46 protein-coding genes (1 of these 46 running past the window's edge) are annotated in these 57,671 nt (G+C 72.8%); 30 read left to right on the top strand and 16 right to left on the bottom strand.

From position 1 onward, the window contains the following. From ACF1BN_RS16615 to ACF1BN_RS16595, 5 genes are all read left to right on the top strand, one after another. Positions 1-1,174, top strand: the 3' portion of a protein-coding gene (locus ACF1BN_RS16615; RefSeq protein WP_392332347.1) for a M50 family metallopeptidase. The gene continues 134 nt to the left of window position 1, outside the view; 1,174 of the gene's 1,308 nt are visible here — the last part of the coding sequence; its start codon lies off the left edge, out of view; the stop codon is at positions 1,172-1,174. A gap of 104 nt (positions 1,175-1,278) precedes the next feature. Next, positions 1,279-2,436 (top strand): flavodoxin-dependent (E)-4-hydroxy-3-methylbut-2-enyl-diphosphate synthase, encoded by a 1,158-nt coding sequence (gene ispG / locus ACF1BN_RS16610; protein ID WP_392332346.1) that lies wholly within the window; start codon positions 1,279-1,281, stop codon positions 2,434-2,436. Positions 2,437-2,684: 248 nt separating this feature from the next. Next, positions 2,685-3,530, top strand: a complete 846-nt coding sequence (locus ACF1BN_RS16605) for a GNAT family N-acetyltransferase (protein ID WP_392332345.1) — start codon at positions 2,685-2,687, stop codon at positions 3,528-3,530. A 28-nt stretch (positions 3,531-3,558) separates the two neighbouring features. After that, positions 3,559-4,104, top strand: a complete 546-nt coding sequence (locus ACF1BN_RS16600; RefSeq protein ID WP_392332344.1) for a GNAT family N-acetyltransferase — start codon at positions 3,559-3,561, stop codon at positions 4,102-4,104. A 108-nt stretch (positions 4,105-4,212) separates the two neighbouring features. After that, positions 4,213-5,913 carry a proline--tRNA ligase gene (locus tag ACF1BN_RS16595; RefSeq protein ID WP_392332343.1) on the top strand — a complete coding sequence of 567 codons (1,701 nt, stop codon included), beginning with the start codon at positions 4,213-4,215 and terminating at the stop codon, positions 5,911-5,913. 52 nt (positions 5,914-5,965) lie between these two features. Here ACF1BN_RS16595 and ACF1BN_RS16590 read toward each other — a convergent pair whose 3' ends face one another. From ACF1BN_RS16590 to ACF1BN_RS16575, 4 genes are read right to left on the bottom strand one after another with little or no spacing between them, the layout of a single operon-like run. Beyond that, on the bottom strand, positions 5,966-6,832 hold the full coding sequence (locus tag ACF1BN_RS16590) for a slipin family protein (RefSeq protein WP_392332342.1): 867 nt from the start codon (positions 6,830-6,832) through the stop codon (positions 5,966-5,968). Positions 6,833-6,889: 57 nt separating this feature from the next. Next, the gene (locus ACF1BN_RS16585; RefSeq protein ID WP_392332341.1) at positions 6,890-7,789 is read right to left on the bottom strand and encodes an aminoglycoside phosphotransferase family protein; all 900 of its coding nucleotides are present in this window, start codon (positions 7,787-7,789) and stop codon (positions 6,890-6,892) included. A gap of 55 nt (positions 7,790-7,844) precedes the next feature. Then, on the bottom strand, positions 7,845-8,261 hold the full coding sequence (locus ACF1BN_RS16580) for a DUF4439 domain-containing protein (RefSeq protein ID WP_392332340.1): 417 nt from the start codon (positions 8,259-8,261) through the stop codon (positions 7,845-7,847). Beyond that, positions 8,258-8,824 (bottom strand): hypothetical protein, encoded by a 567-nt coding sequence (locus ACF1BN_RS16575; RefSeq protein WP_392332339.1) that lies wholly within the window; start codon positions 8,822-8,824, stop codon positions 8,258-8,260. Before ACF1BN_RS16575 ends, ACF1BN_RS16580 begins: the two co-directional genes overlap by 4 nt. Positions 8,825-9,015: 191 nt before the next feature. On the opposite strand from ACF1BN_RS16575, the gene rimP reads away from it, so the two are divergent. The 9 genes from rimP to ACF1BN_RS16530 all read left to right on the top strand — a co-directional run bounded on the left by rimP (position 9,016) and on the right by ACF1BN_RS16530 (position 20,735). Next, a complete protein-coding gene (rimP, locus tag ACF1BN_RS16570) occupies positions 9,016-9,513 on the top strand; it encodes a ribosome maturation factor RimP (protein WP_392332338.1) in 498 nt (165 codons plus the stop codon). Positions 9,514-9,515: 2 nt separating this feature from the next. Then, positions 9,516-10,511: a transcription termination factor NusA gene (nusA, locus tag ACF1BN_RS16565; protein WP_392332337.1), complete on the top strand. Its 996-nt coding sequence runs from the start codon at positions 9,516-9,518 to the stop codon at positions 10,509-10,511. Positions 10,512-10,606: 95 nt separating this feature from the next. Beyond that, positions 10,607-10,897: a YlxR family protein gene (locus ACF1BN_RS16560; RefSeq protein WP_392332336.1), complete on the top strand. Its 291-nt coding sequence runs from the start codon at positions 10,607-10,609 to the stop codon at positions 10,895-10,897. A 150-nt stretch (positions 10,898-11,047) separates the two neighbouring features. After that, complete coding sequence (gene infB / locus ACF1BN_RS16555; RefSeq protein ID WP_392332335.1) at positions 11,048-14,113, top strand: translation initiation factor IF-2; 3,066 nt, start codon at positions 11,048-11,050, stop codon at positions 14,111-14,113. 138 nt (positions 14,114-14,251) lie between these two features. After that, the gene (locus ACF1BN_RS16550; protein ID WP_031008504.1) at positions 14,252-14,545 is read left to right on the top strand and encodes a DUF503 domain-containing protein; all 294 of its coding nucleotides are present in this window, start codon (positions 14,252-14,254) and stop codon (positions 14,543-14,545) included. A gap of 29 nt (positions 14,546-14,574) precedes the next feature. After that, positions 14,575-15,015 (top strand): 30S ribosome-binding factor RbfA, encoded by a 441-nt coding sequence (rbfA, locus tag ACF1BN_RS16545; protein WP_360312255.1) that lies wholly within the window; start codon positions 14,575-14,577, stop codon positions 15,013-15,015. Further along, entirely contained in the window at positions 15,012-15,911 is a 900-nt protein-coding gene (gene truB / locus ACF1BN_RS16540) for a tRNA pseudouridine(55) synthase TruB (protein WP_392332334.1), read from the top strand. Before rbfA ends, truB begins: the two co-directional genes overlap by 4 nt. A gap of 226 nt (positions 15,912-16,137) precedes the next feature. Beyond that, the gene (locus ACF1BN_RS16535) at positions 16,138-19,725 is read left to right on the top strand and encodes a trypsin-like peptidase domain-containing protein (RefSeq protein ID WP_392332333.1); all 3,588 of its coding nucleotides are present in this window, start codon (positions 16,138-16,140) and stop codon (positions 19,723-19,725) included. Between the two features lie 50 nt (positions 19,726-19,775). Next, a complete protein-coding gene (locus ACF1BN_RS16530; protein WP_392332332.1) occupies positions 19,776-20,735 on the top strand; it encodes a bifunctional riboflavin kinase/FAD synthetase in 960 nt (319 codons plus the stop codon). A gap of 17 nt (positions 20,736-20,752) precedes the next feature. Here ACF1BN_RS16530 and ACF1BN_RS16525 read toward each other — a convergent pair whose 3' ends face one another. From ACF1BN_RS16525 to eccE, 9 genes are all read right to left on the bottom strand, one after another. Then, entirely contained in the window at positions 20,753-21,724 is a 972-nt protein-coding gene (locus tag ACF1BN_RS16525) for an ABC transporter ATP-binding protein (protein WP_392332331.1), read from the bottom strand. Beyond that, complete coding sequence (locus ACF1BN_RS16520; protein WP_392332330.1) at positions 21,721-22,689, bottom strand: ABC transporter ATP-binding protein; 969 nt, start codon at positions 22,687-22,689, stop codon at positions 21,721-21,723. The genes ACF1BN_RS16525 and ACF1BN_RS16520 overlap by 4 nt, the downstream gene beginning before the upstream one ends. Continuing rightward, on the bottom strand, positions 22,686-23,570 hold the full coding sequence (locus tag ACF1BN_RS16515; RefSeq protein ID WP_376603560.1) for an ABC transporter permease: 885 nt from the start codon (positions 23,568-23,570) through the stop codon (positions 22,686-22,688). The genes ACF1BN_RS16520 and ACF1BN_RS16515 overlap by 4 nt, the downstream gene beginning before the upstream one ends. Then, a complete protein-coding gene (locus ACF1BN_RS16510; protein ID WP_392332329.1) occupies positions 23,567-24,628 on the bottom strand; it encodes an ABC transporter permease in 1,062 nt (353 codons plus the stop codon). The genes ACF1BN_RS16515 and ACF1BN_RS16510 overlap by 4 nt, the downstream gene beginning before the upstream one ends. Before the next feature lie 2 nt (positions 24,629-24,630). Next, positions 24,631-26,490 carry an ABC transporter substrate-binding protein gene (locus ACF1BN_RS16505; RefSeq protein WP_392332590.1) on the bottom strand — a complete coding sequence of 620 codons (1,860 nt, stop codon included), beginning with the start codon at positions 26,488-26,490 and terminating at the stop codon, positions 24,631-24,633. Positions 26,491-26,690: 200 nt separating this feature from the next. After that, positions 26,691-29,951: an SCO5717 family growth-regulating ATPase gene (locus tag ACF1BN_RS16500; protein WP_392332328.1), complete on the bottom strand. Its 3,261-nt coding sequence runs from the start codon at positions 29,949-29,951 to the stop codon at positions 26,691-26,693. Positions 29,952-30,604: 653 nt separating this feature from the next. Further along, complete coding sequence (locus ACF1BN_RS16495) at positions 30,605-30,838, bottom strand: DUF397 domain-containing protein (RefSeq protein ID WP_376602106.1); 234 nt, start codon at positions 30,836-30,838, stop codon at positions 30,605-30,607. 225 nt (positions 30,839-31,063) lie between these two features. Further along, positions 31,064-31,786 carry a hypothetical protein gene (locus ACF1BN_RS16490; RefSeq protein ID WP_392332327.1) on the bottom strand — a complete coding sequence of 241 codons (723 nt, stop codon included), beginning with the start codon at positions 31,784-31,786 and terminating at the stop codon, positions 31,064-31,066. Next, positions 31,783-33,132 (bottom strand): type VII secretion protein EccE, encoded by a 1,350-nt coding sequence (gene eccE / locus ACF1BN_RS16485; protein WP_392332326.1) that lies wholly within the window; start codon positions 33,130-33,132, stop codon positions 31,783-31,785. The genes ACF1BN_RS16490 and eccE overlap by 4 nt, the downstream gene beginning before the upstream one ends. A 181-nt stretch (positions 33,133-33,313) precedes the next feature. On the opposite strand from eccE, the gene eccB reads away from it, so the two are divergent. The 7 genes from eccB (at position 33,314) to ACF1BN_RS16450 (ending at position 40,721) form a co-directional block, all read left to right on the top strand. Next, positions 33,314-34,846 carry a type VII secretion protein EccB gene (gene eccB / locus ACF1BN_RS16480; protein WP_392332325.1) on the top strand — a complete coding sequence of 511 codons (1,533 nt, stop codon included), beginning with the start codon at positions 33,314-33,316 and terminating at the stop codon, positions 34,844-34,846. Beyond that, positions 34,843-36,087 (top strand): type VII secretion-associated serine protease mycosin, encoded by a 1,245-nt coding sequence (gene mycP / locus ACF1BN_RS16475; RefSeq protein ID WP_392332324.1) that lies wholly within the window; start codon positions 34,843-34,845, stop codon positions 36,085-36,087. Before eccB ends, mycP begins: the two co-directional genes overlap by 4 nt. Positions 36,088-36,306: 219 nt before the next feature. Beyond that, on the top strand, positions 36,307-36,756 hold the full coding sequence (locus tag ACF1BN_RS16470) for a hypothetical protein (protein WP_392332323.1): 450 nt from the start codon (positions 36,307-36,309) through the stop codon (positions 36,754-36,756). A 6-nt stretch (positions 36,757-36,762) separates the two neighbouring features. Next, entirely contained in the window at positions 36,763-38,574 is a 1,812-nt protein-coding gene (locus ACF1BN_RS16465; RefSeq protein WP_392332322.1) for a hypothetical protein, read from the top strand. Between the two features lie 37 nt (positions 38,575-38,611). Then, complete coding sequence (locus ACF1BN_RS16460) at positions 38,612-39,919, top strand: S8 family serine peptidase (protein WP_392332321.1); 1,308 nt, start codon at positions 38,612-38,614, stop codon at positions 39,917-39,919. 79 nt (positions 39,920-39,998) lie between these two features. Then, positions 39,999-40,361, top strand: coding sequence for a WXG100 family type VII secretion target (locus ACF1BN_RS16455; RefSeq protein ID WP_376602114.1), 363 nt, complete (start codon positions 39,999-40,001; stop codon positions 40,359-40,361). Positions 40,362-40,424: 63 nt separating this feature from the next. Next, positions 40,425-40,721: a WXG100 family type VII secretion target gene (locus tag ACF1BN_RS16450; protein ID WP_392332320.1), complete on the top strand. Its 297-nt coding sequence runs from the start codon at positions 40,425-40,427 to the stop codon at positions 40,719-40,721. Between the two features lie 342 nt (positions 40,722-41,063). Here the strand turns inward: ACF1BN_RS16450 and eccCa are convergent, their stop codons facing one another. Then, entirely contained in the window at positions 41,064-45,029 is a 3,966-nt protein-coding gene (gene eccCa / locus ACF1BN_RS16445) for a type VII secretion protein EccCa (protein WP_392332319.1), read from the bottom strand. A 557-nt stretch (positions 45,030-45,586) separates the two neighbouring features. Here eccCa and eccD point away from each other — a divergent pair. The 6 genes from eccD (at position 45,587) to ACF1BN_RS16415 (ending at position 52,684) form a co-directional block, all read left to right on the top strand. After that, positions 45,587-47,086, top strand: coding sequence for a type VII secretion integral membrane protein EccD (gene eccD, locus ACF1BN_RS16440; RefSeq protein ID WP_392332318.1), 1,500 nt, complete (start codon positions 45,587-45,589; stop codon positions 47,084-47,086). Positions 47,087-47,288: 202 nt separating this feature from the next. Beyond that, on the top strand, positions 47,289-47,579 hold the full coding sequence (gene rpsO / locus ACF1BN_RS16435; protein ID WP_043230508.1) for a 30S ribosomal protein S15: 291 nt from the start codon (positions 47,289-47,291) through the stop codon (positions 47,577-47,579). A gap of 282 nt (positions 47,580-47,861) precedes the next feature. Next, entirely contained in the window at positions 47,862-50,072 is a 2,211-nt protein-coding gene (locus tag ACF1BN_RS16430) for a polyribonucleotide nucleotidyltransferase (protein WP_392332317.1), read from the top strand. Next, entirely contained in the window at positions 50,069-51,448 is a 1,380-nt protein-coding gene (locus tag ACF1BN_RS16425) for a M16 family metallopeptidase (RefSeq protein ID WP_392332316.1), read from the top strand. The genes ACF1BN_RS16430 and ACF1BN_RS16425 overlap by 4 nt, the downstream gene beginning before the upstream one ends. Before the next feature lie 25 nt (positions 51,449-51,473). Next, positions 51,474-52,226, top strand: coding sequence for a 4-hydroxy-tetrahydrodipicolinate reductase (gene dapB, locus ACF1BN_RS16420; protein WP_392332315.1), 753 nt, complete (start codon positions 51,474-51,476; stop codon positions 52,224-52,226). Positions 52,227-52,231: 5 nt separating this feature from the next. Then, entirely contained in the window at positions 52,232-52,684 is a 453-nt protein-coding gene (locus ACF1BN_RS16415; RefSeq protein WP_392332314.1) for a hypothetical protein, read from the top strand. Here the strand turns inward: ACF1BN_RS16415 and ACF1BN_RS16410 are convergent. Both ACF1BN_RS16410 and ACF1BN_RS16405 read right to left on the bottom strand, forming a co-directional pair. After that, on the bottom strand, positions 52,674-53,222 hold the full coding sequence (locus ACF1BN_RS16410; protein ID WP_392332313.1) for a hypothetical protein: 549 nt from the start codon (positions 53,220-53,222) through the stop codon (positions 52,674-52,676). The two genes, ACF1BN_RS16415 and ACF1BN_RS16410, sit on opposite strands and share 11 nt — an antisense overlap. A 54-nt stretch (positions 53,223-53,276) precedes the next feature. Next, a complete protein-coding gene (locus tag ACF1BN_RS16405) occupies positions 53,277-53,516 on the bottom strand; it encodes a hypothetical protein (protein ID WP_392332312.1) in 240 nt (79 codons plus the stop codon). 190 nt (positions 53,517-53,706) lie between these two features. Between ACF1BN_RS16405 and thyX the strand changes: the two genes are divergently transcribed. The 3 genes from thyX to ACF1BN_RS16390 all read left to right on the top strand — a co-directional run bounded on the left by thyX (position 53,707) and on the right by ACF1BN_RS16390 (position 57,342). After that, positions 53,707-54,447, top strand: coding sequence for an FAD-dependent thymidylate synthase (thyX, locus tag ACF1BN_RS16400; protein WP_392332311.1), 741 nt, complete (start codon positions 53,707-53,709; stop codon positions 54,445-54,447). Positions 54,448-54,625: 178 nt separating this feature from the next. Then, complete coding sequence (gene dapA, locus ACF1BN_RS16395; protein WP_392332310.1) at positions 54,626-55,525, top strand: 4-hydroxy-tetrahydrodipicolinate synthase; 900 nt, start codon at positions 54,626-54,628, stop codon at positions 55,523-55,525. A gap of 131 nt (positions 55,526-55,656) precedes the next feature. After that, the gene (locus ACF1BN_RS16390; RefSeq protein ID WP_392332309.1) at positions 55,657-57,342 is read left to right on the top strand and encodes a ribonuclease J; all 1,686 of its coding nucleotides are present in this window, start codon (positions 55,657-55,659) and stop codon (positions 57,340-57,342) included. Positions 57,343-57,671: the final 329 nt, after the last annotated feature.

Genomic DNA, 57,671 nt, shown 5'->3' with positions numbered 1-57,671 from the left:
CGGCTTCGGCCCCACGATCTGGTCGAAGAAGCGCGGCGAGACCGAGTACGGCATCAAGGCCATCCCGGCCGGCGGCTACATCCGCATGATCGGCATGTTCCCGCCGGGCGCCGACGGCAAGATCGAGGCCCGCTCCACCTCGCCCTGGCGCTCCATGATCGAGGACGCCCGCGAGGCGTCGTACGAGGAGCTGAAGCCCGGCGACGAGACGCGGCTCTTCTACACGCGCAAGCCGTGGAAGCGCGTCATCGTCATGTTCGCCGGACCCTTCATGAACCTGGTCCTCGCCCTCGGGCTCTTCTACGGCTCGCTGATGACCCTCGGCATCGAGGGCCAGACCACCAAGGTCGCCGGCGTCCAGAAGTGCGTCATCGAGCAGAGCGCCGAGCGGGACACCTGCGCCGCGGGCGACCCGGTCTCCCCGGCCCACCAGGCGGGGCTGCGGGACGGCGACACGATCGTCGCCTTCAACGGCACCCCGGTCTCCGACTGGGACACCCTCTCGGACCACATCCGCAAGACCGTCGGCCCGGCCACCGTCACCGTCGAGCGGGGCGGGCAGCGCCTCGACCTGCACGCGACGCTCGTCGCCAACCAGGTCCTGAAGAAGGACGAGAACGGCCAGGTCGCCCGCCCGCTCGCCTACGAGAAGGCCGGCTACCTCGGCTTCGCCTCCAAGACGGAGGTCGCGCCGCTCAGCTTCGGCGAGACCACCGACCGCATGGGCGAGCTCATGGAGAACGGCCTCCACTCGGTCGTCGCCCTCCCCGGCAAGATCCCCGGCCTCTGGGACGCCACCTTCGGCGACGGGGAGCGCGCCGAGGACTCGCCCGTCGGGGTCGTCGGCGCCGCCCGCATCACCGGCGAGCTCATGAACCTGGACCTGCCGCCGGAACGCATCCTGGTCATGTTCATGAACCTGCTGGTGTACTTCAACGTCTCCCTGTTCCTCTTCAACATGCTCCCGCTGCTGCCGCTCGACGGCGGCCACATCGCGGGCGCCCTGTGGGAGTCCGTCCGCCGCCACACGGCCCGGCTCTTCCGGCGCCCCGACCCCGGCCCGTTCGACGTGGCCAAACTGATGCCCGCCGCCTACGTGGTCGCCGGCGTCTTCGTCTGTTTCACACTGCTCGTCCTCGCCGCCGACATCGTCAACCCGGTGAAGCTGACGTAGCTCCCAGGGGGGCCGTACACCGCCGTGTCCGGCCCCCCGCCCCCGGGGCGGTAACCTCGGAAGCCTGAGCCCGCCGACGCACGACCTTAGAGGTTGCACTACAGATGACCGCGATTTCTCTCGGTATGCCCACCGTCCCGACCCGGCTCGCCGAACGCCGCAAGAGCCGGCAGATCCAGGTCGGCAGCGTGGCCGTCGGCGGTGACGCACCCGTCTCGGTGCAGTCCATGACGACGACCCGCACCTCCGACATCGGCGCCACCCTCCAGCAGATCGCCGAGCTGACCGCCTCCGGCTGCCAGATCGTCCGGGTGGCCTGCCCGACCCAGGACGACGCCGACGCGCTCTCCGTGATCGCCCGGAAGTCGCAGATCCCGGTGATCGCCGACATCCACTTCCAGCCGAAGTACGTCTTCGCCGCGATCGACGCCGGCTGCGCCGCGGTCCGCGTCAACCCCGGCAACATCAAGCAGTTCGACGACAAGGTCAAGGAGATCGCCAAGGCGGCCGGCGACGCGCGCGTCCCGATCCGCATCGGCGTCAACGCCGGCTCCCTCGACGCCCGCCTGCTCAAGAAGTACGGCAAGGCCACCCCCGAGGCGCTCGTCGAGTCCGCCCTCTGGGAGGCGTCCCTCTTCGAGGAGCACGGCTTCCGCGACATCAAGATCTCGGTCAAGCACAACGACCCGGTCGTCATGGTCGAGGCCTACCGCCAGCTCGCCGCCCAGTGCGACTACCCGCTGCACCTCGGCGTCACCGAGGCCGGCCCCGCCTTCCAGGGCACCATCAAGTCCGCCGTCGCCTTCGGCGCGCTCCTCTCCCAGGGCATCGGCGACACCATCCGCGTCTCCCTCTCCGCCCCGCCGGCGGAGGAGATCAAGGTCGGCATCCAGATCCTGGAGTCGCTCAACCTGCGCCAGCGCCGCCTGGAGATCGTCTCCTGCCCGTCCTGCGGCCGCGCCCAGGTCGACGTCTACAAGCTCGCCGAGGAGGTCACCGCCGGCCTCGACGGCATGACCGTCCCGCTCCGCGTCGCCGTCATGGGCTGCGTCGTCAACGGCCCCGGCGAGGCCCGCGAGGCCGACCTCGGCGTCGCCTCCGGCAACGGCAAGGGCCAGATCTTCGTCAAGGGCGAGGTCATCAAGACCGTCCCCGAGTCGAAGATCGTCGAGACCCTCATCGAGGAGGCCCTCAAGATCGCCGAGCAGATGGAGAAGGACGGCATCGCCAGCGGCGAGCCGACCGTCGCCATCGCCGGCTGACCCCCCGGAACCACCGCGGAACCCCTCCGCCCCCCGGGACGGAGGGGTTCCGCGCGTCCGCCCGGCGAGCGGGCCGCAGGGGCGCGCCGGAGGAACGGCCCCGAGCGCACGGAGCCCCGTGCGGGACGAGCGGGGCGGGCCCGGCCGGGGCCGTGAGCCCGGCGGGAAGCGTCCCTGAGGCGAGCCGAGCCGGAAAAGGGCGGGGTACAGTGCCAGGACCAGCAGAACCCGCACGGTGAGGCCCCCTCGTGTTGACACAGACCACCACCCGGGTCCTCGAACCCGCCGACCTCGGCGCCGCACTCGCCGTCCTGGAGAGCGCCCCGGTCGAGAACGCCTTCGTCACCGCCCGCGTCCGGATCGCCGGCCTCGACCCCTGGCGCCTGGGCGGCGAGATGTGGGGCTGGTACACCGAGGGCCGGCTCGCCTCGCTCTGCTACGCCGGCGCCAACCTCGTCCCGGTCTGCGCCACCCCCGAGGCCGTCCGCGCCTTCGCCGACCGGGCCCGCCGGATCGGCCGCCGCTGCTCCTCGATCGTCGGCCCGGCCGGACCCACCGGCGAACTCTGGCGCCTCCTCGAACCCGCCTGGGGCCCCGCCCGCGACGTCCGCGCCCACCAGCCGCTCATGGTCGCCGAGGAACCCTCCGCGACCGTCGCCCCCGACCCCCTCGTCCGCCGCGTCCGCAAGGACGAGATGGACGCGATCATGCCCGCCTGCGTCGCCATGTTCACCGAGGAGGTCGGCGTCTCCCCGATGGCCGGCGACGGCGGACTCCTCTACCAGGCCCGGGTCGCCGAACTGGTCGCCGCGGGCCGCTCCTTCGCCCGCATCGAGGACGGCAAGGTCGTCTTCAAGGCCGAGATCGGCGCCGCCACCCGCCAGGCGTGCCAGATCCAGGGGGTCTGGGTCGCCCCCGAGCACCGGGGCAAGGGCCTCTCCGAGACCGGCATGGCCGCCGTCCTCCAGTACGCCCTCGCCGACATCGCCCCCGTCGTCAGCCTGTACGTCAACGACTACAACACCCCCGCCCGCGCCGCCTACCACCGCGTCGGCTTCCGCGAGACCGGTGCGTTCATGAGCGTCCTGTTCTGAACCGGCGGGCACTTGTAGGGTGCGCCGCATGGACGACGCCCCCGCCGTGATCGGACCCGTCAACCTCGCCGCCCGGGTGGACGAGGCCCTCGCCGTGCAGGAGGTCGCCTTCGGCCTCGACGCCGAGGAGGTCGCCGTACGCCGCCACATCGTGCTGCGCCACCTGATGAACCCCGGCGCCCGCGCCCACGGGGCCACCACCCCCGACGGACGGCTGGTCGGCTTCGTGTACGGGATGCCCAACGACCGCACCCACTGGTGGTCCACCGTGGTGGAGCCGTACCTGCGCGCCACCGGCACCGCCGACTGGCTCGACGCCTCCTTCGTCATCACCGAGCTCCACGTCCACCCCGCCTTCCAGGGCCGGGGCCTCGGCCGCGGACTGATCACCACCATCACCGACACCGCGGACGAGAAGCGCTCCATCCTCTCCGCGATCGACACCGACTCCCCGGCCCGCGGCCTCTACCACTCGCTCGGCTACACCGACCTCGCCCGCCAGGTCCACTTCCCGAGCGCCGCCCGCCCCTACGCCGTCATGGGCGCGCCGCTGCCGCTGCCGCGCCGGAACTGATTTCTCGCGGACGGGGCCGCCCGGATAATCTCGGGGCCATCAGCTCCCCCAGGCTCTCGGCTCCGCGCGGGCAGGGGGGACCCCCATCCCCGCAGGAGTACGAGAACCATGGCGAACGCACCGGTCCAGCGCATGTCCCAGTTGATGGCGAAGACGCTGCGCGACGACCCGGCCGACGCCGAGGTCCTCTCCCACAAGCTCCTCGTCCGCGCCGGCTACGTCCGCCGCACCGCCGCCGGCATCTGGAGCTGGCTGCCGCTGGGCAAGAAGGTCCTCTCCAACGTCGAGCGGATCGTCCGCGAGGAGATGGACGCCGTGGGCGCCCAGGAGGTCTCCCTCCCCGCCCTGCTGCCCCGCGAGCCCTACGAGGCCACCGGCCGCTGGAGCGAGTACGGCGCCGAGCTCTTCCGCCTCCAGGACCGCAGGGGCGGCGACTACCTCCTCGGCCCCACCCACGAGGAGATCTTCACCCTCCTCGTGAAGGACCAGTGCTCGTCCTACAAGGACCTGCCGGTCATCCTGTACCAGATCCAGACCAAGTTCCGGGACGAGGCCCGCCCCCGCGCCGGCATCCTGCGCGGCCGCGAGTTCCTCATGAAGGACTCGTACTCCTTCGACACCGAGGACGAGGGCCTGGCCCGGTCCTACGGCGTGCACCGCACGGCCTACCAGCGGATCTTCGAGCGCCTCGGCCTCGACTACCGCATCTGCGCCGCGACCGCCGGCGCCATGGGCGGCTCCAAGTCCGAGGAGTTCCTCGCCCCGGCCGAGGCCGGCGAGGACACCTTCGCCGACTGCCCGAACTGCGACTTCGCCGCCAACACCGAGGCCGTGTACCAGGCGGTCAAGGCCGTCGACGGCTCCGCCGTCCCGGCCCTGGAGGCCATCCCCACGCCCGACACCCCCACCATCGAGACCCTCGCCGCCCACCTCGGCGTCCAGGCCTCCGCCACGCTCAAGAACCTCCTGGTGAAGGTCGACGGCGAGATCGTGGCCGTCGGCGTCCCCGGCGACCGCGAGGTCGACCTGGACAAGGTCGAGGCGCACTTCGCCCCGGCCGCCGTCGAGCTCGTCACCGAGACCGACTTCGCCGGCCGCCCCGACCTCGTCCGCGGCTACGTCGGCCCCCAGGGCCTGGAGAAGGTCCGCTACATCGCCGACCCGCGCGTCGCCCCCGGCACCGCCTGGATCACCGGCGCGAACGAGGAGGGCACGCACGCGAGGAACGTCGTCGCGGGGCGTGACTTCGAGGTCGAGGAGTACGTCGACGTCGTCGTCGTCCAGGAGGGCGACCCGTGCCCCGCGTGCGGCACCGGCCTCAAGCTGGACCGCGCGATCGAGATCGGCCACATCTTCCAGCTCGGCCGCAAGTACGCGGACGCGCTGAAGCTGGACGTCCTGGGCCAGAACGGCAAGCCGGTCCGCGTGACCATGGGCTCGTACGGCATCGGCGTCTCGCGCGCCGTCGCCGCGCTCGCCGAGCAGACCGCCGACGACAAGGGCCTGTGCTGGCCGGCCGAGGTCGCCCCCGCCGACGTCCACGTCGTCGCCGCCGGCAAGGCCCTCCAGACCGAGCTGGCCCTGGAGGTCTCCGACAAGCTCTCGGCCGCCGGCCTGCGCGTCCTGGTCGACGACCGCGCGGGCGTCTCGCCGGGCGTCAAGTTCACCGACGCGGAGCTGATCGGCGTCCCCAAGATCCTCGTCGCCGGCCGCCGCGCGGCGGAGGGCGTTTTGGAGCTCAAGGACCGCCGCACCGGCGACCGCGAGGAGCTCACCGTCGAAGAGGCCCTGGCCGCCCTGACCTCCTGACCCCGGACGCCCGCTGCCGCCGTCTCCCCGAGGAGACGGCGGCAGCGGCGCGTCAGGGCGCCGGGTCCACCGACGGGCCCGTCAGGTCCTCGACCGGGGGCAGCGGGGCCGGAGCCTCCGCGGGCGCGGGAGCGGGCGGTGGGGGAACCGGCGGCGCGGGCGGCGGCGCCTCCGGGGTCGCGCGCTCCAGGAAGCGCAGCAGCTCGACCGGGATCGGCAGCACCAGCGTCGAGTTCTTCTCGGCCGCGACGGCCATCACCGTCTGCAGCAGCCGCAGCTGAAGCGCCGACGGCGCGTCCTCCACCTCCGCCAGCTTCTTCGACGCCTGGAGCTCGGCGTCCGCGTTGATCAGACGGGCCCGCCGCTCCCGGTCCGCCTCCGCCTGCCGCGCCATCGACCGCTTCATGGTCTCCGGCAGGGAGACGTCCTTGATCTCGACCCGGTCGATCTGCACGCCCCACCCGATCGCGGGGGAGTCGAGCATCAGCTCCAGCCCCTGGTTGAGCTTCTCGCGGTTGGACAGCAGGTCGTCGAGGTCGCTCTTGCCGATGATGGACCGCAGGGAGGTCTGCGCCATCTGCGAGACCGCGAACTTGTAGTCCTCGACCCGCACCAGCGCCTCCGCCGGGTCCACCACCTTGAAGTAGACGACGGCGTCGACCCGCACCGTCACGTTGTCCCGGGTGATGCCCTCCTGGGCGGGCACCGGCATCGTGACGATCTGCATGTTCACCTTGTGCAGCCGGTCGACCGCCGGGACGACCATCGTGAACCCGGGCGGCCGCACCTCGCCCCGCAGCCGGCCGAAGCGGAAGACGACGCCCCGCTCGTACTGCTTCACCACGCGCGCCGCCGCTCCGACGTACGCCGCCGCGGCCACAGCCGCTCCCGCCACGGCCAGGAGGATGTCTTCGATCATCAGGGCCCCCTGAGAAAGGGATACAAAAAGGGTATTCCCCTCAGAAGGCCCGCGAACTCACAGCCAGCTCGCGAACTCCAGCAGCCACTCGGCCTCCTGCCGCCGCCCGCCGGCCAGCGCCCGCGTGCCGGACTCGACGGTCCGGAAGAGCGTCCAGCCGCGCAGCCGCTCCCGGTCGACGTCGAGGGAGTCGGCCAGCTTGTTGACCCGCCGCCGGGCCGCCGGGGCGCCCGCGGAGGAGGCGACCAGGTCCTCGACCCGCTCCCGGACCAGCCGCGCGAGGTCGTAGGCGCGCTCGCCGACCACCGGGTCGGGCCCGACCGCGAGCCAGGGCGCGCGGTCGCCGCCGAGCACCTTGCCCTGCCGGAAGTCGCCGTGCAGCAGCAGTTCCTCGGAGGAGTCCGCGAGCAGTTCCGCGCGGACGGCGAGCGCGGCGGCGGCCAGCTCCCCGGCGGCGGCGTCGGCACGGTGACGCTCCACGGCGGACGCCTGGCGGGCGGTGCGCGCCGCCACCGTCTCGAAGGCGTGCCCGGCCTGCGGGTCCACCCACAGCTTCCGTACCGTCCCGGCCGCTTCGAGCAGCGCCTTGGCCTCCGGCAGCGAGCGGAGCGACACCTCGGGGTGCAGCCGTTCGAGGACGAGGGAGTCCTCGGGCGCCTCCGCGAGGAGCCGCACCGCACCCCAGCCGTTCCAGTGCGCGAGCGCCTCCCGCTCCCGCTCCGGGCGGGTGAACGGCGGCGCGATCTTGAGCGCGGCGGGTTCGCCGCCGGCGTCCCGGACGAGCAGGACCAGGCTGTCGCGTCCGCCGGGGGCCACCACCCGCTCGACGGTCAGACCGGCCTGCCCGGGCACCCGCTCGGCGAGGCCGGGGAGCCGCCCGAGCCAGTCGGCCGCGACGGCCTCGCCGTACCGCTCGGGGAGCGCCGTCACCAGTCGCCGGGGTGCTTCGAAACCCATGCCTGCGTCGTTCCTTCTGCTGGGGCGGGGTGATCAGGGCTGGTGGGGGCCGGACTCACACCCGCTCGGCGAGCCCAGGAAAGGTTACGTCGCTCCCGCGCCACCGCACCGCACGGACCGCCGCCTCCCGCAGCGCGGCCGCCGCCTCGCGCCGCAGCGGCCCCTCGGCGGCCCGCACCAGATCGGAGTAGACCCCGGCCACCCGGTCCTCCAGGACGGCCGCGAGCCGCACCGCGCCGGCCGGGTCGGCCACCCGGAACGGCAGCTCGTACGCGGCGGCCGCGGCGGCCGGCGTGCCGCCGAGGTCGCGGACGGTGCGGCGCAGCGCCTCCCGGCGGGCCCGGTGCGCCTCGTGGGCGGCGGCCGCCTCGGCCCGGCGGTCGTCGGCGACCCGGCCGCCGACGACCCCGTAGCCGTACACCGCCGCGTGCTCGGCGGCGAGGGCGGCCTGGGCGGCGGGGAGGGCGCTCATGCGCGGGCTCCTTCGGTGAGGAGGTAGGCGTGGGCGGCGCCGGCGGCGGCCACGGAGGCGAGCAGCCGGGCGTACTCGGGCGGCGCCGCGAGCAGCTCGGCGGTGTGCGCGTCGGAAGCGGTCCTGGCGGCGGCGGCCAGTTCCCGCAGCGCGGCCGCCGGATCGGCGGGTACGGCCCCGGCGGGCGTCGCGGTGGCCGTGGGGGCGGCCGCGCCGGTGGCGGCGGCGGACGGCGCCGAGGAGGCCGACGGGGTGGGGCCGCCCTCGCCGAGGGCCTTCGCGTGGGCCGCGGCGGACGCACGCAGGGGGGCCACGCGCGCGTGGAGCGCGGGATGGGCGGCGAGGGTGGCGTCGTAACGTTCCAGCAGGGTCCGTGAGGCGCCCGCCGCGCGGCGGCGGAGGGCCGCCTCCGCGCGGGCCGTCCGTTCGGCCTCACGGGCCGCCGCCTCCTCCGCGGCGCTCGGGCGGCGCGGGCCGCCCGGGTCCGAGGTGCAGCCCGTCAGGGCCGCGGCGGCGGCCGAGGCCCCCGCCACGAGCACGGCGCGTCTGCCCGTCGTCGTCACGCTCTCTCCCTCAGCATTCCGGACCCCTCCCGGCCGCCCGTCGAAGATCACCGCAGGCGAGCGTACCCGCGGGGGCCCCCGCCGTGGACGGCAACACCCTCCGCGACCGGATACCCTTGATCCGACACGCAGCGACAAGCAGCGACGAGCGACGCACCCACAACAGCACACGCGGCCGAGGAGTCACCCGGATGAGCACCACCCAGAGCGACAGGCTGCGCGGACTCATTGAGCCGCTCGTCCGCGCGGAGAACCTGGATCTGGAGGAGATCGAGGTGTCCCGGGCCGGCCGCCGCGGACTGCTGAGGATCGTCGTCGACTCCGACGAGGGCGTCGAGCTGGACACCTGTGCCGAGCTGAGCCGCGCGATCTCCGCCGAACTGGACGAGACCGACGCCATGGGCGACGGCGAGTACGTCCTGGAGGTCAGCTCCCCGGGTGCCGACCGTCCGCTCTCCGAGCACCGCCACTACGTCAGGGCCACCGGCCGGCTGGTGAAGCTCCAGCTCGCCGAGGGCGGGGAGCTGGTCACCCGCATCCTGGCCGTGGACGAGGACGGCCTCGACACCGAGGTCCCGGGCGTGAAGGGCCGCAAGGCCACCGCCCGCCGCGTGGAGTTCGCCGAGATCGCCAAGGCGCGTGTCGAGATCGAGTTCAACCGCAAGGACAAGAAGGAAGAGGAGGCGTAGCCGTGGACATCGACGTGAAGCTCCTGAAGGGCTTGGCACAGGAGAAGGAAATCTCCTTCGAGATGCTGGTCGAGGCGATCGAGTCGGCCCTCCTCATCGCGTACCACCGCACCCCGTCCGCCCGCCGCCACGCGCGTGTGGAGCTGGACCGGCACACCGGACACGTGACGGTGTGGGCCGAGGAGGACCCGGCCGACCTGGAGGAGGGCCAGGAGCCCAAGGAGTTCGACGACACCCCGTCGGACTTCGGCCGCATCGCGGCGAGCACCGCCCGCCAGGTCATCCAGCAGCGGCTGCGCGACGCCGAGAACGACGTGACCTTCGGCGAGTACGCCCGCCGCGAGGGCGATGTCGTCGCCGGCGTGGTGCAGCAGGGCAAGGACCCCAAGAACGTCCTCGTCAAGCTGGACGACAAGCTGGAGGCCATCCTTCCGGTGCAGGAGCAGGTGCCGGGCGAGGACTACACGCACGGCCTGCGGCTGCGCACGTACGTCGTCCGCGTCGCCAAGGGCGTCCGCGGTCCGTCCGTCACCCTTTCGCGCACCCACCCCAATCTGGTGAAGAAGCTCTTCGCCCTGGAGGTGCCGGAGATCGCCGACGGTTCGGTCGAGATCTCGGCGATCGCCCGTGAGGCCGGTCACCGCACCAAGATCGCGGTCCGTTCCACCCGTTCGGGCCTGAACGCCAAGGGCGCCTGCATCGGCCCCATGGGCAGCCGCGTCCGCAACGTGATGGCGGAGCTGCTCGGCGAGAAGATCGACATCGTCGACTGGTCGGACGACCCGGCGGAGATGGTGGCGAACGCGCTCTCCCCGGCCCGCGTCTCCAGGGTCGAGGTCGTCGACGCCGCCGCCCGGTCCGCCCGGGTGACGGTCCCCGACTACCAGCTCTCGCTGGCGATCGGCAAGGAGGGCCAGAACGCCCGCCTGGCCGCGCGCCTCACCGGCTGGCGCATCGACATCCGGCCGGACACCGAGGTCCCGGCCGAGGAGGGCTGAGCGGCTCCGTCCCACGTCGGAGATCGTTTTTGGCCAACAGCTGTTCGATTTTTGCCCCAAACGGGTGAGGTCGGTACGGGGAGGTAGACTTAATCGTGTCTGGCCGGACGCATGCCCGCGCGTGCCCTGAGCGAACCTGTGTGGGATGCCGGGAGCGAGCGGCCAAGAGCGATCTGCTGCGGATCGTGGTGATCAAGGACGAGTGCGTCCCCGATCGTCGCGGTACGCTGCCCGGCCGGGGTGCGTACGTGCACCCCGCCTTGCACTGTCTCGACCTGGCGGTCCGCCGCAGGGCGTTCCCGAGGGCCTTCAAGGTCCCGGGACCGTTCGACACGGCGGCTCTGCGGGAACACGTCGAGCAGGCCGCGCAGGCGGCACCGCAGTGAACAGGAAGTACGGCACGGAACACCGTGCGGTCAGGTACCTCGCGAGTCGGAAGTAGGTCGAGATTGCGATGAGCACTCGATGAGTACGCGATGAGTACGCCCATGAAGTAGCGACGGTCCGGCGGTAATCCGGACCTACAAAGGAGCGAAGTGGCTAAGGTCCGGGTATACGAACTCGCCAAGGAGTTCGGTGTGGAGAGCAAGGTCGTCATGGCCAAGCTCCAAGAACTCGGTGAATTCGTCCGTTCGGCGTCCTCGACGATCGAGGCGCCGGTCGTGCGCAAGTTGACTGACGCTTTGCAGGGTCCCGGCGGTTCCGCCGGCAAGACCGCTGCCAAGCCCGGCGCGCCCCGCAAGGCGGCGCCCGCCCCCAAGCCGGGTGCCCCGGCGCCGTCCCCGGCGCAGGCCGCCCGTCCCGCCGCCCCGAAGCCTGGAGCGCCCACCCCGGCGCCCAAGCCCGCGGCGGCCGAGAAGCCCTCGACGCCGGCCTCCGGCCCGCGTCCGACCCCGGGTCCGAAGCCCGCGGCCCCGGCCCCCAAGCCGGCCCCCGCCGCCCCGGCTCCGACCAACCCGGAGTTCACCGCGCCTCCGGCGGCCCCGGCCGCCAACCAGCGCCCCGGCGGTTCCGCCCCCGGCCAGCGTCCGACCGGTGCCCGTCCGGGCCAGTCGGCGCCTCGCCCGGGTCAGCAGGCCGCCCGTCCCGGCCAGCAGGCCCCGCGTCCGGGCGCCCCGCGTCCGGCCGGCCCGCGTCCGGGCAACAACCCCTTCACCTCCGGCGGCTCCACCGGCATGGCGCGTCCGCAGACGCCCCGTCCCGGTGGCGGTGCTCCGCGTCCCGGCGGCCCCGGTGCCGTTCCGGGTGCCCCGCGTCCGCAGGGCGGCCCCGGTGGCGCCCCGCGTCCGCAGGGTCAGGGCGGCGCCCGTCCCACCCCCGGTGGCATGCCTCGTCCGCAGGCGCCGCGTCCGGGCGGCGCGCCCGGCGGTAACCGTCCGAACCCGGGCATGATGCCGCAGCGTCCCGCTGCCGGCCCGCGTCCCGGTCCCGGCGGTCGTGGCCCCGGTGGCCCCGGCGGTCGTCCGGGCGGTCCCGGCGGCGGTGGCGGCGGTCGTCCCGGCTTCACCGGTCGTCCGGCCGGTCCCGGCGGCGGTGGCGGCGGCTTCGCCGGCCGTCCCGGTGGTCCCGGTGGCGGCGGCGGTCGTCCGGGTGGTCCCGGCGGCGGTGGCGGCGGCTTCGGCGGTCGTCCCGGCGGCTTCGGCGGCCGTCCCGGCGGTCCGGGTGGCCGTGGTGGCACGCAGGGCGCCTTCGGTCGCCCCGGCGGTCCCGCGCGTCGCGGTCGCAAGTCGAAGCGGCAGAGGCGCCAGGAGTACGAGGCCATGCAGGCCCCGTCCGTGGGCGGCGTGATGCTGCCTCGCGGCAACGGCGAGACCATTCGCCTGTCGCGCGGTGCGTCCCTCACCGACTTCGCGGAGAAGATCGGCGCCAACCCGGCGTCGCTCGTCGCGGTCATGATGAACCTCGGCGAGATGGTCACCGCCACGCAGTCCGTCTCCGACGACACGCTCGTCATGCTGGCCGAGGAGATGAACTACGTCGTCCAGGTCGTCAGCCCGGAGGAGGAGGACCGCGAGCTGCTCGAGTCCTTCGACATCGAGTTCGGCGAGGACGAGGGCGGCGAAGAGGCCCTGGTCTCCCGTCCGCCGGTCGTGACCGTCATGGGTCACGTCGACCACGGAAAGACCCGCCTTCTCGACGCGATCCGCAAGACCAACGTGGTCGCGGGCGAGGCCGGCGGCATCACCCAGCACATCGGTGCCTACCAGGTCGGTACCGAGGTCAACGGCGAAGAGCGTCGCATCACCTTCATCGACACCCCGGGTCACGAGGCGTTCACCGCCATGCGTGCCCGTGGTGCGAAGTCGACCGACATCGCGATCCTCGTGGTCGCGGCCAACGACGGCGTCATGCCGCAGACGATCGAGGCGCTCAACCACGCCAAGGCCGCCGGCGTCCCGATCGTCGTCGCGGTCAACAAGATCGACGTCGAGGGTGCCGACCCGGTCAAGGTCCGCGGTCAGCTGACCGAGTTCGGTCTGGTGGCCGAGGAGTACGGCGGCGACACCATGTTCGTCGACATCTCCGCCAAGCAGGGTCTGCACATCGACTCCCTGCTGGAGGCCGTGGTCCTCACCGCCGACGCCTCGCTCGACCTCCGGGCCAACCCGGACCAGGACGCGCAGGGTATTGCGATCGAGTCCCACCTCGACCGCGGTCGCGGTGCCGTCTCGACCGTCCTCGTCCAGCGCGGAACGCTGCGCATCGGCGACACCATCGTCGCGGGCGACGCGTACGGCCGAGTCCGGGCCATGCTCGACGACAAGGGCAACAACGTGGAGGAGGCGACCCCGTCGACCCCCGTCCTCGTCCTGGGCCTCACCAACGTCCCGGGTGCCGGTGACAACTTCCTCGTCGTCGACGAGGACCGCACCGCCCGCCAGATCGCCGAGAAGCGTGCCGCCCGCGAGCGGAACGCGGCCTTCGCCAAGCGCGTCCGCCGTGTCTCGCTCGAGGACCTGGACAAGGTGCTCAAGGCCGGCGAGATCCAGCAGCTGAACCTGATCATCAAGGGTGACGCGTCTGGTTCCGTCGAGGCCCTGGAGTCCTCCCTGCTCCAGCTGGACGTCGGCGAGGAGGTCGACATCCGCGTCCTGCACCGCGGCGTGGGTGCCGTCACCGAGTCCGACATCGACCTGGCGATGGGCTCCGACGCCATCGTGATCGGCTTCAACGTGCGCGCCGCCGGGCGTGCGCAGCAGATGGCCGAGCGCGAGGGCGTGGACGTCCGGTACTACTCGGTCATCTACCAGGCGATCGAGGAGATCGAGGCGGCCCTCAAGGGTCTGCTCAAGCCGGAGTACGAGGAGGTCGAGCTCGGCACCGCGGAGATCCGCGAGGTCTTCCGCTCGTCCAAGCTCGGCAACATCGCCGGTGTCCTCATCCGCTCCGGCGAGGTCAAGCGCAACACCAAGGCGCGCCTCCTCCGCGACGGCAAGGTCATCGCCGAGAACCTCAACATCGAGGGCCTGCGCCGCTTCAAGGACGACGTCACCGAGATCCGCGAGGGCTTCGAGGGTGGTATCAACCTCGGAAACTTCAACGACATCAAGATCGACGACGTCATCGCGACGTACGAGATGCGCGAGAAGCCGCGCGCGTAACACGCGGTGAAGTGCCGGGGCCGGTCGGCGGAGGTTATTCCGTCGATCGGCCCCGGCCGTTCCGTGTACGGTTTCGGTGTTCCCGTCCAGTGGTGGACGGGGCCACTGACCCCGAACCGGCGGGACATCCGGACATACATGTATGTGGGGACTCTGTCCTTCGACCTGCTCCTCGGCGACGTCCATTCGCTCAAGGAGAAACGCTCCCTCGTGAAGCCGATCGTCGCCGAGCTCCAGCGGAAGTTCTCGGTGAGCGTGGCGGAGGTGAGCGGCCAGAACCTCCACCGGCGGGCCGAGATCGGCGTCGCCATGGTCTCGGGCGACCTGGGGCACCTGAACGGTGTCCTGGACCGCTGCGAGCGCCTGGTCGCCGCGCGGCCGGAGGTGGAACTGCTCTCGGTGCGCCGAAGGCTCCACACTGATGAAGACTGAATGAGCAAGGCAAAGAAGGAGACGGACCAGTGGCCGACAACGCGCGGGCGAAGAAGCTGGCGGACCTCATCCGGGAGGTGGTCGCCGAGAAGCTGCAGCGCGGCATCAAGGACCCGCGCCTGGGTACGCACGTGACCATCACGGACACCCGCGTCACCGGTGACCTGCGGGAGGCCACGGTCTTCTACACGGTCTACGGCGACGACGAGGACCGGGCGAGCGCCGCGGCGGGCCTGGAGAGCGCCAAGGGCATCCTCCGCTCGGCCGTCGGCCGGGCGGCGGGGACCAAGTTCACCCCCACCCTGGCCTTCGTGGCCGACGCCCTCCCGGAGAACGCGCGGACCATCGAGGACCTCCTCGACAAGGCGCGGGCCTCCGACGCCCAGGTGCGGGAGGCGTCCTCGGGCGCCGCCTTCGCGGGCGAAGCCGACCCGTACAAGAAGCCGGGCGAGGACGAAGCCGCCGAATGAGCAACGCAACCCCGACGCCCGACGGCCTGGTCATCGTGGACAAGCCGTCGGGCTTCACCTCGCACGACGTCGTGGCCAAGATGCGGGGGATCGCCAGGACCCGCCGCGTCGGCCACGCCGGCACGCTCGATCCCATGGCCACGGGCGTCCTCGTCCTCGGCGTGGAGCGGGCCACCAAGCTGCTCGGTCACCTCGCGCTGACCGAGAAGGAGTACCTGGGCACCATCCGCCTGGGCCAGACCACGATCACGGACGACGCCGAGGGCGAGATCACGGCGTCGGTCGACGCTTCGAAGGTCACCCGCGAGCAGATCGACGCCGGGGTCGCGGAGCTGACCGGGGCCATCATGCAGGTCCCGTCCAAGGTCTCCGCGATCAAGATCGACGGAAAGCGGTCCTACGCGCGCGTGCGCGGCGGCGAGGAGTTCGAGATCCCGGCCCGACCGGTGACCGTCTCCTCCTTCCACGTGTACGACGTGCGCGAGGCGACGGCCGAGGACGGGACGCCCGTCGTCGACCTGGTCGTCTCGGTGGTCTGCTCCTCCGGCACGTACATCCGGGCGCTGGCCCGGGACCTCGGCGCCGGGCTCGGCGTCGGCGGCCACCTCACCGCGCTGCGGCGCACCCGGGTGGGCCCGTACAAGCTGGACAGCGCCCGCACGCTCGACCAGCTCCAGGAGGAGCTGACCGTGATGCCGGTCGCCGACGCCGCGACGGCGGCGTTCCCGCGCTGGGACGTCGACGAGAAGCGGGCCCGGCTGCTGCTCAACGGGGTCCGGCTGGAGATGCCGGAGTACCCGAAGGGCCCGGTCGCGGTCTTCGGGCCCGGCGGGCAGCTGCTCGCGCTGGTCGAGGACCAGCGGGGCAAGGCGAAGAGCCTGGCGGTCTTCGGCTGAGGAGTACGCCGGGCCGAGACGGCTCCGGCCGATGCTGCTCCGGCTGATGCGGCTTAGGCTAATCGGCTGATCGGCGGGAACAGGAGGGCGGGTGCGCGCGGCGCGCCCGCCTTTCCGCATTGGTTCACCCCATCGGGGAAGCGCCCGAAGCGAACCGGGGGAGTGCGAGGGGGCGTGTTCGCCGAACGGCACCGACCGGCGCCCACCGGGACCTAACCTCCCCACCATGGGACGCGGGGACCTGGCGGAGCCGGTGGGGCTGGTGCGCATCTGCGATCTGGCGGGCCGGCCGCGCGGCACCGGATTCCTCGCCGACCACGAGGGCACCCTCGTCACCAGCCACGAGGCCGTCGACGGACTCAGCCGCGTCGTGCTGCACGCGCCCGGCGAGCGCACCTGGCTCGCCGAGGCCGACGCCGTCACCCCCCTCCCCGAGCAGGGGCTCGCCCTGATCCGCACCGAAGGGCTCGGCGTGCGCCCGCTGCCGCTCGCCACCCGCCCGGCCGTCGAGCCCGGCACCTACGTCCGGCTCGCCGCGCACGGCTGGCGCGAGGCCCGCGTCCTCGGCCCCGCCGCCGTCACCTACACCGCCACCGACCGCTTCCACGTCCTCGCCGACGCCCTCGAACTCGCCATCGGCACCGAGGGCGCGGAGGCGCTGCGCCTCGGCGGCCCGGCCGCGGGCGGGCCCGTCCTCGACAGCGTCACCGGCACCGTCCTCGGCGTCGTCGGCACCGCCCTCCAGGGCGACCCGCGCGCCGCCGGGCACGCCGTGCCCCTCCGCCCGGACGGCCCCCTCGGCGACCTGCTCCGCCGCAACGCGGCCACCGTCCCCGCGTACGGCCCCGACCTCAACCTGGCCGCCGTCCTCGAACTCACCACCCCCACCGCGCTCCCGGACCGCGACCCGTCCCCCTGGCCCGACCCGGTCCCCCGCCCCGCCGCCCTCGCGGCCCTCACCGGCTTCGCCGCGGGCCCGGAGCCCACCGGCCCCGTCCTCGCCGTCGTCGGCGAGCCCGGCAGCGGGCGGACGACCCTGCTCGGCGCGGTCTGCCGGGAGCGGGCGCGCGGGGCCGCGCCGACCGTCCGGCTCCGGGGCGCCGACCTGCGGGAGGAGGACGGCTCGCTCGCGGACGCGATCGGGCGGGTCCTGCACCGGGCGGCGCGGATCGCCGCGGCGTCCGGGGACACCGGCGACGCCGTCACCGCCGAACGCGCCGCCGGCCTCGCCGGAGAGGCCGGACAGCCGCTCCTCGTCGTCCTCGACGGACCCGAGGAGATGCCCCCGCGCCTCGGCCCGCGGCTCGCCGGGTGGACCACGGCCACCGAGCGGTGGCTGCGCGCCCACGGCGCACGGCTCACCCTCGCCTGCCGCCCCGAGTACGCCGAGGAGACAGCCGCCCTGTGGAGCGCCGCGCCCGCCGTCCTGCCGCTCGGCGACCTCACCGAGACCGAGGCCGCGGCCGTACGCCGGGGGTACGGGCTCCGCGCGGAGGACCTCGCCGAGGCCGACGCCCGGCACCCGCTCGCCCTGCGGCTGCTCGCCGAGGTGCGGGCCGCGCTCCCCGGCGAGGTGCCCGGGCGCCCCGGACGGGCCGAGATCTTCACCGCCCACCTGGACCTGATGTGCCTGCGGATCGCGGTCCGGATCGCCGCGGGCACCCGCCCGCTGCCCGCCGGCCCCGCCGTCCGCCGGCTCGCCGCCCGCGTCACCGGCCAGGTCCACGAGGCCGCCCGGCGCTGCCTCGGCCCCGGCCACGGCCTCCTCGACCGGGCCTCCTTCGAGGAGCTCTTCCCGTGGCGCGACGGCTGGGCCTCCGCCGTCCTCACCGAAGGGCTCCTCGCCCCCGCCGGCTCCGGCTACCGCTTCGCCCACGAGGAGCTCTCCGACTGGCTCCAGGCCGCCCACCTCGACCTCGACACCGCCCTCCACGCCCTCGTCCACACCCACCGGCCCCCCGCCCCGACGACCGGGGACACCGGCCCCGCCGACGCCCCGGATCCCGCCGCCGCCACCCCGCCCGCCGACCGGGTGCCCGACCCGGAGGCGGAGCGGCCGGACGCCGCTCCCCGCCCGCGCGGCCGGGGCAGGCGCGGTCGCCCCCCGGGCCAGGACCCCACCGAGGGCCCGGGCGCCGGACCGGCCGCGGAGCCGCCGCGCACCGGCGCGGCCCGGGGACGCGGGCGGCGCGCGGCGGACCGGGACAGGAGCGGCGGGGACACCGGGGGCGACGCGGCCGAGCCCGGGGCGGGGCCGGTCTCCGTACCCCGATACCGGGCCGGGACGGTGGCGCAGGCGCTGCTCCTCGCCCCGCGGGAGGGCGGACCCGCAGCCCTGGCGGCCCGGCTGACCGCGCTCGTCGACTTCCTGGCCGACGCCGGGCCGCGGACGCCCGACGACGCCGTCTGGTGGGCGGGCACCCTGCTCATCCGCGCCCTGGCCGGGGTCCGCGACCCCCGCCCCTACCTCCCCGTGCTGCGGCGGCTCGCCGACCGGATCGGGGCCGGCCCGGACCCGGCGGGCGGGCTCGCCGCGGCCTTCGGCCCGGCCTGGTGGCGGGACGCGGCCGTCGGGGAGGACGAACGACTCGACCTGCTGCGGCGACTGGTCACCGGCGACCCCGGCTACCTGGACGCCGTCGTCGAACTGCTCGCCGCCGAACCCCGCGCCGTCCAGCCCCTGCTCTGCCGGTGGTTCACCGACGGACGCGCCCTCTCCGCACGCCCCCGCACCACCGTCGCCAGGCTCGCCCAGGAACTGCTCCACACCCACCGGGCGGGCGCCGTCGACGACCTGTGCGAGGCGCTGGCCGGCACCGCGCACCCCCTCGCCGAGGGACTGCTCGGCGCACTCGTCGACGACGAGCCGTCCGCGCTGTGCCGCGCCGTCGACCGGTGGGCGCACGACGACCTCAGGCCGGAGAGACGGCTCGCCGCCGCCGTGTACGGCAGCCTCCTCGCCACGCGCGACCGGCCGGAGGAGGACCGCGAACCGCTGCGGTACGCGGCCCGCGCCCTGCTCGCCCGGCCCGGCGACCGCCCGCTGCACGCCGCCGCGCTGGGCATCCTCGTCCGCGATCCGCACACCCGGGACCCGTACCTGGCCCGCGCCCTCGCCGACCCCCGGGTGCCCGCCGACGCCCTCGTCAGCGCACTGCCCGACCACCCCGACGCCGTCCTCGACGCGCTGCGCGACCGGCTGGGCGACGGCCCGGACACGGGCGCCGTGCTGCGCGCCCTCGCCGCCGTCGACACGCCCGCCCTCACCCGCCGGATCGCCGTCCTCGTCCGCGAGTACGTCACCCGCCACCCCGGGGGCGCCCGGCACGCCGCCGCCTACGTGGACCTCCGGTTCGAGGAGGGGCCGACCGCACGAGCCGTCCTCTTCCCCCTGGTCGTCGGCCTGATCCACGGCCGGCCCGCCGCCGTCCGGCGCGCCCTCGCCCCCGTCCTCGCCGCCCCCGGCACCGGCGCCTCCCGCCACCTGCGCGCCGAACTCCTCGACGTCCTCGTCGACCACGAGACCTACGCGGCCGAACCGGGGGAGAGGACCGTGCCGGACGCGCTGCTCACCGCCGCCGCCGAGGGCGCCGCGCGCCGCCCGCCGCCGCGCAACCGCGCCCTGCTGGCCCGTACCACCGCCCTCTACACCCGCGACCCGGCCGGCGCCGCCCACCGCGACCGGCTGCTCGCCGTGCTCGCCGCCGACCACCCCGCCTTCGCCGCGCTGCTCGCACAGACCCCGCCCGCGCCGCGAACATCGGGCACTCTCCATGCCGATGCGAACCGTCGGGCCCGGGCATGGCAGTCTTAGACCTGCGTAATGGGCGCACAGGGCGAACAGGCGGACGAGGAGCGGTCACAGTGCAGCGCTGGCGTGGCTTGGAGGACATCCCCCAGGACTGGGGGCGCAGCGTCGTCACCATCGGCTCCTACGACGGTGTGCACCGCGGACACCAGCTGATCATCGGACGGGCCGTCGAGCGCGCCCGCGAGCTCGGGGTCCCCACCGTCGTGGTGACCTTCGACCCGCACCCCTCCGAGGTGGTGCGCCCCGGCAGCCACCCGCCGCTGCTCGCCCCGCACCACCGGCGCGCCGAGCTGATGGCCGAACTGGGCGTGGACGCGGTGCTCGTGCTGCCGTTCACCGCCGAGTTCTCGCAGCTGTCGCCCGCCGACTTCATCGTCAAGGTACTCGTCGACAAGCTGCACGCCCGGGCCGTCATCGAGGGCCCGAACTTCCGCTTCGGCCACCGGGCCGCCGGGAACGTCGACTTCCTCACCGAGCTGGGCGCCACCTACGACTACGAGGTCGAGGTGATCGACCTGTACGTGAGCGGCGCCGCCGGCGGCGGCCAGCCCTTCTCCTCCACCCTCACCCGACGGCTGGTCGCCGAGGGCGACATGGCGGGCGCCGCCGAGATCCTCGGCCGGCCGCACCGCGTCGAGGGCATCGTGGTGCGCGGCGCGCAGCGCGGCCGCGAGCTGGGATTCCCCACGGCCAACGTGGAGACCCTGCCGCACACCGCGATCCCCGCCGACGGCGTCTACGCCGGCTGGCTGACCGCGGACGGCGAGCGGATGCCGGCGGCGATCTCCGTCGGCACCAACCCGCAGTTCGACGGCACCGAGCGGACGGTGGAGGCGTACGCGATCGACCGCGAGGGCCTCGACCTGTACGGACTCCACGTCACCGTCGACTTCCTCGCCTACGTGCGCGGCATGCTCAAGTTCGACACCCTCGACGACCTGCTGGTGGCCATGGCCGGCGACGTCGAGCAGTGCCGGGCGCTGACGGCCGCGTACGACGCCGGGAGGGCGTGACCCCTCCCGGCGGGTCCTCACTCCTCCCGCGCCACCGCCCAGTGGCAGGCCACCCCCCGCTCCCCGCCACCCGCGCGGAGCACCGGCAGGGCCTCCGTCCGACAGCGGTCGGCGAAGGGGGCCGCCTCGCCCGAGGCCAGCACGTGGCAGCGGGCGTGGAAGCGGCAGCCGGCGGGGATGCGGGCCGGGTCCGGCGGCTCGCCGGCCAGGACCACCGGCGGTGTCGACGACTCGGGCAGCACCGACAGCAGCGCGCGGGTGTACGGATGGCGGGGCGCCGTCAGCACCGACTCGACCGGGCCCGTCTCCACCACCCGGCCCAGGTACATCACCGCGACCCGGTCCGCGATGTTCCAGGCCAGACCCAGATCGTGCGTCACCACCAGGGCGGAGAGCCCGAGTTCGTCGCGGAGCCGGAGCAGCAGCGCCAGGATCTCGCCGCGCACCGACGCGTCCAGGGAGGCCACCGGCTCGTCCGCGACGATCAGTTCGGGCTCCAGGACGAGGGCCCCGGCGATCACCACCCGCTGCCGCTGCCCGCCGGACAGCTCGTGCGGGTAGCGCAGGAAGAAGCGCTCGGGCGGTCGCAGTCCGGCCCGGGAGAGTGCCTCCGCGACCGCCGCCCGCTCGTCCCCCGCGAAGCCGTGGATCCGCAGCCCCTCGGCGACCGCCTCGTACACGGTGTGCCGCGGGTTGAGGGAGCCGCTGGGGTCCTGGAGGACGAGCTGGGCGCGTCGGCGGTACGCCTTCAGCGCCCGGGAGGTGTACGCGAGGGGCTCGCCGGCGAAGGCGACCGTGCCCGACCCGGGTCTCACCAGGCCGAGGAGCGTCCGGGCCAGGGTCGTCTTGCCGCAGCCGGACTCGCCGACCAGGGCCACGATCTCGCCCGCGCCGATCTCCAGGTCCACCCCGTCGACCGCCCGGGCCGGCGGTGCGCCGCGCCGTCCCGGGAAGGTGACGTGCACCCCGCTGGCCGTGAGCAAGGTCATCGGCGATCACTCCCCACATGGACGCAGGCGGCCCGCCGTCCGGCGCCCGCCGCCCGCAGTCGCTGGTCGTCCTCGGAGCACTCCGCGACCGCCACCGGGCAGCGCGGGTGGAAGGCGCAGCCGGCGGGCAGCGCCGCCGGGTCCGGCGGGTCGCCCGGGAGGCCGCGCGGCGCCCGCCGCGAGGCCGGGTCCCCGATCCGGGGGAACGCCGAGGACAGCGCCCGCCCGTAGGGGTGGGCGGCCGACCGGTACACCTCGCGGGCCGGTCCCTCCTCGACGATCCGGCCCGCGTACATGACGGCGAGCCGGTCGCAGGTGTCGGCGAGCACCGCGAGATCGTGGCTGATCATCATCAGGCCGATGGACTCCTCGGCGACCAGCCGCTCGATCAGCCGCAGGATCTGCGCCTGGATCATCACGTCGAGCGCGGTGGTCGGCTCGTCCGCGACGATCAGCCGGGGCTCGCAGGCGAGCGCCATCGCGATCATCACGCGCTGCCGCTGCCCGCCGGAGAGCTCGTGCGGGTAGCCGGCGGCCCGGGAGGCGGGCAGCCCGACCTGTTCGAGGAGGTCGGCGACGCGCTTGCGGGCCTCGGCGGGGGTGGCCCGCCGGTGCACCAGGAGCGGTTCGGCGATCTGCTCGCCGATCCGGCGCACCGCGTTCAGCGAGTGCATCGCGCCCTGGAAGACGATGGAGGCACCCGCCCAGCGGACCGCCCGCAGTCGCCCCCACTTCATGGCGAGGACGTCCTCCCCGTCGAGGAGGATCTCCCCCTCCAGGCGGGCGCTCGCGGGCAGCAGCCGCAGCAGGGCGAGCGCCAGCGTCGACTTCCCGCAGCCGGACTCGCCCGCCACACCCAGCTTCGACCCCGCCTCCAGGGCGAGGTCCACCCCGCGCACGGCGGGCACCGCACCCGCCCCCGAGCCGTACGTCACCCGCAGGTCCCTGATCTCCAGGAGGCTCAACGCCCCACCCCCAGCCTCGGGTTGAGCACGGACTCGACGGCCCGGCCGCAGAGCGTGAAGGCGAGCGCGACCAGCGCGATCGCGATGCCGGGCGGCGCCAGGTACCACCAGTGCCCGGAGGAGACGGCGCCGGCCTCGCGGGCGTCCTGGAGCATCCCGCCCCACGACACCACGGTCGGGTCGCCGAGCCCCAGGAAGGCGAGGGTGGCCTCGGTGAGGATCGCCGTCGAGATGCCGAGCGTGGTCTGCGCGAGGACCAGCGGCATCACGTTCGGCAGCACGTGCCGGGCCATGACGTGCCGGTGGCCGCCGCCCAGCGCCGTCGCCCGCTCGATGTACGGGCGGGACTCGACGGCGATCGTCTGCGCCCGCACGAGCCGGGCGGTCGTCGGCCAGGACGTGACGCCGATGGCGAGCACCACCGTCCACATCGACCGGGACAGCACGGTCGCCAGCACGATCGCCAGGACCAGCGCCGGCATCACCAGGAACCAGTCGGTGATCCGCATGACGACGGTGGAGAGCCACCCGCCGTAGTGCCCGGCGAGGATCCCGACCAGGGTGCCGATCGCGACCGACAGCGTCGCCGCGAGCAGCCCCACGAGCAGCGAGATCCGGGCGCCCCAGATCAGCAGCCCGAGCAGCGAGCGCCCGAACTGGTCCGTGCCGAGCGGGAACTCCGCGCTCGGCGACTCCAGGGCCGTACCCGGCGCGTTGGTCACCGACTGCACGTCGGCGCCGACCAGCAGCGGCGCGGTGAGCGCCAGCAGTGCGATCAGGGCGAGGCCCGCGAGCCCGTAGAGGCCCGCCCGGTGGGTCCGGTACGCCTTCCAGAAGCGCGCCGCGGAGCCCCTGCGGCGCTCCCATGCGAGAGAGGTCATCGGCCCACCCGGGGGTCGAGCAGCGGATAGAGCAGGTCGGCGAGGAGGTTCATCACGATCATCGCTCCGGCGAAGACGACGAACAGGCCCTGGACGAGCGGGAGATCGGGCACGCTGAGCGCTTGGTAGAAGAGGCCGCCGAGGCCCGGCCAGGAGAAGACCGTCTCCACCAGGATCGAACCGGCCGCCACATGGCCCAGGTTGATGAACACCATGGTGACCGTCGGCAGCAGGGCGTTCGGCACCGCGTGCCGGCGCCGCACCTCGTCGTCCCTGAGCCCCTTGGCCCGGGCGGTGGTCAGGTAGTCGCCGCCCATCTCGTCGAGGAGCGAGGACCGCATCACCAGGAGCGTCTGCGCGTAGCCGACCGCGACCAGCGTCACCACCGGCAGCACGAGGTGGTGGGCGACGTCGAGGACGTACGCGAAGCCGGTCTCGCCCGTGCCCGACTCCATGCCGCCGGTCGGGAAGAGCCCGGGGATCGGACCCACGCCCACCGAGAAGACGATGATCAGCAGCAGTCCGAGCCAGAACGACGGCACCGACCACAGGGTCAGCGCGACGCCGGTGTTCACCCGGTCGCCGAGCCGGCCGTGCCGCCACGCCGAGCGGGTGCCCAGCCACAGCCCGAGGGCCGAGTAGAGCACCACGGCGACCCCGGTGAGCAGCAGCGTCGCGGGCAGCTTCGCCGCGATCAGCTCGCCGACCGGGGCGCGGAACTGGAAGGAGGTGCCGAGGTCGCCGCCGAGCGCCTTGGCGCAGTAGTCGGCGAACTGCTGCCACAGCGGCAGGTCGAGACCGAACTGGCGCCGCAGGGTCGCGAGTTGTTCCGCCGAGGTGGGGACGCCGTGGGTCATCGCCTTCACCGGGTCACCGGGGATGATCCGGAACAGGAAGAAGCTGGTGACCAGCACGGCGAGGAGGGAGACGAGCGCGCCGCCCAGCTTCCCCGCCGCGTGGCGGAGATAGCCGGAGGCGACCGCGGTGCGGGACGCGCCGTCCGTGGCGCGGGCCTCCTCGGCCCGCGCCACGCCGGCGGGGGTGCTTGCCGTCGTCATCGCTACTCGCGGTCGTCGGCGGTGGCGCGCCGGCGCGTCCGCAGGAGCAGGAGTCCGCCGGCGACGACGACCACGGCCGCCCCGATCCCGATCGCGATCCCGGTCGAGGAGGAGCCGGAGTCGCCCCCGGACCCGGACGCGGACCCGGCGGGCACGGCGGACCACCAGCTCCAGTAGCCGTCCTGTCCCCACAGGTTGCCGGCGGCCTCGGGCATGGTGGTGATCGAGGCGATCTGGTCGGTGCGGTACGCCTCCAGGGCGTTGGGGTAGGCCATGATGTTCATGTACCCCGTGTCGTACAGCCGGGACTGCATCCGCTTGACCAGGTCCGCCCGCTTGGCGGTGTCGTACTCCACCGCCTGCCGCGCGTAGAGGGTGTCGAACTCCTTGTCGCAGATGAAGTTGTCGGTGGCGCCGGTGTCCTTCGGGGTGGCCGGGAGGGTGCCGCAGGTGTGGATGGACAGGACGTAGTCCGGGTCGGGGTTGACCGACCAGCCGTCGAAGGCGAGGTCGTAGTCGCCCTTGACCCACGGGTCGGAGACGCTGTCCAGGCATTCGACGGTCAGCCCGATGCCGAGCGCGCCCCACCACTCCTGGAGGTACTTGCCGACCGCCTTGTCGTTGGGGTCGGTGGCGTGGCAGAGGATCCGGAAGGCGAGCGGCCTGCCGTCCTTGCCGAGCCGCTTGCCGTCGCCGTTCCTCCGGTACCCGGCGGCGTCGAGGGCCTTCGCCGCGGCGGCCGGGTCGTAGGACCGCTTCTGCGCGCCCTCCGGCTTCCAGTAGTACGAGCCGAAGCGGGGCGGGATGTACCCCTCGCCCTCGACGGCGTGCCCCTGGAAGACCTTGTCGACGAGGGTCGCCCGGTCGACGGAGAGGAAGAGTGCCCTGCGCACGGCCGGGTCGAGGAGCGCCGGGTGGCCGTTGCCGAAGGTCTTCCCGTCCTTCGCGCGGGCGCCCGGATTGGTGGCGAGCGCGTAGAAGCGCCGGCCGGGGGCGTCGTTGACCCTGACGTTCTTCTGCGTCTTCAGCGCCGCCGCCTGGGCGGGCGTCAGGTTCGGGACGAAGGAGACCTCGCCCTTCTGGAGTGCGGCGACGGCCGCGTCCCCGTCCTTGTAGTACTTGAAGACCAGTTCGTCGAACTTGGGTGCGCCCCGCCAGAACGTCTTGTTCGGCTTCAGCTTGATGTACTGGTCGACCTTGAAGTCGGTGATGACGAAGGGGCCGTTGCCGACGATCGGGAACTGCCGGTCGTTGTTGAACTTCGAGAAGTCGCCGACCTTCTCCCACACGTGCTTCGGCACGATCGGCACGTCCAGCGCGGTCATCGTTGCCTGCGGCTTCTTGAGCCGGATGACGAGGGTCTTCGCGTCGGGCGCGGTGACCTCGGCGAAGTTGGCGGTGAAGCTGCCGTTGGCGGTGGCCGCGTTCGGGTCGGTCATCATCTTGTTGAAGGTCCAGGCCGCGTCCTCGGCGGTGGCCGGCTTCCCGTCGGACCAGGTGGAGTCCTCGCGGATCGTGTACGTCCACGTCAGCTTGTCCGCCGATGCGGACCACTCGGTCGCGAAGGCGGGGACGGTCCTGGCGTCCTTCGCGTCGTAGTTGGTGAGGTACTCGTACGCCAGCCGGTGGATGCTGGTCGAGGTGAGCTTCTGGGCCAGGAACGGGCTCAGCGAGTCGATGCTCTGCGAGACGGCCACCGTGAGCGTCGTACCGCCGGACTTGTCGTCCTCGGCGGCGGCGGTGGTGGCGGGGAGGGCCGCGAGCGAGGCGGTGCCGAGGCCGGCGGCGAGCAGCAGGCGGGCGGTCCGCCGGGGCCGCCGGCCCCGGCGGGGGAGCGGACTGGAGGGAACCTTCGTGACCATGACCATGGGACGTGACCTCGCGTCGGGGGATCTGTCGTGGAGTCGTGGATCTTGGGCTGACGTCAAGTGAAGCGAAGATGTATCAGCGGTGGTCTGCCGTCGTCAACGATGACTCAAACCCCGTGTGGGCTGCGGGAACGCAAGGAGGCTCCGTACCGGTGAACCGGTACGGAGCCTCATTGGTCTACTCCTGTGACGCCCTACTGCTGAGGGGCTGGCGGCGCCTGCGGGGGCGTCTGCGGCGGGGCCTGCGGAGGCAGCGGAAGGCCGAACGGCTGACCCGCCGCCGGCGGCTGCCCGTACGGCTGCGCGGGCTGCCCCGGTTCACCTGGTTGACCGGAAGCCGCCGCCGTCGGATAGGGCTGCTGCCCGTACGGCTGTCCGGGATACCCGGCTTGACCCGGCATCGGCTCGCCGGGCTGAGGGGGATACGGCTGGCCGGGGTGGGGCTGGCCGCCCTGGTGGGGCTGGCCGGGGTGGGGCTGACCCGGGGCCGGCTCCGCGGAGGCCTGAGCCGGATAAGGCTGGTCGGGGCTCGGCTGCCCCGGGTACTGCTGACCCGGGTACGCCTGCCCCGGATACGGCTGCCCCGGGTGCGGCTGATCCGGCTGGGGGTACGGCTGAGGCGGGCCCTGAGGCGGATAGGCCCCGCCGGGCGCCGGCTGACCGGGGGCGGCGTACTGGCCGGGCATCGCCTGCCCGGCGTAGGGCTGACCCGGCGCGGGCGGAGCGCCGTACGGCTGGCCCGGCACGGGCTGGGCGCCGTACGGCTGGCCGGGGGCCGGCTGGCCCGGCGACGCGGGCTGGGCGTCGTACGGCTGGCCCGGCATCGGCTGACCGGGCGCGTACTGGCCCGGCATCGGCTGGCCCGGGGTGTGGTGCCCGGGCATCGGCGGCGCCATGTGCGGCGGCAGGCCGCCCTGGCCGTCGCCGGTCCACAGGCCCTGCGCCTGCTGCGCCCGCGCGAAGTCCTCGGCCACCATCGCCGAGAGGTCGAAGTACGCCTCCCGGGTCTTGGGCCGCATCATGTCGAGGTCGACCTCGGCGCCGGCCGCCAGGTGCTCGTCGAAGGGCACCACGATCACCCCGCGGCACCGCGTGCGGAAGTGCTGCACGATGTCCTCGACCTTGATCATCTTTCCGGTCTCGCGCACCCCGGAGATGACCGTGATCGAGCGCTGCACCAGATTCGCGTACCCGTGCGCCGACAGCCAGTCCAGCGTCGTCGAGGCGCTGGAGGCGCCGTCCACGGACGGCGTGGAGATGATGATCAGCTGGTCGGCGAGGTCCAGCACGCCGCGCATGGCGCTGTACAGCAGCCCCGTGCCGGAGTCGGTGAGGATGACCGGGTACTGCTTGCCGAGCACGTCGATGGCGCGCCGGTAGTCCTCGTCGTTGAAGGTCGTCGAGACGGCCGGGTCCACGTCGTTGGCGATGATCTCCAGGCCGGACGGCGCCTGCGAGGTGAACCGGCGGATGTCCATGTACGAGTTGAGGTACGGGATCGCCTGCACCAGGTCCCGGATGGTCGCGCCGGTCTCGCGCCGCACCCGGCGGCCGAGCGTGCCGGCGTCCGGGTTGGCGTCGATCGCCAGGATCTTGTCCTGCCGCTCGGTGGCCAGGGTCGCGCCTAGCGCGGTGGTGGTCGTCGTCTTGCCGACGCCGCCCTTGAGGGAGATGACCGCGATCCGGTAGCAGGAGAGGACGGGGGTGCGGATCAGCTCCAGCTTGCGCTGCCGCTCCTGCTCCTCCTTCTTGCCGCCCAGCTTGAACCGCGAGGCCGCGCCCGGGTTCCGGCTGGACTTCGCCTTCTGCTTGTTGTTGCGCAGCAGCCGGTCGGAGGAGAGCTCGACGGCCGCCGTGTAGCCGAGCGGGGCGCCCGGCACCGAACGCTCGCGCTGGTCGTGCGTGACCGACTGCGGCCAGGCCGCCCCGGTCCGCGGGTCGACGGCGCCCGGGTACCCGTACCCCTCCTGACCCTGCGGCGCCTCGCCGGGCCCGCCGGGGCCCTGCGGGTAGCCGTAGCCGCCCTGCGCCTGCGGCGGGAGTCCGTACCCGGCGGGCGCGCCGGGCGCCTGCTCGGCGGGCTGCTGGGACTGCGGTGGCTGGTGACCCGGGTGCGGGTAGCCGTATCCGGCCTGGGCGGCCGCGGGCGGCTGCGGGTAGCCGTATCCGGCGGGCGCGCCGGGCGCCGGCGCGGGGGCGGGGGCCTGCGGAGGCAGGCCGGGGGCGCCCGGGCCCTGCGGGTACCCGTATCCGCCCTGCGGCGGTACGGCCCCGGGGGCGGCGGCCACCGGCTGCCCGGGCCACTGCGGCGCGGGCTGCGGGGACTGCGGGGCCTGGGGGGCCTGCGGTGCGTCCGGGGAGGCGGGCGGGAAGTTCGGCGGCAGCGGCGGGAGCGCGCCGCCCGGGGCGGGTGCCGCGGGCGCTCCAGGTGCTCCGGGTGCTCCGGGTGCTCCGGGGAAGGCCGCCGGGGCGCCGGGCGCGGTGCCCGCGTCCGCCGGGGTGCCCTCGGCGGGCAGCGGGGCGGCGGCGGGCGGTGCGGTGGGGACGGCGTCGGCGGGGACGGCGTCCGAGGGCACCGCCGGGACCTCTGCCTCCGCGGCGACCTCGGCCTCGTGCTCGACGGCGGCGTCCTCGACGGCGTCGCGCGCGTCGTCCTCGTCGACAACGGCGGTGCCCTCAGCGGTCGCCTCGGCCGGTTCACCGGAGACGGTCGCGTCGGCGTCGGCCCCGGCGCCGGTCTCCGTGGTGTCGACGACCGGTTCTGTCACCGCCGCCTCCGCCACCTCCGGCGCCGGTGCGGTGGACTCCGTACGGGGGTCCGCGGTGGTCGTCCCGGCGGCCTCCGGCTCACCACCCGGCTCGTTCTCGGCGGGCACCGGGGGGAGGTCGGCGCGGGCCAGGCCCGCGGCCTCGGGGGAGCCCGGCGCGGGACCGTCCGCCGGCGCGGGGGCCGGCTGCCCGGCCGCGTCCGGGCGCAGCTGGGCGGGGTTGAAGCGCATGGTGGCGCCGCTCTCCACCTCGCCGCCGCCGAAGGGCGCGGCGGGAGCGGGAGCGGGGGCCGGGGCGGGAGCCGGTACTGGCGCGGGCGCGGGGGTCGGGTAGGCGGGCGGCGCGACAGGCGTGCCGGGAGCGCCGGCTCCGGGGCCGTAACCGCCGTACGGCCCGGGCGCGGGGGCCTGCTGGGCCGGGACCTGGCCCGGCGCGGGCTGCGGGGTGTGCGACCAGCCGGGCTGCTGGAAGCCGCTCGGCGGCACCCCGGGCACCGGGACCGGCGCACCCGTCGGCGGCGGGGGAGTGACACCGGCGCCCCCGGGACCGCCCTGCGCGCTCTGCGTGTACCAGGCCGGCGGGGTGTAGTCGATGGTGAACTCACCCGTCATCTCGGCGGGATCCGCGTCGGACTCGTCGGCGGGCACGTTCCAGCCCCCGCGGATGTCGTCGCGATCGCCGTTCACTTTGCCTCCTGGTGTGGTCGAGCACCCTTGTGCCGTCGTGCGTCGGGGCCACCGTTCACTGCCGATCGGGCCGGCTCTCTCCCCTCGGGCCCGGCGGACCCTCCGAGGGATCCTCCGCCGCGCCCCCACCCACCCTAAACGTCCGCAACGCCACCGCGGCAGGCCCGTCCTCTCCCCGCGTCCCTCCCCCGGGACGGGAGCGGGGCCCGGGTGACGCCGGAGCGGCGGAGCGTGAGGAAGCGCGCGGGGCGAAACCGTACAAGAAGGAGCAACACGGAGGAATCCCCGTGCCCTTGCTCACCTCCGCGCGGACGAGCCCGCCCGTGCGGGACGAGCCGCCTCCCGTACCGACGGACCTCTTCCCGTGCGGGGGAGTGCCTCTCCTGTGCGGGACGAGCCCCCTCCCGTGCGGACCGGTTCGCCTCTCGTCAGTACGGACTCCCTCCCGAAACGGACGGATCCCCCTCCCATGCGGAAGCGTCCCCCTCTCGTGCGGGAGGGTTGCCCGTCCGAAAGGGTTCACCGTCGTCCTACCCGCTCCGGCCGTGGCCCGAACGGGTGACACGACGGACCGGCGGTCACGCGTCCCCCTGCGGGCGCGTGACCGCCGGTTCCGGTCGCGGGCCCCGCCGCGTACGGGCGGGGCCGCTTCCTCAGTTCAGGTCGAACTCGCCGTCCCGCGCGCCGAGGACGAACGCCGTCCACTCCGCCTCCGTGTACCGCAGCACCGTGCCGTGGTCCAGCGAGGAGCGCATGGCGACCGCGCCGCCCGGCAGATGGGCGATCTCGACCCGCTCCTCGTCCGGGCTCGTGCCGGGGGCGCCGATCCACTCGACGCCCGAGATGTCGAGGGCGTACAACTCGTCCTTCTCCTGCGCGCTCCCCATGGGAGTTCCTTTCGCTCACGGCCTGTCGGCGGACCATGTGTCCCGTGGCGCCGGGCAGTTGGGCCCGCCCCGCGCCACCAGGAGAAATACTAGGGAAACCGGCCCCGCGCGGGGGCCGCTTCGGACGAGACGCCGTCCCGCCAAGGCCTCCGGCCCCGGTGCCGCCGCACGCCACGGTGCCGCCACCGGACCAGGCCCCCCCGGCGGGCCGGTGCCGTCCGGCCCTCAGTCCATCCGGCGGGCCGTGCCGAGGAGGCCGGACTCCGCGTCCGTGGCGTTGGTGATGACCCAGTGCCGGTCGCCGCCCGCGCACCACAGCGTCACCCCGTCCGCGAGCGTCGGCAGCGCGTCCACCTCGGTCTGCGACAGGCCCAGGATCCGGCCGGTCTGCTGGGCCTCCTGCGGCGAGACCCGCTGGATGCCGACGAGCGTCGCCGCGCGCATCAGGCGGGGGGCGACCGGGCTGAGGTACGGCAGCAGGGTCAGCACCGACTGCCACGGCGAGGAGACGACCCGCCCGCGCGGCGGCCGCATGCCGCAGTCCCGCACCACCACGGCCGGGCTGCCGACGGTCGCGCCCAGCGGCGGGACCCGGCCCACCTCGTGGAGGGTGATGCACTCCAGGCCCGCGCCGGCCGCCTGGGCGAGACCCACCCACGCGTGCGGACGGCCGGTCTCCACGACGACCCGGGACCCGGTCGCGGCGGCGCGCAGCGCCAGCACCTGCGCCGTCCACAGGCCGCCGATCAGCAGGACGTCGTACGGCGTCGAGCGGTGGAAGCCCACCAGCTGCGAACGCCCCTCGGAGTCCTCGCCGATGACCACCCCGTCGTCGCCCACCGGGAGCGACAGCGTGCCGAGTTCGGCCGTCGGGACGGTGTGCCCCGCGTGCCGCGGGCCGAGGAGGCCGCGCAGCCCCTTCACCGCGGCTCCACCGCGTCCCCTCATCGGGCACCTCCCAGAGGCATCGTCGCCAGTACGCCCGGCAGCTGCTCGCGGTCCAGGCGCAGCAGACCGACCTTCGCGGTGCGCGCCGCCTGCTCCAGCGTCCGGCGCACCCGCACCAGTTCGTTGTCGGAGCCGCCGGTGACCCGGAGGTGACCGCCGACCTCCATCGCGCCCTGCCGCGTCCCGCGCCGGACGGTGAGACTGAACGTCGTGGCGTACGCGGGCACCGACGTCAGCAGCGAGACCAGCCGCGGCAGCGGCGCCGCGCCCCGGCCGAGCTCGGGCCAGCGCCCGATCGCGTACGTGGTGTGCCAGCGGTCGTCGCACCGCCAGACGCGGGAGGTCTCGGCCGTCCGCCGCTGCGGCGCGGCACCGGCCCGGCCCGCCCGCGCCGCGGCGTGCGGGCTCGTGCAGGCCGCCGTGGCGATGGCCGAGTTGACCTCCTCCTGGTCCAGGACGACCGCCTGGAAACCGGCGCCGGTGATCCGGCTCGCCAGATGGTCCGCGATCCGCACCAGACAGCGCTGCGCGCCCTCCAGGCCGCCGCCCCGCGCCGCGACCGCCTCCCGGCAGCGCTCGGGATCCAGCTTCACCGCCACCCAGGTCAGCCGCAGGGCGGGCGCCCCGGTCCGCTCCTGGAGCGGGGTGTACGAGAGCCGGGCCACCGACTGCTGGGGGAGGTGCGGAGCCGGAGCCGGGCGCACCTGCTGCACCAGCTGCACCGACTCCACCACGATGTCGTCGACCTCCAGCGCGTCACCCAGGAGGGTCATCGGGAAGGCCCGGGCGCCGAAGACCGGCCGCAGCGCCGAACCGCTCGCCTCGACCCGCAGCACGGCGGTCAGGAAGGAGCCGTCGCCGAGCATGCCGACGGTGCGGTGGTTCCGGTCGACGTACGGCTGCGCGCCGAAGCCCCGCACGCTCTCGGTCACCGGGGCGAGGGACGGGTCCGCGTCGGGCGCGGAGGGCGCGGTGTCCCGCCGGCGGGAGCGCAGCGCGAGCGCGGTGCCCATCCAGTCCTGCACGGCCTGGCCGCGGCGGCGTATCACCGCGAGGAGCAGGAGGACGCCGGCGGCGACGCAGGTCGGGACCAGCCAGAGGCCGCCCATCACGAAGCCGACGGCCACCAGGGCCAGCGCCGACTCGACCAGCACCAGCTGACGGAGCTGCACCGGACCGATCCTGCCGGTGCGCGAGAGCGGCCGGAGCGTCGTCGTCGCGGGGACGGCCCGCGCGCCGCCCGCGGCCGGTGCCCCGGCGCGTTCGTTGCTGCGTTGCCGTCGGGAAGATTGAGGCGCTCGGCCGCTGGTCCGCCGCCCGTCGCGCGCACGCGTCGCCGTACCCATCGCCGCGTTGCCCCCTCGTGTCCGTAATAGCCGAATTCCCCTGGGCGTTGACCGGGCGATCACCCTACCTGAGCGGTGAGACACGGGTGCCGCCAGGCATAGTAGGGGGCGGCGGGACGGCTGACGGACTCGCCGAGTGTGGCAACCTGGTCGGCCGGCGGGGAGAGGGACGACACATCAGATGGCATCACGACGGGACGAACTGAACGCCTACACCTTCGCGAAGCGGAGATTGGTCGCGCAGTTCGTGCAGCCGAACTCGACGGGTTCCGAGGAGGGCGCGCCGCGCCCGCTGCGCGCGGTGGTGCCGGGCGCCATCGTCGGCGTGGTGGTCCTCGCGGTCTTCGGGGCCTGGGGCATGTTCAAACCCGTCGCCCCCAAGGACTGGGACAAGCCCGGCCAGAACGTGATCATCGCCGACAAGTCGACCACCCGGTACGTGGTCCTCAAGACCGGCGAGAAGGTCCAGCTCCACCCCGTCCTCAACATGTCGTCGGCGAAGCTCCTGCTCGATCCCGACAAGGACAAGATCATCACCGTCGCGGAGTCCGTGCTCGACAGCGGCAAGATCCCGCACGGTGCCACCCTCGGCATCCCGTACGCCCCCGACCGCCTCCCGGTCGAGACGGAGGCCGGCACCGCCAAGCGCTGGGCCGTCTGCGAGCGACCCGGCGAGGGAGGCCGCGCGATCCAGAAGGCCGCCTTCGTCCTCGCCGCCCGCGAGGAGGCGAAGACCGACGGCCCCGAGCGCCTGACCGGCGGCCGGCTCCTCTACGTCGAGGGCCCGGCCCCGGACCGCACCCGCTACCTGGTCGACGCCGAGGGGACCGCGTACCCCGTCGAGAAGGACGAGCTGCTGCTGCGTCAGCTCGTCGGACAGAACCGCGTCGCCCAGCGCGTCTCGGAGGCGTGGCTGAACACCCTCCACAAGGGCGACACCATCTCCTTCCCCCGCGTCCCCGGCGAGCCGGGCACCCCTTCCGTCGCCGACGGCCTGTTGCCGTCGGTCGCCAAGGTCGGCATGGTCATCTCCGCGACCGACGGCACCCGGCGGCAGATGTACGTGGTGCTCCAGGACCGGGTCGCCCCCGTCTCGGACTTCACCGCCAAACTGCTCCTCAACAGCCGTCAGCTCGTCTCCCTCGGCCAGGCCGGCCGGCCCAGCGCGCAGAGCGGCGGCGCCTTCCTGTCACCGGGCGACACCTTCAACGGCGACAAGAAGTGGCCGACGGCCGCGCCCGTGCCCGTCAACGAGGCCGGCACCGACAAGGGCAGCCGCAACACCGTCTGCAACGTGCTCCGCGCGGTCGACGCCGACAAGGGCACCACCACCCTGAGCACCTGGGCGGGCACGGACTTCCCCGCCACCCTGCCGACCGGCTCCAGCAGCGCGTACGTCACCCCCGGCTCCGGCCAGCTCTTCCGCCAGTTCAAGGGGGCCACGACCTCCAGCGGCTTCCTCTTCCTCGTCACCGACACCGGCCTGCGCTACGCGATGCAGTCCAACGGCGACTCCGCCACCGACGACTCCGGCATCGGCTCCTCCGGCTCGGAGGAGGAGAAGCAGGCCCGGCAGGCCGAGGCGCAGCAGGCGCAGAACCGCCTCGGCTACAAGAACATCGAGCCGCTGCCCATCCCCGCCGAGTGGTCCACCTTCCTCCCCACCGGCCCCCGCCTCTCCACCGGCGGCGCCCGCCAGCCCCAGGGCTCATGAGGACGCCCACGCGCCGCGCGGCGCGCCCTCCGCTCGTCCTGGCCGCGACGGCGCTCTGCGCCCTCGGTCTCCCGCTCTCCACGGCGGCGGCCGACGACGGCGGCCAGTGCACCTTCCCCAACAAGAAGTACGAGGGCCGGCCCTGGTCCCTCCAGCGGGTCCAACTCGACGAACTCTGGGCGCAGTCCACCGGCAGGAACGTCCGCGTCGCCGTCATCGACACCGGCGTCGACGTCAGGAACCCGCAGCTGGCCAAGGCCGTCGACGCCAAGGCCGGGATCAACCTGATCCCGAAGAGCGCCAAGGACGCCAACGGCTACAAGATCAAGCGCGGCAAGGAGAACGGCACCACCGACACCGTCGGCCACGGCACCAAGGTCGCCGGCATCATCGCCGCCCGCCCGGCCGGGGGCACCGGCTTCGTCGGCCTGGCCCCGGACGCCACGATCATCCCCATCCAGCAGAACGACGCCGACGGCAACGGCACCACGACGACGCTGGCGGCGGCGATCCGCCACGCGATCGCCAAGAAGGCCCACGTCATCAACATCTCCCAGGACACGGCGAACGCGGTCAAGCCGACCCCCCTCCTGGAACAGGCCGTCCAGGCCGCCCTGGACCAGGAGATCGTCGTCGTCGCCTCGGCCGGCAACGACGGCCTGGGCGGCAACGTCAAAGCCACCTACCCGGCCTCGTACAAGGGCGTCCTCGCCGTCGCCGCCTCCGACCGCAACAACGAACGCGCCCCGTTCTCCCAGTCCGGCGACTTCGTCGGCGTCGCGGCGCCCGGCGTCGACATGATCTCCACGGTCCCCGCCGGCGGCCACTGCGCCGACAACGGCACCAGCTTCTCGGCCCCGTACGTCGCCGGACTCGCCGCCCTCGTCAAGAGCAAGCACATGGACTGGACGCAGGAGCAGGTCGTCGCACAGATCCAGCAGACCGCCGAACGCTCCGTCGCCGGCCACGACCGCCTGGTCGGCTGGGGCGTGGCCGACCCGGTCAGGGCCCTCACCGAGGACGAGAAGCCCATCGAGAAGCCCGTCGCCCACGAGGGCGTCACCCGGGCCGAGGCCCCGACCCCGGCCGCCCTCCACCTCGGCGAGACCCCCGAGCAGCGAGCCGCCCGCCTCGGCACCTACGTGGTCGTCAGCGGAGGCGTCCTGGTCGCGGCGATCGCCGGCACGGCGGTGGCGCTGCGGGACCACCGGAGACGGCGGGCCGCGGTGGCGGGCCGGTGATCATTGCAGACGCACACGCTGATAGCGTCGATCATGACAAACGAACTGTAGAAGTCTCGTGACGAACAAGAGACTTGGGCCTGTCAGTCGCAATCACTAGAGTGGTACGCGCGTGATCGGTGGATGGCGAGTCGCCACGATCGCAATGCAGGACAGCAGGAGCAAACGGGGAGGATTGGCTCGTGTTCGAGGTAACGGGTGACGGGGGCGGGGGCGACGGTGGCGAGTAACCTGGAGCTCGGCGTCGGCGAGCTGAAGAAGTTCCGTGACAAGGTCGACGGGGTCATCTCGGACCTGGAGGCGAGCGCGGGCGGAGCCTCGAGCCTGGGGCAGAACCGCGTGACGCGGGCCTCGCTCGGCACCGGCATGGCCTTCGCCGAGGCGGACGGCTTCTTCACGGAGTACGAGCGGGTCCACTCCTCGCTCGTCGCCCTCTCGAAGTCCCTCAGCGGGCAGATCGAACTCCTCCAGATCGGCGTCCACGCCGCCGACGTCGGCTACGGCAACGTGGAGGACGACCAGCGCCGCCGCTTCCACGAGATCCGCTCCCGCCTCAGCGAGGAGCGCGCCGAGGCCATCCAGGCCGAGGAGCAGAAGCGGAGCAAGGACCCGGCGCAGCCGGCCGACCGGCGCGGCGACACCGGCAAGGCGACGGAAGGGATCGGGTGACGAACGATGAGTGAAGAGAAGACCACCCCCAACCCGAGCACGCCCCCTACCTCCGACCTGACGCCGCAGGAGCAGGCGCAGGCGAAGGATACGGAGCAGATCAACGCCCAGCACCAGGCGACGGACTTCCTGGAGAAGCTGGACGACATCAAGCTGCCCTTCCCCTTCGGCGGCGACTTCCGCCTGAGGCCCAAGGGGAGCGTCTACGGCGAGACGTCCTTCGAGGGCGCCCGGCTCAACGACATGCTCGACCTCCTCGAAAGCTCCAACCCCTCCGACCTGGAGCAGGCCGGCGAGGCCCTGGAGAACGCCACGAAGTCCCTCAACGCGGCCGCCAAGGAGCTCAACAGCTTCGTCGCCGGTGTCGAGTGGAAGGGCGAGGCCGCCGTCGAGTTCCAGCGGTACGGCTCCGAGGTCGTGACCTACGCCTGGGACATCGGCAAGGTCGCCAACGCGGTCGGCTCCCAGATGAAGGTCGCCAGCACCGGCCTGACCTCGGTGCGCAACGCCCGGCCGCCGCGTGACAACCGCCTCGTCCAGAAGAAGCCCGCGGACTTCACCGAGGTCGAGAAGGTCGAGAAGAACGACGACTACCAGAAGGCCGTCCAGGCGGAGAAGAACCGCCAGGAGGCCATCAACCAGATGAACCGTCTGGCGTCGTTCTACGCGGTCTCGCAGAGCACGCTGCAGGGACAGCAGATGCCTAAGCCGCCGGAGGCTTACAAGGCGGGGGTGCCGATGCCGACCGGTCGTGTCGGCGGCGCGGAGGAAGGCGGGGTCTCCGGTTCCGGTTCCTCTCGCGACGGTCTTTCGAGGGAGTCGTCCGGGCGCATCAGCTCTGTCGAGGACCGCACCACTCAGGTCGTGCCCCGCACCGGCGACCAGCTCGACGGCTCCGACCCGATCCGCGAGCAGCCCACGGACGACACGAAGGTCCAGATCGACACGGTCCGGACCCCTCCGCCGCCCACGCAACTGCCCAACGGCCCGATCACCCCGACGGCGCCCACCAACACCCCGCTCCCGACCGGGCCCGGGATGCCTCCGCCGCTGACGCTCGGCACTCAGCCGCGCGCCGGTGGGCCCAAGATCACCGGAAACCCGGCCGTGCCGCGTACCGCAACCGGCCGGACCGGCACCGGCCGCCCGGTCGGACCGACGACCCAGCCGGCCGTCGGCCGCGCCGGAGGCCCGAAGGGCCCGCAGGCGCTGGGCCGGACGGGCAGCCCCACGAGCTCACCCATGGTGGGCCGTCCGGGCGGTCCGACCGGTTCCCCGGCGGTGGGTCGCCCCGGCGGCCCCACGGGTTCCCCGGCGGCGGGCCGCAACACCGGTCCGATGGGTCGCGCTGGCGGTCCGCCGTCCACCGGGCAGTCCGCTCAGGCGGGGCGCGCCACGCCGCAGACGGGCCGTCCCGGCCAGCCCGCCACCGGTCGTACGGCGGGCGGAAGGACCAACCCCATCATGGGCGGTACTCCGCAGCGCGCCACCGGCGGGAGCACCGGGTCGCGGATCCCGAGGGGCACCGTCGTCGGCAGCGAGGGCGCTGCCGCGGGACGCACGGCGGGGGCACGCCCCAGCCAGTCCGGCGTGGTCGGAGCCAACAACGCCAAGGCGACGCCGCGTCCGGCCGGACGGGGCACCCCCAGCACCAACGGAGTGGTCGGAACCCCCCGTGGCATGGGCGGCCGTGGCACTCAGCGCCCGGGCCGTGAGGAGCAGGAGCGTGAGGGCTCCTCACGTCCCGACTACCTGACGGAAGACGAAGAGACCTGGAACAACCGTCGGCGCGGCGCCGTGCCGCCGGTGATCGACTAACCACGCGGAAGGCTCGGAAGTCAGGATGACGGCAGGAATGATCGAGGGCGGCAGGCTCCGCCGAGCGCTGCTCGGCACCACGGCGACCGTGGTGCTGGCGACGGCGCTCGTCGGGGTCGCTCCGACGGCGGTTGCTGCCGACGCGCGGTCGCAGCAGTGGTACCTGGACGCCATGAAGGCCGAGGAGATCTGGAAGAAGTCGACCGGCAAGGGCATCACCGTCGCCGTTGTCGACACCGGCGTCGATCCGGACACCCCCTCGCTCAAGGGCAAGGTCCTGAAGGGCTGGGACGCGTCCGAGAGCCAGGGCGACGAGACGGACGACTACACCGGCCATGGCACGACCCTCGCCGAACTCATCGTCGGATCAGGCGCGAGTGGAGGCCTCAGAGGGCTGGCGCCGGACGCCAAGGTGATTCCGTATCGCGTGGCCGATACCGAGCGGCAGAACGAGCAGACCGTCAACGCCTTCGACATGGCGGAGGCGATCAAGGCCGCGGCGGACAGCGACGCCCAGATCATCAATGTCTCAATGGCCAGCGACTACTACAGCGAGGAAGGCCGCGAAGCCGTTCAGTACGCCCTGCAAAAGGGCAAGCTGGTCTTCGCGGGAGCGGGAAACAACGCCGAGAAGGGCAACAAGAAGCAGTATCCGGCTAGTTATCCCGAAGTTGTCGCTGTCGCGGCGACGACTCGCGACGGCGCCGTGGCCGCCTACTCACAGCATGGCGCAGCGATCGACCTCGCCGCACCGGGCAGCAAGATTCCCGGCTACTGCGACAAGGCGCTCCAGAAGTACTGCGTCGACAGCGGCACGAGCTACGCCACCGCCATCGCCTCCGCCTCCGCCGCCCTCATCTGGTCGGCGCACCCCGACTGGACCGGCAACCAGGTTCTCCGCGTCATGTTCGACTCCGCCGCGCGGGGCGACGGTTGGGAGCCGGGGACGGTCAGCAACTACCTCGGTCACGGCATCGTCCGTCCCAACGCCAACATCTCGCGCAACGAGGGCAACCCCGGCGACGCGAACATCAGCCCCCTGACCAACAAGCCCACGGGCGGAGCCGCAGCCGGCGGCGCGAGCCCGTCGACGGCACCCTCGGCCACCGCTTCCGGGGCGGCGTCCCCGTCCGCGGACGCGTCCTCCGCCCCCTCCGCAACAGCTTCGACACAAGCCCCGGACGGCAAGTCGGCGTCGGGCGCACCTGTGGCAGGCTCCAGCGAGAGCGGGGCGAGCGCCGAGAGCGGCGGCGGCAGCACGGGGATCATCATCGGCGCCGTGGCCGCCGTGATCATCCTCGCGGGCGTGGGTGTCGTCGTCGCACGCCGCCGGCGTACCGCCTGACAGGACCCACACCACACTGCACCCGCGAGAACCTGCGGGCGCAGGCTCAACAGAGAACCCGAGAAAGGGAGAGCGACACATGTCAGTCTTGAAGGTTGGCGATCAGAGTCTCAAGGATTTCCAGGACGAGCTCACCCGCAAGTTCGATGACGTGAAGGGCCAGCTGTCGGCCCTCCAGGGCGTCATCGACAGCCTCGAAGGCCGCTGGAAGGGCATCGGCGCCGGCGCGTTCGACGCCAAGCAGACCGAGATCAACCAGGGCATGGTGCGGATCGCCAAGCTGATGCTGAACTTCCAGGAGGCCATCCAGGTCACCCGGACCACGTCCAGCAACACCGACGACGAGGTCGAGGCGGCCCTGCGCGGCGTCGACGTCACCGCGGGCTTCTCCGGCGACGCGGGCGCCGAGAAGCAGGCCCGTTCGGGCATCGCCGGTCTCTGACCCCCCGGGTCGGAGCCACGCACCACAACCACCTGAACGACACCACCGACACCCGGAGGGACCATGGCTGCCAACGACGGCATCATGCTCGTCACGTACGCCTCGCTCGACGACGCGGCGAACCAGATCGACGCCCAGGCCAAGCGCCTGGACGAGGCCCTCGAGGCCATCCAGACGAAGATCCGCTCGGTCTCCAGCACCTGGGAGGGTGACGCGAAGACCGCCGCCGACGGTGCCCACCTCAAGTGGGACAAGGAGACGCGGGCGATCCACCAGGCCCTGCAGGGCATCTCCAAGGCCGTCCGTCAGGCCGCCCCGGCCTACCAGGCGGGCGACAAGCGGGCCGCGGGCTTCTTCTAAGCCGTAGCCGTACGAGGGGCTTCTTCTAAGCCGTAGCCGTACGAGGCAACACAGGGTGGGCGTGCGCGGGAGACGCCCACCCTGTCGCGCGTTCGGGGCGCCTCCTCATGGGGGGCGCCCCGAACGCGTTCCAGGCGGACGCGGGGGCGAACCGGTCTCCGGCCGACCGGCCGGTCAGCCGACCGCCGACCGCCGACCGGGGAAGCCCGTCAGGAGAGCCCGTCAGGAGCCCGTAAGGAGAGCCCGTCAGGAGCCCGCAAGGACCTCCGCCCTTTCCTCCGCAAGCACCGCACAGGCGGTGAGGTGACCAGCACGGCCCCCCACCGCCGTCCCCCCGAACCCCTACAGCTCCGGCATCCGTCCCGTCTGCACCAGCGGGTTCCCGCGCTGGCGGGAGACGAAGACGCCGCGGCCGGCCGGCATGGGGCGCATGCGGACGCCGCCGAGGACGTCGCCCTCCTGCGGGTCGCCGGAGAGCAGGACGCCCTGGGCGCCGAGCTCCATCATGCGCTGCATGAAGGACTCGTACGCCGAGCGGCTGGCGCCCGCCCCGCTGCGGGCGATGATGAAGCGGACGCCCACGTCCCGCGCGAACGGCAGGAGTTCCGTCAGCTTGGCGAGCGGGTTGCCGCTCGACGTGGACACCAGGTCGTAGTCGTCGACGACCACGAACAGGTTCGGCCCCGACCACCAGCTGCGGTCGCGCAGCTGCTGCGCCGTGACGTCCGCGGACGGCGAGCGGCGGCGCATCAGGTCGGCGAGCGCGTCGACGTGGTGCTCCATGTTGTTCGACATGGGCACGTACTCGGCCAGGTGGGTCGCCGGCGTCACATCGAGCAGCGCGCGCCGGTTGTCGATCACGAAGAACTTCGCCGAGGCCCCGTCGTACCGCTCCGTGATCTGCTTGATCATCAGCCGCAGCAGGTTCGACTTGCCGGACTCGCTCTCGCCGAAGACGAGGAAGAACGGGTCGCGGTCGAAGTCGACGAAGACCGGCTCCAGGTTGTTCTCGTCGATGGCGAAGGCGACACCGCGCCGCGGCTCCGCGTGGCCCGCCGGCAGCGCGAGCGCGTCCAGCTCGCGCGGGAGCAGCCGGACCTCCGGCGCGCCCGGCGCCGTCCAGTGCCGGGTGACCTCCTGCGTCATCGCGGCCGTCGCCTCGGCGAGGTCGCTGTCGGAACTGATCCCGTCGATGCGCGGGACGGCCGCCATGAAGTGCAGCTTCTCCGGCGTCAGACCGCGGCCGGGCACCCCGGTCGGGACATTGGCGGCGATCTTGCGGTCCAGCTCGGAGTCCATCGTGTCGCCCAGCCGCAGCTCCAGCCTGTTCATCAGGTGGTCCTTGAGGTTGGCGCGGACCTCCATGGAGCGGGAGGCCGTGATGATCACGTGGATGCCGTAGCCCAGACCGCGGGCCGCGATGTCCACGACGGCCGGCTCGAGACCCTCGTACTCGGTGCGGAAGTTGCCCCAGCCGTCGATCACCAGGAAGACGTCGCCCCACGGCTGGTCGGTCACCGAGATGTCGCCCCGGGCCCGCAGCCTGCGGAAGGTCGCGATGGAGTCGACGCCGGCGGCCCGGAAGTACTCCTCGCGCCGCGACAGGATGCCGTACACCTCGGCGACCGTCCGCCGGACCCGCTCGGGGTCGAGCCGGGACGCGACCCCGCCGACGTGCGGCAGCCCGGCGACCGACGCCATGCCGCCGCCACCGAAGTCCAGCCCGTAGAACTGCACCTCGTGCGGGGTGTGGGTGAGCGCGAACGCCGAGATCAGGGTGCGCAGCAGCGTCGACTTGCCGGACTGCGGGCCGCCGATGATCTGCATGTGGCCGGCGGCGCCGGAGAAGTCCCGGTAGAGCGTGTCGCGGCGCTGCTCGTACGGCTTGTCCACCACACCGAGCGGTACGACGAGCCGGCCCGCGCCCTCGTAGCCGGGCTGCGTCAGCCCCCGGCCCTCCACACCCGCGAGTCCCGGAAGGACCGAGTCGAGCGCCGGCGGGTTGTCCAGCGGCGGCAGCCACACCTGGTGCGCCTCCACGCCGCGCCCCTCCAGCCGGCGCACGATCACGTCGAGCACCGTGTCGGCCAGCGCGTCGTCCTCGGCCGCCCGGGCCTCGGGGACCAGCGGCCGCTCGGTCGGCTCCAGGTAGCGCACCGGCACCGGCGCCGCGGTGAACGGCACCGGCCGCCGGTCCACCGGCAGGGGCCCGCCCGGCGTCACGGCGTGCTGGTTGACCCGGTACGTGCCGGAGACGTACGCGGCCTTGAACCGCACCATCTCGTCGGTGCCGTACTTCAGGTAGCCGGAGCCCGGCACGTTCGGCAGCGAGTACGCGTCGGGCACGCCGATCGCCGCCCGGGACTCGGCGGCCGAGAAGGTCCGCAGACCGATGCGGTACGAGAGGTACGTCTCCAGGCCGCGCAGCCGGCCCTCCTCCAGGCGCTGCGAGGCCAGCAGCAGGTGGACGCCGAGCGACCGGCCGATGCGGCCGATCTGCACGAACATCTCGATGAAGTCCGGCATCGCCGTCAGCAGCTCGGAGAACTCGTCGATGACGAGCACGAGCGACGGGATCGGCTGGAGCGGGGCGCCGGCCGCGCGCGCCTTCTCGTAGTCGTGGATGTTGGCGTAGTTGCCCGCGTCGCGGAGCATCTCCTGGCGCCGGTTCAGCTCACCGCGGATGGAGTCGCCCATGCGGTCCACCAGCGTCAGGTCGTCCGCCAGGTTGGTGATCACGGCGGCCACGTGCGGCATCTGCGACATGCCGGCGAAGGTGGCACCGCCCTTGAAGTCCGCGAGGACGAAGTTCAGCGTCTCCGAGGAGTGCGTCACCGCCAGGCCGAGGACCAGGGTGCGCAGCAGCTCCGACTTGCCGGAACCGGTCGCGCCCACGCACAGACCGTGCGGGCCCATGCCCTCCTGCGCGGCCTCCTTGAGGTCCAGCATCACGGGGACGCCGTCCTCGCCGACGCCGATCGGGACGCGCAGGCGCTCCGACCGGGACCGGGGACGCCAGGTGCGGCCCACGTCGATCGAGGCCGCGTCGCCGAGGTTCAGCAGGTCGGTGAAGTCCAGGTTGGCGAGGAGCGGCTCGTCGTCGTCCGAACCGCCCGCCACCCGCAGCGGCGCGAGCTGCCGGGCCAGCGCCTCGGCGGCGTCCAGGCTCAGCTCGTCCGGGCTGCCGTCGTACACGTGCCCGTGCCCCGATTCGAGGCGCAGCTCCCCGCCCTCGACGACCACCGACAGGTCGCCCCTCGTACCGGGGCCGCGTCCCTGCACGACCTCGATGATGGTGACGCCCTGGATGCCCTCGGGGGTGGCGAGCGCCGAGGTCTGCGGCACGGACTGCCCGTCGAGCACCACGACCAGGTGCGGGAAGTCGAGCAGCGGGTGGTTCGGGCCCTGGAAGCGGGGGCGGCCCTCCAGCCGGCCCGTCACCAGGTCCTCCAGCTCCCGCGCGTCCGTCGTGATCAGCCGGCGGCTGCCCGCGCCGTCGGAGGGGCCCGACGCCTGCACGTGCGGCAGCCACTTCGCCCACTCCCACTCGGGGGCGGCGCCGTCGCCGGTGGCGATGACGATGACCATGTCCTCGGGGGAGTGGAGCGCGGCCAGCGACCCCACCATGGCGCGGGTCGTCGACCGGGCCGCCTCCGGGTCCCCGCCCACCGTCAGGTGGTAGAAGGCGCGCAGCGACACCGCCATCGGCAGCCCGTCGAGGGTGCTGTGCGCGCTGAGGAACTGCTGCATCGCCCCCGCCGTCAGCGGCTCCAGCTCGTCCACCGGCGCCGTCTCGGGCGCGATCAGCGGCGTCGCCAGCTGCTGGCTGCCCAGGCCGACCCGGACCTGGGCGAAGTCGCCGTCGCCGATCCGCCGCTCCCAGATCCGGCTGCCCTCGGCGACCAGCGCCCACAGCTGCTCGGGCGAGGGGTGCAGGTAGAACTGCGCGTCCCGCTGGCGGTGCGCCGTCCGCAGCACCGCGCGGCGCGTCTGCGTCAGGTACTTGAGGTAGTCGCGCCGCAGGTCGGCGAGCTGCCCCTGGGTGCCGCGGCGGTAGCGGACCAGCATCGCGATGGCCATGGCCACCGTCGACGCGATCATCACCATGCCCATGATCCGCATGATCGGGTTCGGCGTCATGAAGAAGAAGACCACCGAGCCGCCCATGCCGAGCATCGGCAGGAGCTGCATCAGGGCACCCTCCTGCTGCCCCCGGGGCAGCTCCGGCGGAGGTTGCAACTGCACCTGCTCGTCAGGCACTTCGGACGGCAGGGCCCGCGGTGGGCGCTTGACGACGATCTGGCTCACAGCTCACCAATTTCCGTTGCCGGACGGAAAGTTCCTCCAGACGCCCCCGTGGCGACAGGATCCATCCGCGGGGAGGGATCCTACTTTGGTGCGGGGTCACGGGTGGGCGGTAGGGTGGCCCGAAATATTTGCGTGGCCATGAACTATCGCAAAAATCGGGTCATTCGGAGCGCAACATCCGGGGCGCGGGGACCACCGGTCCACGCGCCGCTCCACGGTCCGCGGGGGGTACGGTCCACACGCCGTTCCACGGTCCGGCGAGGACCACCCGTCCACGCCGCTCCACGGTCCGGCGAGGGGTACGCCCCCGCCGCTCCACGACCCGTAAGGGTCACGGCCCGGCTGGGCCACGTCCGGCCGGGTTCACGGTCCGGCGAGGGGAACGCCCCCCGCCGCTCCACGACCCGAAAAGGTCACGACCCGAAAAGGTCACGACCCGAAAGGGCCAAGGCCCGCCCGGGCCACCGTCCGCGACCCGGCGGCCGGACCCGGCGGCCCGACCGCCGGCAGGAGCACCGGGATCACAGGATCACCACGAGGGGAAGCAGCAGGTGAGTATGACGGCCCCAGCCACGGCCGGCGGAGCCGGCCAGTCGGCTCCCACCACCGTGTTCCACGGCGGCACCGGCTTCTGCCGGATCACCGTCGTCGCGCCCGACGGCCGCGTCGACGTCGCACTCCCCGAGGACGTCGCCCTCGCCGACCTCTACCCGGAGGTGCTCCGCCTCTCCGGCCAGACCCCGGCGCCCGGCGCCCCGGTCGGCTACCACCTGGTGCGCCGCGACGGCACCGTCCTCGACGGCAGCCGCTCCCTGGCCGCCCAGCGCATCCTCGACGGCGAGCTGCTCTCGCTGCGCCCCTTCGCCGATTCGCTGCCCCCGGCCGTCTTCGACGACGTCTCCGACGCCGTCGCCTCCGCCGTCTCCAAGGACCGCACCCTGTGGTCCGACGCCCTGATGCGCGGCGCCGGCCTCCTCGGCGGAGCGGTCCTCCTCACCCTGCTCGCCTTCGTCCTGTGGACGGCGGAGCCCCGCCACGACATGCACGGCCTGCCCGGGGTCCTGGCCGGCGTCGCCGCCGTCCTGCTCCTCGCGCTCGCCGCCGTCCGCGCTCGCGTCTACGACGACCGAGGCTCCGCCGTCGCCCTCGGCACCGGCGCCATGGCGAACGCCGCCGTCGCCGGCTCCGGACTGCTCGCCCTCACCGGCGGGCAGGGCATCGGCAAGCTCCAGTTCCTGCTGGCCTGCACCGCCGTCCTCGTCTGCGCCGTCATCCTCATGATCGTCTCGCCCGGCGGGGACGGCCCCTTCGTCGCCTTCGTGCTCGCCTCCACCATCGGCGTGCTCGTCGGCTTCGCCGCCATCCTCACCGAGCTCACCCCGGCCGAGACCGCCGCGGTCTGCGCCCCCGTCGCCGTCGGCGCCCTCGCCTTCCTGCCCGGCCTCTCCACCCGCTTCGCCCGCCTCCCCATCGGCTTCGAACCGCCCAGGACCGCCATCGGCGGATACGGCTCCGAGACCGAGCCCCAGGGTCCGGTCGACGCCGCCCGGATCGCCGCCCAGGCCCGCCGCGGCCACGAGCTCCTCGTCGGCCTCGTCGGCGGCTGCGCCCTGGTCGCCGTCGGCTCCGCCGCCGTCCTCGGCTTCTCCAACACCGTCTGGGGCCAGCTCCTGGCCCTCGCCACCGGCGTCGCCATGCTGATGCGGGCCCACCTGTTCCGCTACACCGCGCAGGTCGGCTGCGCGCTCGCGGCCGGCCTCGGCTCCCTCGTGCTACTGGGCCTCGGCCTCGCCCTCAACCCGCCGGCGGAGCTCATCGTGGAGGCCCTCAAGGGCGACGGCACCGCTCTCGACATCCGTACGGTGTGGCTCTCCGCCGCCATCGCCGCCGTCGCCGCGCTCCTCACCGCCATCGGCCTCATCGTGCCGCGCAAGGGCGTCACCCCCTTCTGGGGCCGCTTCCTGGAGATCGCCGAGACGTTCGTGCTGCTCACGCTGCTGCCGCTCTGCCTCGCGGTCTTCGACGTCTACCACTCCATCCGGGCGCTCACCTCCTGAGTCGCCTGGTACGCTGTGTGACGGCCGTTTGTGTACGCGCTCCCAGAAGCAGCCCGCAGCACCCCGCCGATGCCCCGCATCGGCCCCGCTGCGGCCCCGCTTCAGGGAGCAGCGCGCATCGGACCTCCGCTCCCGAGTCACGGAAGCTCCCCTGAGATGTAGACCAGGGGCACTCGTGGGCACGAAACCTGAGGAGAACCGCGTGGCTCTCGACGCCGCCGTCAAGAAGCAGATCATGACCGAGTTCGGCACCAAGGAGGGCGACACCGGCTCCCCCGAGGTCCAGGTCGCCATGCTGTCCCGCCGCATCTCGGACCTGACCGAGCACCTCAAGACCCACAAGCACGACCACCACTCCCGTCGTGGTCTGCTGATCCTGGTCGGTCAGCGCCGCCGCCTGCTGCAGTACCTGGCCAAGAAGGACATCCAGCGCTTCCGTACGCTGGTCGACCGCCTCGGCATCCGCCGCGGTGCGGCCGGCGGCGCCAAGTAATCCATCTGGATGGCGAACGCTGCGGAGGGAGCGGTTCCCACTTTCAGGGGGCCGCTCCCTTTGCTGTACGTGCGCGAAGTACCGACCGGCAATTACTCTGGTCGCAGAACGCCACAACCCGCGCGAGAAGCAGCCGGCACGCCGCCGGTCCTCGGTAGTGGCCCCCGGACCTCATCCCGGGTGCTTCGATCGAAGACCGGCCCGCCCCTTCAGTGCTTCTCCCGCACCCGTCCCGCGCCACACGGGCGCACGGACCAAAGACGAACGTAGGAGAAACCCATAGTGGAGAACGAGACCCACTACGCCGAGGCCGTCATCGACAACGGAACCTTCGGCACCCGCACCATCCGATTCGAGACGGGCCGTCTCGCCCGACAGGCCGCCGGCTCCGCCGTCGCCTACCTCGACGACGACACCATGGTGCTCTCGGCGACCACCGCCTCCAAGCGCCCCAAGGACCAGCTCGACTTCTTCCCCCTCACGGTGGACGTCGAGGAGCGGATGTACGCGGCCGGCAAGATCCCCGGCTCCTTCTTCCGCCGCGAGGGCCGCCCCTCCGAGGACGCGATCCTCACCTGCCGCCTGATCGACCGCCCGCTGCGCCCGTCCTTCAAGAAGGGCCTGCGCAACGAGATCCAGGTCGTCGCCACGGTCATGGCGCTCAACCCCGACCACCTGTACGACGTCGTCGCGATCAACGCCGCGTCCGCGTCCACCCAGCTGGCCGGCCTGCCCTTCTCCGGCCCGATCGGCGGCGTCCGCGTCGCGCTGATCAAGGGCCAGTGGGTCGCCTTCCCGACCCACACGGAGCTCGAGGACGCCGTCTTCGACATGGTCGTCGCCGGCCGTGTCCTGGAGGACGGCGACGTCGCGATCATGATGGTCGAGGCCGAGGCCACCGAGAAGACCATCGCCCTCGTCAAGGGCGGCGCCGAGGCGCCGACCGAGGAGATCGTCGCCGCGGGCCTCGAGGCCGCGAAGCCGTTCATCAAGGTCCTCTGCAAGGCCCAGTCGGACCTCGCCGCCAAGGCCGCCAAGCCCGAGGGCGAGTTCCCGATCTTCCTGGACTACCAGGACGACGTGTACGCCGCTCTCTCCGACGCCGTCCGCGGCGAGCTCGCCCAGGCGCTCACCATCGCCGGCAAGCAGGAGCGCGAGGCCGAGCTGGACCGCGTCAAGGAGATCGCCGCCGAGAAGCTCCTCCCGGCCTTCGAGGGCCGCGAGAAGGAGATCTCCGCCGCGTACCGCTCCCTGACCAAGGCCCTGGTCCGCGAGCGCGTCATCAAGGACAAGGTCCGCATCGACGGCCGCGGCGTCACGGACATCCGGATGCTCGGCGCCGAGGTCGAGGCCATCCCGCGCGTGCACGGCTCCGCCCTGTTCGAGCGTGGCGAGACCCAGATCCTGGGCGTCACCACCCTCAACATGCTCCGCATGGAGCAGCAGCTGGACACCCTCTCCCCGGTGACCCGCAAGCGGTACATGCACAACTACAACTTCCCGCCGTACTCCGTCGGCGAGACCGGCCGCGTCGGCTCCCCGAAGCGCCGCGAGATCGGCCACGGCGCGCTCGCCGAGCGCGCGATCGTGCCGGTCCTCCCGACCCGCGAGGAGTTCCCCTACGCGATCCGCCAGGTGTCCGAGGCCCTCGGCTCCAACGGCTCGACGTCGATGGGCTCGGTCTGCGCCTCCACCATGTCGCTGCTGAACGCCGGTGTGCCGCTCAAGGCCCCCGTCGCCGGCATCGCCATGGGCCTGATCTCCCAGGAGATCAACGGCGAGACGCACTACGTCGCCCTCACCGACATCCTCGGTGCGGAGGACGCCTTCGGCGACATGGACTTCAAGGTCGCCGGTACGAAGGAGTTCGTCACCGCCCTCCAGCTCGACACCAAGCTGGACGGCATCCCGGCCTCCGTCCTGGCCGCGGCCCTCAAGCAGGCCCGCGACGCCCGCCTCCACATCCTCGACGTGATGATGGAAGCGATCGACACGCCGGACGAGATGTCCCCCAACGCCCCGCGGATCATCACCGTCAAGATCCCCGTGGACAAGATCGGCGAGGTCATCGGCCCCAAGGGCAAGATGATCAACCAGATCCAGGAGGACACCGGCGCCGAGATCACGATCGAGGACGACGGCACCATCTACATCGGTGCCGCCGACGGCCCGGCCGCCGAGGCCGCCCGCGCCACGATCAACGGCATCGCCAACCCGACCATGCCGGAGGTCGGCGAGCGCTACCTGGGCACGGTCGTCAAGACCACCACCTTCGGTGCCTTCGTCTCCCTGCTCCCGGGCAAGGACGGCCTGCTGCACATCTCGCAGATCCGCAAGCTCGCCGGCGGCAAGCGCGTGGAGAACGTCGAGGACGTGCTCGCGATCGGCTCCAAGGTCCAGGTCGAGATCGCCGAGATCGACCAGCGCGGCAAGCTCTCCCTCATCCCCGTGATCGAGGGCGAGGACGAGACGAAGGACGACGCCTCCTCGTGACGTCCCGTAGTTCCGCGACGACGGCCCGCCCCTCCTCCGAGGGGCGGGCCGTCGCCCGTACCCAAACGCTTCTCCCGGGCAAGGACGGCATCGGCACCGTCCGCCGCACGACCCTCCCCGGCGGCCTCCGCATCGTCACCGAGACCCTTCCCTCGGTGCGCTCGGCGACCTTCGGCATCTGGGCCCATGTCGGCTCCCGCGACGAGACGCCCGCGCTCAACGGCGCCACCCACTACCTGGAGCACCTCCTCTTCAAGGGCACCGCCAAGCGCTCCGCCCTCGACATCTCGTCCGCGATCGACGCGGTCGGCGGCGAGATGAACGCCTTCACGGCGAAGGAGTACACCTGCTACTACGCCCGGGTCCTCGACACCGACCTGCCGCTGGCGATCGACGTCGTCTGCGACATGCTCACGGGCTCGCTCATCCTCGAGGAGGACGTGGACGCCGAGCGCGGCGTCATCCTCGAGGAGATCGCGATGACCGAGGACGACCCCGGCGACGTGGTCCACGACCTGTTCGCGCAGACCATGTTCGGCGACACCCCGCTGGGCCGCCCGGTCCTCGGCACCGTCGACACGATCAACGCGCTCTCCCGCGGCCAGATCGCCCGCTTCTACAAGAAGCACTACGACCCCACCCACCTGGTGGTCGCCGCCGCGGGCAACGTGGACCACGCCACGGTGGTGCGCCAGGTCCGCCGCGCCTTCGAGCGGGCCGGCGCCCTCACCCGTACGGACGCCGTCCCGATCGCCCCGCGCGAGGGCAGCAAGGCCATCCGCACGGCCGGGAAGGTCGAGCTGCTCGGCCGCAAGACCGAGCAGGCGCACGTCGTCCTCGGCATGCCCGGCCTGGCCCGCACCGACGACCGCCGCTGGGCGCTCGGCGTGCTGAACACCGCCCTCGGCGGCGGCATGTCCTCCCGCCTCTTCCAGGAGGTCCGGGAGAAGCGCGGCCTGGCCTACAGCGTGTACTCGTACACCTCGGGCTTCGCCGACTGCGGCCTCTTCGGCGTGTACGCGGGCTGCCGTCCCAGCCAGGTCCACGACGTGCTGCGGATCTGCCGGGACGAGCTCGACAAGGTCGCCTCCGACGGCCTCACCGACGAGGAGATCGCCCGCGCGGTCGGCCAGCTCTCCGGCTCCACCGTCCTCGGTCTGGAGGACACCGGCGCGCTGATGAACCGCATCGGCAAGAGCGAGCTGTGCTGGGGCACCCAGATGTCGGTCGACGACATGCTGGCCCGGATCGCGGCCGTCACCCCGGACGAGGTCCGGGAGGTCGCCCGGGACGTGCTGACCCGGCGGCCCTCGCTCTCGGTGATAGGCCCGCTGAAGGACAAGCAGGCGGACCGCCTCCACCAGGCCGTCTCCTGACCTCCACCCCTAAGGAAGAAGTGCGATGAGCAAGCTGCGCGTGGCGGTCCTCGGTGCCCGGGGCCGTATCGGCTCCGAGGCCGTCAGGGCCGTCGAGACCGCCGAGGACATGGAACTGGTCGCGGCCCTGGGCCGCGGCGACGAGCTGGAGACCCTCGCCGAGACGGGCGCCCAGGTCGTCGTCGAGCTGACCACCCCCGACTCGGTCATGGCCAACCTCGAGTACTGCGTGGGCCACGGCATCCACGCCGTCGTCGGCACCACCGGCTGGACCGAGGACCGCCTCGCGCGGCTGGAAGGCCGGCTCGCCGCCTCCCCGGGGACCGGTGTCCTCATCGCGCCGAACTTCTCCATCGGCGCGGTCCTCACCATGAGGTTCGCGCAGCTCGCGGCGCCGTACTTCGAGTCGGTCGAGGTCATCGAGCTGCACCACCCGAACAAGGTGGACGCCCCCTCGGGCACCGCCACCCGCACCGCGCAGCTGATCGCCGAGGCCCGCGCGGAGGCCGGCCTCGGCGCCCAGCCGGACGCCACCGCGACCGCCCTCGACGGCGCCCGCGGCGCGGACGTGGACGGGGTGCCGGTGCACGCGGTACGCCTCCGGGGCCTGCTGGCCCACCAGGAGGTGCTGCTCGGCGGCGAGGGCGAGACCCTCACCGTCCGCCACGACTCGCTGCACCACTCCAGCTTCATGCCGGGCGTGCTGCTCGGTGTCCGCCGCGTGGTGAGCACCCCGGGCCTCACGTTCGGCCTGGAGCACTTCCTGGACCTGGGCTGACGGCCATGGGCGGCAAGATCACGTACGTCTTCCTCGCCACCGTCCTCGTGCTGGTCTTCGGGGTGGTGGCGATGGAGGGCGTCCTGCTCCTCCTGACCGGCGAGCCGGCGGCCATGGGCATGGGCGCGGTGGCGTTCCTGCTGCCCTGTGTCGGCGCCTGGTTCCTGTGGCAGAACACCCGCTTCGCGCGCCGGGCCAACCGGCTGGCCGCGGAGCTGGAGGCCGAGGGCGGGCTCCCCGTCGACGAGCTGAAGCGCACCCAGGGCGGCCGCATCGACCGCGACTCCGCGGACGAGGTCTTCGCCCGGCGCAAGGCCGAGACGGAGGAGTCGCCGGAGGACTGGCGCTGCTGGTTCCGGCTCGCGGTCGCCTACCACGACGCCCGCGACACCCCCCGGGCCCGCAAGGCGATGCAGCGGGCCATCGCCCTCCGCGAGGGCCGGACGGTCAGCGCCTGACGCCGTACTCGGCGTGCCAGGCCTCGACGGTGTCGGCGGCCCGGTCGAAGGCCTCGATCCGGGAGAGGAAGTCGGCGTTGTGGTCGGTGAGCAGCACCAGCTGCTCACCGACCGTCCGGTCGAGGAGCAGCGCCTGCCCCTGGACGGTGCGCGGGAAGTTCAGCCAGCGCACCGGCTGCTGGGCGGTGCGGACCCCGGCGACCTTCGCCCAGGGCGTGGTGCCGGTGGTGAAGAAGCCGACGCGGCGCACGCCGGCGCGGCTCACCCAGGTGCCCATCCGGAGCAGACGCAGCGCGGCCAGGATGATCAGCACGGCGAAGCCGAAGGTGACGAGCGCTCCGCCGACGGCCCCCGCGGCGGCGATGATCACCGCGGCGAGCAGCACGAACGAGGCGAGCAGCAGCGCGAGCGCCGCCGCACCGACCCGGTAGGGCCCCGGACGGTACGGACGGCGCCACTGGTCGTGGTCGTCGAACGGGAGCGCGACGGCGTCGGTGGTGTCGAAGGCACGGTCGGCCGTCAGAAAGGTCAGGGGCACGGCGGTTCCTCACTCACAAGCACGCTCGAAGGGGCGGTGCCCGGTGAGGCTACCTCAGCGGTTGTCGGAGGCTTCGGACTGCTGCTGGCGCGTGGGCGAGTCCGTGCTGTCGAGCGAAGGCATCCCGAGAACCAGGGAGCCCACGAGCCCCGCGACGACGGTCAGCCCGAGCAGCGTACGCCCGACGACCTGCCCCGGTCGCAGTCGCTCCCGGGGTGGCGGAGTGACGTTACTGCGGAACTCGTCGGCCTCCGCCACGAACGCGAACGGTACGACCTCTGTCCGCCTGAACATGGGTGTCACTCTCCTCGGGGGTTGTCGTGTGCCTCACAGGTACAGACGAGAGAACCGAGGGGTTGGTGCCGTTTTTCACCGATGCAGCCGAATCTCATCCTTCAGACGGAGGGCCGGGGCGGGTGCGTCCCCAAGGAGTCGGACGTCGTTAGAGTGGGCGACTGCGATTGGCGACTGGAAGGTATCCCTGGTGACCGACACCCCCACCGAGCCCGTGAAGATCGACCTCCGGAGCGACATCACCGTCGAGCTGGTCAAGAGCGCCGCGGCCGACTCCGACGTCCTCTGGGCGGCCCGGGTCTCCACGGCGGGGGAGCAGTCCCTCGAAGAGCTCCAGAAGGACCCGGAGCGCTCGAAGGGCCTGATCAACTACCTGATGCGGGACCGCCACGGCAGCCCCTTCGAGCACAACTCGATGACCTTCTTCATCAGCGCCCCGATCTTCGTCTTCCGTGAGTTCATGCGGCACCGGGTGGGCTGGTCGTACAACGAGGAGTCGGGCCGCTACAGGGAGCTCCAGCCGGTCTTCTACGTCCCCGACACCTCCCGCAAGCTGGTCCAGGAGGGCCGCCCGGGCAAGTACGTCTTCGTCGAGGGCACCGGGGCCCAGCACGAGCTGGTCGGCCGCGCGATGGAGGACTCGTACCGCCAGGCGTACGAGAGGTACCAGGAGATGCTCGCCGCCGGCGTCGCCCGCGAGGTGGCCCGCGCGGTCCTCCCGGTCGGTCTGTACTCCTCGATGTACGCCACCTGCAACGCGCGCTCGCTGATGCACTTCCTCGGCCTGCGCACCCAGCACGAGCTGGCCGCGGTCCCGTCCTTCCCGCAGCGGGAGATCGAGATGGTCGGCGAGAAGATGGAGGAGCACTGGGCCCGGCTGATGCCGCTGACCCACGCGGCCTTCAACAAGAACGGACGCGTCGCGCCCTGAGGCACAGATGTTCGTCCACTCTCGCGAAGTGTCCGTATTGCGACGTTTCGTGAAGTTCATCTAGGCTGATCAAACGGACCCGGCACTGCTTGAACCCCCGAGCAGGCAGTGCCGGGCTCCTCTTCTCACGTCCCCCCGAGGGGACACCCGGCGCTGAGCAGCGAGTAGCGTGTTACCCATGGCTCCGATCTCCACTCCGCAGACCCCCTTCGGGCGGGTCCTCACCGCCATGGTCACGCCCTTCACGGCGGACGGCGCACTCGACCTCGACGGCGCCCGGCGACTCGCCACCCACCTGGTGGACGCAGGCAACGACGGCCTCGTCGTCAACGGCACCACCGGCGAGTCCCCCACCACCAGCGACGCGGAGAAATCGGAGCTCGTACGAGCCGTACTGGAGGCGGTGGGCGACCGCGCCCACGTCGTCGCCGGCATCGGCACCAACGACACCCACCACTCGATCGAGCTGGCCCGCACCGCCGAGCGCGACGGCGCCCACGGCCTCCTCGCCGTCACGCCGTACTACAACAAGCCCCCGCAGGAGGGCCTGCACCGGCACTTCACGGCGATCGCCGACTCCACCGGCCTCCCGGTGATGCTGTACGACATCCCCGGCCGCTCCGGCGTCCCGATCGACACCGAGACCCTCGTCCGGCTCGCCGAGCACCCCCGGATCGTCGCCAACAAGGACGCCAAGGGCGACCTCGGCCGCGCCAGCTGGGCCATCGCCCGCTCCGGCCTCGCCTGGTACTCCGGCGACGACATGCTCAACCTGCCGCTGCTCTCCGTGGGCGCCGTCGGCTTCGTCTCCGTCGTGGGCCACGTCGTCACCCCCGACCTGCGCGCCCTCCTCGACGCCCACCTCGCGGGCGACTTCGAGAAGGCCACCGAGATCCACCAGAAGCTGCTCCCGGTCTACACCGGCATGTTCCGCACCCAGGGCGTCATGACCACCAAGGCCGCGCTCGCCCTCCAGGGCCTCCCGGCCGGCCCGCTCCGCCTGCCGCTGGTCGAGCTCTCCGACCAGGAGACCGCCCAGCTCAAGGTCGATCTGGCCGCCGGTGGGGTACACCTCTGACATCCGACTTCACAACTGAACACAGCGACAACTGAAAACGGCGACAACCGAAAACCGACAACAGCAAGTGCACGATTGTCATGCGCGCCACGTGCCGGCCGGTACGTGGCGCGTGTGGTGAGGAGAGACTTTTGAGCCATCCGCATCCCGAACTCGGCGCCCCGCCGAAGCTCCCCCAGGGCGGCCTGCGGGTCACCCCGCTCGGCGGCCTGGGCGAGATCGGCCGCAACATGACCGTCTTCGAATACGACGGCAAGCTGCTGATCGTCGACTGCGGCGTCCTCTTCCCCGAGGAGGAGCAGCCGGGCGTCGACCTGATCCTGCCCGACTTCACCACGATCCAGGACCGCATCGACGACGTCGTCGGCATCGTCCTGACCCACGGCCACGAGGACCACATCGGTGGCGTGCCGTACCTGCTGCGCCTGCGGCAGGACATCCCCCTCATCGGCTCCAAGCTGACCCTCGCCCTGATCGAGGCCAAGCTCCAGGAGCACCGGATCCGCCCGTACACCCTCGAGGTGGCCGAGGGCCACCGCGAGCGGCTCGGCGCCTTCGACTGCGAGTTCATCGCGGTCAACCACTCCATCCCGGACGCCCTGGCGGTCGCCATCCGCACCCCCGCGGGCATGGTCGTCCACACGGGCGACTTCAAGATGGACCAGCTGCCGCTGGACAACCGCCTCACGGACCTGCACGCCTTCGCGCGTCTCAGCGAGGAGGGCATCGACCTCCTGCTGTCGGACTCGACGAACGCCGAGGTACCCGGCTTCACGGCGCACGAGCGGGACATCTCCAACGTCCTGCGGAACGTCTTCGCGAACGCCCAGAAGCGGATCATCGTGGCGAGCTTCGCCAGCCACGTCCACCGCATCCAGCAGATCCTCGACGCCGCCCACGAGTACGGCCGCCGGGTCGCCTTCGTCGGCCGCTCGATGGTCCGCAACATGGGCATCGCCCGCGATCTCGGCTACCTCCGGGTCCCGCCCGGCCTCGTCGTCGACGTGAAGACGCTGGACGACCTGCCGGACGACGAGGTCGTGCTGGTCTGCACGGGTTCCCAGGGCGAGCCGATGGCGGCCCTGTCCCGGATGGCCAACCGCGACCACCAGATCCGGATCGTCCCCGGCGACACGGTCATCCTGGCCTCGTCCCTCATCCCGGGCAACGAGAACGCGGTCTACCGCGTGATCAACGGCCTGACCCGCTGGGGCGCCAACGTCGTCCACAAGGGCAACGCCAAGGTCCACGTCTCGGGCCACGCCTCGGCCGGCGAGCTGCTGTACTTCTACAACATCTGCAAGCCGAAGAACCTCATGCCGGTCCACGGCGAGTGGCGCCATCTGCGCGCCAACGCCGAGCTCGGCGCGATGACCGGCATCCCGAAGGACCACATCGTCATCGCCGAGGACGGCGTCGTCGTCGACCTGGTCGACGGCCGCGCCCGCATCACCGGCAAGGTCCAGGCGGGGTACGTGTACGTGGACGGCCTCTCGGTCGGCGACGTCACCGAGTCCTCCCTGAAGGACCGCCGGATCCTCGGCGAGGAGGGCATCATCTCGGTCTTCCTGGTGGTCGACTCCTCCACCGGCAAGATCACCGGCGGCCCGCACGTCCACGCGCGCGGCTCCGGCATCGACGACTCCGCCTTCGACGCGGTGCTCCCGAAGATCGAGCAGGCGCTGAACAAGTCCGCCCAGGACGGCGTCGTCGAGCCCCACCAGCTCCAGCAGCTGATCCGCCGCACCGTCGGCAAGTGGGTCTCCGACACCTACCGCCGTCGCCCGATGATCCTCCCGGTCGTCGTGGAGGTCTGAGCCCGAAGGGCCTGACCAGCAGGGTTACGGAGCGGGGCGCCTCGATTTGCATCGGGGCGCCCCGCTCCAGTACGTTTACGGCTCCGCCAGAACGGGAAGCTCCGGCGCCGCAGTGCGCCCGGCCGGCTGAACGGGAGGCGGGAAATCCGACTCAGAACTTCTGATAAAGTCGGAATGCGCCGGAAGGCCCCGAGGAATACAAATTCGGGACCGGAAAGCACCGAGGAAATCGGATCGGAAAGATCTGATAGAGTCGGAAACGAAGAAAGCGCAGGAAGCGCCCGGAGGGCCTGGAAACAGGAACGAAGGAAGCGTCCGCACCTTGAGAA

This window comes from Streptomyces sp. NPDC014861, from assembly GCF_043081625.1.
Taxonomy (GTDB): Bacteria; Actinomycetota; Actinomycetes; order Streptomycetales; family Streptomycetaceae; genus Streptomyces.
The sequence above is the reverse complement of the archived record's forward strand: the minus strand, read 5'-3'. Positions and strand labels throughout refer to the sequence as shown.

Coding starts and splice junctions, on each gene's coding strand:
- mycP (WP_392332324.1), top strand. CDS start 34,843: ATGAGGACGCCCACGCGCCGCGCGGCGCGCCCTCCGCTCGTCCTGGCC.
- ACF1BN_RS16550 (WP_031008504.1), top strand. CDS start 14,252: ATGTATGTGGGGACTCTGTCCTTCGACCTGCTCCTCGGCGACGTCCAT.
- truB (WP_392332334.1), top strand. CDS start 15,012: ATGAGCAACGCAACCCCGACGCCCGACGGCCTGGTCATCGTGGACAAG.
- ACF1BN_RS16415 (WP_392332314.1), top strand. CDS start 52,232: ATGGGCGGCAAGATCACGTACGTCTTCCTCGCCACCGTCCTCGTGCTG.
- ACF1BN_RS16515 (WP_376603560.1), bottom strand. CDS start 23,570: ATGACCTCTCTCGCATGGGAGCGCCGCAGGGGCTCCGCGGCGCGCTTC.
- ACF1BN_RS16590 (WP_392332342.1), bottom strand. CDS start 6,832: ATGATCGAAGACATCCTCCTGGCCGTGGCGGGAGCGGCTGTGGCCGCG.
- dapA (WP_392332310.1), top strand. CDS start 54,626: ATGGCTCCGATCTCCACTCCGCAGACCCCCTTCGGGCGGGTCCTCACC.
- ACF1BN_RS16505 (WP_392332590.1), bottom strand. CDS start 26,490: ATGGTCACGAAGGTTCCCTCCAGTCCGCTCCCCCGCCGGGGCCGGCGG.
- eccE (WP_392332326.1), bottom strand. CDS start 33,132: ATGGGTACGGCGACGCGTGCGCGCGACGGGCGGCGGACCAGCGGCCGA.
- ACF1BN_RS16535 (WP_392332333.1), top strand. CDS start 16,138: ATGGGACGCGGGGACCTGGCGGAGCCGGTGGGGCTGGTGCGCATCTGC.
- ACF1BN_RS16585 (WP_392332341.1), bottom strand. CDS start 7,789: ATGGGTTTCGAAGCACCCCGGCGACTGGTGACGGCGCTCCCCGAGCGG.
- ACF1BN_RS16405 (WP_392332312.1), bottom strand. CDS start 53,516: ATGTTCAGGCGGACAGAGGTCGTACCGTTCGCGTTCGTGGCGGAGGCC.
- rimP (WP_392332338.1), top strand. CDS start 9,016: ATGAGCACCACCCAGAGCGACAGGCTGCGCGGACTCATTGAGCCGCTC.
- ACF1BN_RS16495 (WP_376602106.1), bottom strand. CDS start 30,838: ATGGGGAGCGCGCAGGAGAAGGACGAGTTGTACGCCCTCGACATCTCG.
- ACF1BN_RS16595 (WP_392332343.1), top strand. CDS start 4,213: ATGGCGAACGCACCGGTCCAGCGCATGTCCCAGTTGATGGCGAAGACG.
- dapB (WP_392332315.1), top strand. CDS start 51,474: ATGAGCAAGCTGCGCGTGGCGGTCCTCGGTGCCCGGGGCCGTATCGGC.
- ACF1BN_RS16460 (WP_392332321.1), top strand. CDS start 38,612: ATGATCGAGGGCGGCAGGCTCCGCCGAGCGCTGCTCGGCACCACGGCG.
- ACF1BN_RS16525 (WP_392332331.1), bottom strand. CDS start 21,724: ATGACCTTGCTCACGGCCAGCGGGGTGCACGTCACCTTCCCGGGACGG.
- ACF1BN_RS16600 (WP_392332344.1), top strand. CDS start 3,559: ATGGACGACGCCCCCGCCGTGATCGGACCCGTCAACCTCGCCGCCCGG.
- eccB (WP_392332325.1), top strand. CDS start 33,314: ATGGCATCACGACGGGACGAACTGAACGCCTACACCTTCGCGAAGCGG.
- ACF1BN_RS16450 (WP_392332320.1), top strand. CDS start 40,425: ATGGCTGCCAACGACGGCATCATGCTCGTCACGTACGCCTCGCTCGAC.
- ispG (WP_392332346.1), top strand. CDS start 1,279: ATGACCGCGATTTCTCTCGGTATGCCCACCGTCCCGACCCGGCTCGCC.
- ACF1BN_RS16580 (WP_392332340.1), bottom strand. CDS start 8,261: ATGAGCGCCCTCCCCGCCGCCCAGGCCGCCCTCGCCGCCGAGCACGCG.
- ACF1BN_RS16510 (WP_392332329.1), bottom strand. CDS start 24,628: ATGACGACGGCAAGCACCCCCGCCGGCGTGGCGCGGGCCGAGGAGGCC.
- ACF1BN_RS16490 (WP_392332327.1), bottom strand. CDS start 31,786: ATGAGGGGACGCGGTGGAGCCGCGGTGAAGGGGCTGCGCGGCCTCCTC.
- ACF1BN_RS16455 (WP_376602114.1), top strand. CDS start 39,999: ATGTCAGTCTTGAAGGTTGGCGATCAGAGTCTCAAGGATTTCCAGGAC.
- ACF1BN_RS16465 (WP_392332322.1), top strand. CDS start 36,763: ATGAGTGAAGAGAAGACCACCCCCAACCCGAGCACGCCCCCTACCTCC.
- eccD (WP_392332318.1), top strand. CDS start 45,587: ATGACGGCCCCAGCCACGGCCGGCGGAGCCGGCCAGTCGGCTCCCACC.